Genomic DNA, 56,470 nt, shown 5'->3' with positions numbered 1-56,470 from the left:
GCCACGGAGCCCCATTCGTCATCCGACCAGCACGCGTCTCGCTCGTCGCCCTCGAGAACGTATGTCCACGGCGCGCGCCGTAGCCCGTTCTCCTCCGTGCCATCAGTTCGCACTGGCAACGTAAGAGACAACTCGTGGTTCGCTGTTCGCGATCGAAACCTCTGCCCGAGGCAGTCGGGCGTCACCAAGAAGCCACTACCACAGGCGAAGCCGCCTTCCAATGGCCAGGTGGTAGTTTTTCCTGCGCTGTCATCAGCCACGTGCCGCTCTGCCCCTTCAAGTCCGTGTCATTGCTGCGTGTCACATGCGCACCCTATTTCGAGGCGCCGACAACGGGACCAGAACGGGACTGCACGCTACGAACGATGCTGAACAACTCCCATGTCGGTGCCGATCGGCACACCACCGCGTATCGGCCCTGACCAGGCGATTTCGCTACCGCTAGCGAGAAGTACTGAGATGGAATCTTGTAGATGGCAGCAGGTTTCAGCGTCAAACCGTCACGTGGGCGGGAACCCCCCTGCAAGATCTTGGACGTCTTCGATGCCTGAGCGCCGGGCCGCTAGAGGTTAAAGATCGCCCGCAGCTCGTCCGGCGTCAGCCATTGCTTCGGCCGATGAATCATCTGATGGCAGTTGGCGCACAGCAGGATTAGGTCATCGAGTGTGTTTTCCACGGGTCCGGTGGTGTGCAACGGCACGACGTGGTGGACATGGACGTAGCCATCGCCCACTCCAGGGTAGGTGGCCTCGAAGTCGAAGCCGCACACCTCGCAGGCGATGCTATTGCGCTCTTTCCTCGACTGCTCAATCTTGCGGCGTCGCAACTTCGGGTCGCGCTCGTACACCCGAGTGAGGCGCTGCGAGGCCTTGCCTTCGATCGCGGCCACGATCTCCTCAGCAGATGCGGCTTCAGTCGCAGAAGTGTCTGTGTATTCCTCGTCGAGGTCCAACACCAAGTCGAGCTGCCCATTTTGCCGAAGCGTCTCTGCCAGGGCGCGCATCTTGTGTGGGTCCTTGGCGAAGGACGCGGCGACATGCACCGACAGCTTGCCGCCCCTCGTACGGGCGCCCTCATGGTCCGGATGTGCAGTCCTCAAGTCTTCGAACTTGCGGTGCACGCTATCTGTACCTCGGTACTCGGGAATACTCGGCGCATAAACCCACTGGGCGCGGAGAAGCTTTGACAGATCCTCAGTCCGCGAGTCCCGCTCTGGAATCGTGCGCCAGCCGTTCTGGTCGAGCAGATCGCAGGCCAGGACTTGTTCTTCGAGCTTCCAGTCCATCTTGCCGGTGACCTCGAACCCAAGACGTTCGAGTCGCTCCGTGAGCGCAAGACCACCGGAGAAGTCTTTCGCCGTGTATTGCTCGCCGGTCATCAAGCTGTATGCGACACCGACGATCGCCTTCGAGTCGTACGCGCGACCTTCGTACAGCAGAAAGTACTCCCTGGCCGACTTGAACCCATGACTCTCTAAGAACATGGGCCGAGTGTCCTTGTCGCACTTCGTGATCGCTTGCAACACAAATTGACGCGTCAACGTCGATAGCTGCACTCTGTACACCCCACCTCGGAACGGTTGGAACAACCGCGCACCATACTCGACAGGTACGACACTCCTCGCAGCAGAAGCGGCGCCGACATCACCTCTCGCCGCGGAGACTCAGGGGTCAGACGGCGAACGGTCCAACCGACTGCCCCAAACGTTCCCGCCGAGCGCGCATCCGGCACGCGGTCGAGCAGAACCGCGCAGGCCGCCCGGTCGAGGAACGGCGAGTCGACCTGCAGGCTGCCCTGTCGCGAGCTCTCCTGTTGGCAATCGGTCCTGTCAGTCACGAATTCGTGACTTCTTTGGCCACTCGGCGAACCGACTCTGGGATCCCTCCAGCGGACGGAGGAACCCGCGCTGCTCGCCATAGAAGCCATATAAGCAGTCCAGGCAAACCACCGCATTGGCGTACCCCGGGTTGAAGATGAATCCAGCGTCGCCGAGAACTTCCTGCTCGCACTCGATGCACTGATCTCGAAACAGGTTGCGCTGCAATGCTTTCTCCTTCTATCTGACGGTGCCTGAACGGCGCCGGAAACCGAGCGACTTGCTCGCGGCGGATTGATGCGTATGCATCAACGGACGGTGATCAGGTAAGCGGCGCGACACAAAATCCGTGCCAGCGCACTCCTCGAGCAGCTTCTGCAGCGCCTCGATAGTCGGCACCGGAACTAGCTTGTCCGGCGCGCGCTGGCAGGCTCAGTTTGATGAAGGGGTCGACATCGATGATCTCTTCAACCGCAAGGTATTTGAAGAACTGCTGAAGACTCCGATACTGGCTGCGCGCGTACTGCGGTGAGAGCGGCTCGCCCGTTCGCCGATTTTTTCCGGCCAACAGCGTCTCGATGTACCTGCCGATGTGGTCCCTGGTGATCTCAGGTGCGTCCGTCGGGAGGGCCTCGGAGATCAGGTAGTCGGCGAAGTAACCGATGTGTACGAGGTACACATCGATCGTCTTTTTGGCTCGGTTCTTGCGCCTGAGTTCGGTCGCGAAGTCGTCTTTCAACTCGCGGATATCGTCCAGCGAAGCGGTCCCCATCCCGCGATGGTACGCCCATAATCTATTCGTGGAAGAGCGCTGTTCTAGATCGAAACCTCTCCAGAAAAACAAAAACCCGCTGGTCAGCGGGCGTTTGTGGGGCGGGCGGGGCTCGAACCCGCGACCAATGGATTATGAGTCCACGGCTCTAACCGACTGAGCTACCGCCCCAGCGCGAGTGGGTATACCACTGGCGTGGTGATGGTACCGGCAACCGTGGGGTGCGCACCACTCGGATACCCGGACCCGATGCGATGGCGAGGTTCGTTCGATGGGGTCGCCTGCATGGTTAGGGTTGAGGTATCGCCACCACCATCCTGGAGGGTTGGATATGACCAGCTTGTTCGAGAATGTGCTGCGGGTGCATCAGTGGGTCTATGAGAACAGTGGCGGGGTGGTGGGGCATCGGGTCTTATTCGGGAATCCGACGTTGTTGTTGCGGACTGTAGGACGGAAGACGGGGCAGGGGCGGACCTCGGCGCTGACGTATGGACGGGACGGGGACGACTATCTGGTGACGGCGTCCAATGGTGGATCGCCGCGGCCGCCGGGGTGGCTGGCGAATGTGACGGCCGCGCCGGAGTGTGAGATTCAGGTCGGTCGAAAGAAGTTGAAAGCTGTTGCGCGGCCGACACTTCCGGACGATCCGGATTATGCGCGACGCTGGCAGATCGTCGACAAGGTGAATCGGGGGCGCTACAGCGAGTATCAGAAGTTGACGAGACGGCCGATCGCGGTGGTTGTGCTGACGCCTGCCGGATGAGGCGACTCAGTCGTCACTGTAACCACGGCCGACGTCGCTACGCTCCCATTCTTCCTCCAAATCATCAGTGTCCCAACGGCTTCGGTCCACCGGGGGCTTGCTGGCGACACTTACGACCATAGCTACGAGGGCCAGCACCGCGACGACAACGGTCACGACGATCAGAGTTTGCACGCAGGCACATTAGCGCTCACGAACGAAACTTGCACCGATCCAAACGGCCAGTCGCGCAACAACACTCACACCGTGAGCAATGTTCGGCCTACCGTCCGGCGGGATGCGATGGCCGCGTGCGCCCGATCAGCCTGTTCCAGCGGAAAGGTTTGACCGATAACAACTTCCACTTTCCCGCCGCGACCGCGGACTGAGCCGGCTCGGCCAGCGCCCGCCAGTCGCTGTCCGTGCCCGTACCCGTGATGTCGAACAGACCCTGCACCGTGATGCGTCGAGATGTCGCATCATTGCGATCAAGTTCCGCGAATCCTCCTGCGGCAGCGCCATATCCAACCGCATGAAACCTGAAGCACACTCGAGGTCAATTCGATGAGGACCGATTCCGCTCAGCGCGGAATTCGCGGATGGTGTCGCGAGAGCGTCAGGAACCACCGCCGCCACAACTACTTCCCCCACCGCCGCAGCTACTTCCCCCACCGCCGCAGCTACTGCTGCTGCCGCCGCCGCAGCTACTGCCACTGTGGTGGCCTCCCCCGCCGCACCCGCCGCCCGAATCACCGCTGCCGCTGTCGCCCGCCGTCCAGTCCGAACCGCTACCGCCTCCCCACCCGGCGCGCCGACGACGCAGCGATGATGCGCCCGCGTTGATGGCGAGCACGACTACCGGCACGATCACGGCCAGCATGATAATCCCAATGAACACGGGTATGAACGACATCATGCGCGAATGGTATCGAGCGATTGCGTCTCAGTGAGCCTCATCGAGCCCCCTTCTTTCACCGGTATCAACCCGTCACCGACCCACCCGACCGGTGCCGCGAGGCGGTCGTAGCAGGTTCACTGCGTAGAGGGGTACCCAGAAGGCCGTACAGTGAATCGTGGCCTTCCCGCGTCCCCGTATACGTCCACGGCGCCGTATCGACCTGCGCGATGTCGAAAAGGCCGTGGCCGCACTCGAATTGCCCGAGGCGGTCTTCAAGACCAGCCCGTGGCAGCCGCGCGAGTCGGTCGAGACCGGGCTACGGCAGTGGTTGCGTTGTTGTGGTGCGGCGATGCGCGACGGTCAGGTGATCGGAATGCCCTCGCACGCGGTTGACGAGGCGTGGCATGGATTCATTCTGTGCACCGAGCGCTACGCCGAATTCTGTGCCGCCGCCTATGGCCGGTTCCTGCATCACTTCCCGGAAGGCGCGGCGCTGCCGACGAATTCACACAGATCAATGGCCGATCAGCTCGGCCGCACCGTGGTGGCGTGGTCCATGGTCGCGGAACCCGATGAGGTCTGTGTGCTGTGGGATATCGATACCGTCGTCGGCGTCGAGCACCCATGGGGCATCGACGCCCGGCGAGTCGCGGCTATCGAAACCGAACTCGGCCGGGCGCCACAGTCTTCCACCGACAATTGACCGGCGCGATCAGGTCAGTTTCACCCGCGCCGCGACGAACCGGACGACCGCGGGCGCGAATTTGTTGAACTGGTATTGCAGCCTGGCCTCCGGAGTGACCGGAACGATGCTGCGGTCACGTACGACGGCGCGCACGATCTGTGCGGCGACCTTCTCCGGCCCGTAACGCCGCGCCCGGTAGAGCTTGTCGTAGCGCTCCTGCTTGGCCTTCTCCTCTTCGGCGCTGACACCCGAGAAAGTTGTTGTCGCAACGATATTGGTGTGCACGATGCCAGGGCAGATGGTAGTGAAAGCACCGATAACAGTTTCCGATGCGGGCCGCTACCGCCGCACCCACTTTCGTGGATGCAGGGGACGTACTTCACGGCCCCGCAACAGCTAGGGGCGCCAGATGACCGGTCACACCAGGTATAAGGGTGGCCGCATGTTAATAGGCCGCTCACGTGTGAGCAGATCGCGTAACGCGTTTCCATCGTCCGCATCCAACGCTCCGGCCAGCTCGATGACACGGCGGATTGTCAGCGCGTCGACACCGCGGAGTGACGCGGCGTGCGCATAACGGTCGATGTCGTCAATTGAGTTGACGGTCGGCGTCCGCCGTTCTCGGTGCGCTGACAGTCGATTACGTTCGGTGTCGATATCGCTGTAGCCGCGGCGGGCGCGGATGCGTTGCTCGACTTGCTCCAGTGAGATGGTGTCGGACAAGCCGGCCGCGAGGGAGTGCGCAGCTACACCGGAGGCGTCGACTTCGTGCACGACTGTGGCGTCATCAGTGATGCTGATGAGCGCATCACGCTGGGTCTCAACCTCACCGCGCCAGCCCTCTGCGGCAACGCAAAGAAGTCCGTTCGCCTCTGACGGGTGCCAGTTCCACACCTCGGCGACCATCGATACATCAGCGGCACCGAGTTCGGCGACCGCTGTCGAGCCCTGACGGCGCAGCAGCGTTCGCAGCTCGGGCAGTGTCAACTCCCCGTCGAGCCCAACCCCGGCAATGAGCACGTGCAGCGGTAATTCCGACTGTATGGCGGCTGCCAACGTCAGCGAGTCGGCCAACGGGCTGCGTAGTCCAGTCTCGTGCCCTTCAGCGAGAATGTCACCGCCGACATCAACGACGATCAGTGCGTCCACATCAAAGAGTCGGGCCACACTGCGGAACTGGGCTGCGAGACCGATCGCACCAGCGGCCGGGTCCATCAGCAGTAGTGGGTTTGCCAGATAGGGCACGAGTGGAGGCAGTGTCGACCAGCCGGGGCCGCGGAGCCGCGCCGATCCGGTCACCTCGGCGACAAGTTCACGATGTTCGGTCAGTCCGTCGAAGTCGCCGTGACCACGCGGCCCGGGGGTCGGATCAACGATTAGCCGGTCCCAGGAATAGCTCATGATGGCGACGACGTCGAACCGGCGCCGAAGCTTAGCCGCGAGTACCGACGCGGTAACGACGTCGCCGCCTCCCCCTGCGGCGATCGCAATTGCTTTGATGGTCATTGGATAGCTGAGAGTACTCTGTCCAGTGGCATAGGACACCCGGAGGAACAGTTGCCCGAAATCGAAGAGGTACTGCCGAAGTATCTACAGATCGCGGGGTATCTCCGAGATCAGATCGTGCGCGGCGACCTTCGTCCTGGTGGCGAGGTCCCATCGGTTCGCGAGCTTGCCGCGGAGTGGCATGTCGCCCGGCCGACAGCCAGCAAGGCGCTCGATGCACTGCGGCAGCAAGGACTTGTCGAATCGCGGCGCGGAAGCGGCACGTACGTGCGTGCGCCCCAAGCTGCGCCTCGAGCGCGGGAGCGGTTCGAGCGTGCAGCCGCGCTAGGCACGATGTATTCCGACTCGGAGTCGGTGCGGTTCCCGTTCGTCGGCATCGTCGACGCGCCCGAGTATGTCGCGGCAGCACTCGATCTTCCCTCGGGTTCCGCAGTTATCCAGCGCCAGCGGGTGATCGAAGGCGACAGGCCGGTCGAGCTGTCGACGTCGTGGTTTGCCGCCTCACTGGCCGACGTAGCACCGCGACTATTGGAGCCGGAGCGCTTGCGCGGTGGGACCGTTCGGTATCTGGCTGGAGTACTCGGCATCCGATCGGCGTACGCCCGCGACCAAGTATGTGCCCGCGACGCGAGCGCGGCGGAACGTCAGGCACTTGGACTGTCCGAACACGCATCCGCGTTGGTCTACTGGCTGACGGCCTATGACTCTGACGATCGGCCGCTCCAGTTCGACGAGGCGGTGTATCCGTCGGAACATTGGGCGTTCCGACAGGAATATCCGATAATTTTTTAGCTATGTCGAGACTTCGTCGAAACTTTTACCCTTCTGCCAACTGTCCTATGACACTTGCAAATGCATGTGTCATAGTTCACCTACCCGGCGCCGGGATGTGCCGAACGGCTCAACCGCTGGCCGACAGACGGGCTAGCGGGGATGTACTCCCGGCGTCGGGTGCCGCCACACAAACGCCAGGGGGTACGGTGCCCGAGCTAGTCGTCGTAATCGCAGTGCTCGCACTGCTGTGTTTCTGCTGGTGCGGCATTCCGCGCCTCTTGCGCCGAGAAGTGCTCATACCGGAACAGATTCCGGCGAAAGAAATCGTGCGGCGCGTCGTGGATGAGTGCCACCCGGCGCCGGCGATCCCGTTCACCCCCGAGCGGGCGCACCGCGAAATGCAACTGCTTATCGATTGCGATACCGACCAGTGCGCGCGCAAACGCGAGGCGTTCTGGACGGTCGTCGACGCCGGGCATGGGACGCCGCGCGGCGGCTCGGTCGCCGGTAGAGGCCGGTGATGGACATGCCCGACACCACGCTCGACCAGGCCGTGACCGATGGCGAGATCAGTGCGGACGACCGCACGGTGCTCTACACCGACACCGACACCGACATCGACCTCGAAACGATGGAACGTGTCGCCGCGGGACTACGGCGGCTAAACGTCGAGGCCGCCCGGTGAGCGCGGTAATCACACGGGACGTGTTGACGCGCTGGGTTATTCGCGGCGCCCACTGCACCACTGCACCCGAGGTCGAGAGCGCCGAGCACGCCCGCTACCTACTGTCCGCGCACGCCGGGCACGGCGGATGTACCCAGTTCCTCGGCGCCCTAGCGTACGGATCGGAGGCCGGGACGTGACCGACGGCAACATTCAGAACTTGACCGGACCGTGCCCGTGGATCGGTGTCCGTGTGATCGACGACTGTGGAGAGACCAATGTCTAAAGCTATCGGCCTGATCAACACCTCGTGCGGCGGCGATCGCGCACTGAATGAGCAGATGATCCGAGATCTCGCACACCGTCACGGCTACGAGCTGGCCGGGCTGCTGACCATCACCGAGAACACCTACATGCCGACGACGCAAATCGTGCACACCGCGGTCACGAACGACGCAGCCGCGATCCTCGCGCCGTTGCTGGAGCACTTCGGGGTGGCGCTCCGCGCCATCGCCGGGGTCCGCACGGTGGTCGCCGCTGACGGCACACTCACGCGCGCCCGCTAACTATTCGACAAGTGGGCAGGGGAACCGGAGGGCAGCCCATGAAAACCTTTCCGCAAGAACAGAAGACGAGCGCTGCGTACCTCGACTTGGCGACGAACGACCACGGCGCCGAAAAGGGGCTTCTGGCGGTGCGCGCCCTCGGGCGGGTTAAGCATGCTCGCCCCCGCATGGTCGAGATCGGGCCTGGCGGTGGGTCAGCAGTGGAGCACCTCGCCGCGCAGCTGCGCGAGTCGAACACCACCACGGTTGACCTCACCTTGATCGAGGCGCCCGGAGTGGTGTCGCAATCCCTGCTGCGCGCGATCGACGAATTCGGGGGAGCTGGTAGCTGTGTGCTCACACATGGACTAGCGCAGGACATCGGAAGCTTGCTTTCCGAGCCGGTCGACGTGATCAGCGCCTCCGCCCTGATGCACGAGGTGTATTCCTACGGCGGCGGATACGGCGGACTGCGCGCGATGATGCGCACCCTACCGACAGTATTGCGCCCCGGAGGTTTTTTCGCCTACCGCGACATCTACGCTGTCGACGCCCCATCCCTGCATGAGCGGGTTGTGCAGTCCTACGGGTCGCAGTCCTGGCTGCTGTTCCTGCGGATGTTCGCCCGCCAGTACCTCGACCACGGCACGCACCCATACCACCACCTCGACGACGAGTTGGTCGCCGACCAGAACTCCCGCATCGTCCCTGTGGGCGAGCTCGACATCCGTACGTGCGCAGTGATCACTGCGCCGGTGGGGTTATTCCGCGAGGTGCAGCGTCACTACATCACCCTGCGCGACCACGTATGGAGATCCGGGGTCCTCGGATTTCGTCCCGTCCTCGACGGGCAGTTCGCCGCTGACTGGCTCGACTTCGCCGCCGGGCACAAGCGCGTGCACTTCGCGTTCACCGAAACCGACTGGCTCTCGGACACGCAGAAGGCGATGCTGCGCGCGGTCAGCGAACCCTACGCCGACCACTTCGCCGTCGACGGGGACATCTTCGACGAGGCCACCGACCTCGCCCTGAAGGCGTTCCTCGCCGCCGCCGAGCAGGGCGAAACCGATTGCCTGGCCACGTGGGAGGCGTGGCTTGCTCGTGAGGGCCGAGAGACTTACGCCTACATGACCGCCGACGAACTACTCGCCACGGTCGCGACGCACTCGGTCGAGGCGCGATGCGACACAGTGCTGATACCCGTTGCGGGCGACGACATCCTGACGTCGCCAAGGCACTACTACAATCGCTTCCTCACCAAGCGATTGTCGAATCCGCTGCCGGATGGAAAACAGCTCATGCTGTTCCAGAACGTCCCGCTACGGGACACTGAAACGCTCATGCGCGGGCTGAGCGCGATCCAAACACTGTGCAGCAAAACGAGTTTGGCTCGGGTGCACGCAGCGATCCATTCGAGAGGATGACCATGCAACAACTTATCGAGGTCGAACGGAAGCGCCAATTGGGCGACGCCGAGCCGGTAGCCGAGCAGCTACGCGAACTCGGCTACCACGCCGATGCCGCGGCGGTCGAGGTCGACACCTACTACAGCCGCCCCGACATCGACTACATGGAGACCGTGGAATGTCTGCGAGTCCGGGAGTCCAGCGGGCGAGCGGAGATCACCTACAAGCCGCCGTCGACCACGTCGACGCACAGCGGCTCGGGCGTGATCAGCAAGCCGGAGACCAACATCGCGATCGCTGACGATCAGGCATCCGCCGCTCAGCAGCTGCTCGACGCGATCGGCATGATCGAGCTGGCGCGCGTCGAGAAGTCTCGCGTCACCTACCGGCGGCCGGACTCGAACCACGTCGTCAGCATCGACACTGTCACCGGCGCCGGGGTTTTCATCGAGGTCGAGGTGATGTCTGCGGACATTGAGGCCGCCACCGTCACGCTGGAACAGGTCGAGGCCGAACTCGGGCTGAGCGCGTGCCCGACAGTGGAGTTGCCTTATCGCGACCTCGTGATGCAAGCCGCAGGGCGGTAACGCGAACTCGGTCATGTCCCATCCAGGATGGAGTAACGACGCCGACGCACACGGCGATTGATGATCACCAACTCAGCCCAGGGGGCGCAGTGTCCACCCCGGACGGAGACGAGCACCAGCATTTCGGAGACATTCCACACAGCGCGCCTGTCCAGTTGCGCTCGCGCCTCGGCGATGGTGAACCCGAGGTTGCTCGAACTCGTCAGGAGCACAAAGGGTTAGCGAATGAGCGATCTCCTTGGAACCGAGCATCACGCATACCCCTGGTGCGGTTGGCCGAAACCCTTCGTTCTATCGAACATACATTCGATGCCGTTTCGCCGGGAGTCCACCCGCGAAAATTCAGCAACCGCAGGGTAGTTCGGCGACTACTCGCGCCAGTCGATCACGATTCCGTCCGTATGGAAACCTCGCCCCTTCGGTCCGGGGTGAATGGTGATCTTCCATCAAGGTTGACACGATCGCGCGCTATCGGTCGTCATCGATACCGAGGAATGTCGCCTCGACGTCGTCGGCACCGACTACGCCCTTGAACACCGGGTGTCGGGTCGCGTCGATGATCAGCGCGTCGGCCTCGGTGATCTTCGCCTTGAGCCGCTCGGTTGCCGCCCGCAGCTGGGACGCAGTGAGGTCACCATCTGCGAACTCGACGGCGAGCGCTTCGAGCCGCTTCTCATGTGCGGCGACCTGCGCGCGAATCGTGTCGACGTCAGGGCGGTCGCGGGCGACGATTAGGTCGGCGGCGTCAGGCCGCGACAGACGGCCGACCGTCAACGCGATGATGTGGTCGTCGAGGGCGACCTGCGCGGAACCCGATGAGGTCTGTGTGCTGTGGGATATCGATACCGTCGTCGGCGTCGAGCACCCATGGGGCATCGACGCCCGGCGAGTCGCGGCTATCGAAACCGAACTCGGCCGGGCGCCACAGTCTTCCACCGACAATTGACCGGCGCGATCAGGTCAGTTTCACCCGCGCCGCGACGAACCGGACGACCGCGGGCGCGAATTTGTTGAACTGGTATTGCAGCCTGGCCTCCGGAGTGACCGGAACGATGCTGCGGTCACGTACGACGGCGCGCACGATCTGCGCGGCGACCTTCTCCGGCCCGTAACGCCGCGCCCGGTAGAGCTTGTCGTAGCGCTCCTGCTTGGCCTTCTCCTCTTCGGCGCTGACACCCGAGAAGGTGGTTGTCGCAACGATATTGGTGTGCACGATGCCCGGGCAGATGGTGTGCACCGAGATATTGCGCGCGGACAGTTCGGCGCGCAGGCAGTCGGAGAACATGAACACCGCCGACTTACTGGTGGAGTACGCGCTGAAGCCTTGCTGCGGGCTGTAGGCGGCCATGCTGGACAGGTTGACGATATGGCCACCGAGCCCGCGCTCGGCCATCGCGGAGCCGAACGCGCGGCAGCCGTTGACGACACCGCCGAGATTGACTCGCATGACCCGGTCGAATTCGGCCGACGGGGTATCGAAAAAGCCACCGGCCTGGCCGATTCCGGCATTGTTGATCAGAATATCGGGCACGCCGTGCTTGTCGAGTACTTCCTGGGTGTGCGCGGTGACGTCCGATTCGTTCGATACGTCGAGCCGATAGGCATGCCCCACACCGTTTTCGGCGGCGATCAGTTCCGCGGTTTCCTCGGCCGCCACCAGGTTGATATCCGACAGCACGATCTCGGCGCCGAGCCTGGCGAACGACAGGGCGGTCTCGCGACCGATGCCGCTGCCACCGCCGGTAATGACCACCAGCTGGTCTTCGAACTGCCGCTTGGTCCGGCCGACCTCGGCACGGCGCAGCCCGCGCGGCACCGAACCGCCGGCAAGGGTGTCGATGAGCTCGGTGGTCGCGGTGGCCAGCAATTCCGGATGCGAGAACGGCATCCAGTGTCCGGCCGCGACATCGCGCCGCCACAGCCGTGAGGTCCATTTGCGTTCGTCGTCGTAACCCGCGGGCCGGACGGCGACGTCGCGACCCGCGACGATCAGTTGCACAGGCACATCGGTGTGCCGCTCGCGCGGAGAAAGCATGCGCCGCACAATGTTTGCGCGGTAGATGTGCAGGCCGTCGACCATGTCCTTGCGGAAGGTCGGCCCGAGCGTGACGTTCTCGGGCGCCGTTTCGTTCATGATCGAGACCACCCGCTGCCACCGCTGCTCGGTGCCGAGCCGTTCGAAGGTCGCCCTCGGCAGTCCCGGTGTCATGAAGAAGAACGTGTACGCCGAGGACAACAGCTGGCTGAAGGGCTGCCAGACATTGCGCGGCGTCGGCCGTGACAGCCGCTCGCGCATCCACTTACCCATGTGATCGAGGTTCGGCCCGGAGATCGAGGTGAAGGACGCGACCCTGGTGGCGGCCCGCGGCTCGCATACCGCCTCCCACACCTGCACCGAACCCCAATCGTGCGCGAGCACATGCACGGGCCGGTCAGGACTCACCGCGTCGGCGACGGCGAAGAAGTCGGTCGCGAGCGCGTCCAGCCGGTAGTCCTGGGTGCGCTGGGTGCGCGTGGACCGGCCGTGGCCGCGGGTGTCGTAGGCGACCACGTGGAAGCGTTCGGCCAGTAACGGCACTACGGCATCCCACAGGTGGTGGGTATCGGGCCAACCATGGACCAGCACAATCGTTTCCGCGCCGGGATCGCCGTATTCGTATACGGCGATGTCGAATTCGCCGTTGCGAACGATCCGTTCGGTGACTGCCGGTCCGGCTCCGGTCGTCGTCATTGACGTGCCTCCTTGTTCCCCTGGTTCGCGCGCACGGCGAAGGATGGAAGAGTCCGACTGTTCATAGATCGAGTACCAATCGCCCGCCCTGTGACCGTGATACTACGCATACGAGCATGTCACCAGCCTCGTGGTCGGCGGCGGTGAGCACGCTCTCGCGATGGTCGGGTGCGCCCGACAGCACCCGGACCTTGCAGGTGCGACAGAAGCCCTGGCGGCACGAGTACGGACGATCCGGACGGCTCCGCAGGATCGTATCGAGCGCGGAGCGGTCGGCGGCTACCTCGACGACCTCACCGGTAGAGGCGAATTCGAGCTCGAATGGCTCGCCGTTCACGATCGGCGGCGAGAAGCGTTCGGAATGCAATTCCACCCCAGGCATCGGGCGGACCGCGTCGGCGATGGCCGTTGTCATCGGCACCGGCCCGCAGCAGTACACGGCGGTGCCGGCATCGACATCAGCCAAATACGTTGCGGCGCTGGGCATCCCATGTTCGTCATCAGTGCGGACCGTGACCCGATCGCCGAATCCCTCGATTTCGTCGAGGAAGGGAATGGTGTCGCGGCTGCGGCCGGTATACACCATCGACCAGTCCAGACCGAGCCGCATGGCAAGCCGCGCCATCGGCAGGATAGGTGTGACACCGATGCCGCCCGCGACGAAATGCAAACGGGTGGCCGGTGATCCATATCCGGGCACCGCGAACGGAAAGGCGTTACGCGGGCCGCGCACCACGATGGGCGTACCTACCCCGACTTCGTCATGCACCTCCACCGACCCGCCGCCACCGTTCGGAATGCGGCGCACCGCGACCCGATAGGCTCGCGCGTCGGCGGGGTCGCCGCACAGTGAGTACTGCCGTAACCGTCCAGAGGGCAGCTCCAGGTCCAGATGCGCGCCGGGACGCCAGCGCGGCAGTTCGCGACCGTCCGACGCTTCCAGCCGCAGGCTGATCACGTCGGTGTCGTGCGCTTCGATCCGGCGACCGGTCACCATCAGCACCAGCCGGTGGTCATCGGCCTTCGGGGCGAGGTCGCGGCGGTTGATCAGCGTGCTCCAGCGCAGTCGCGCGGTGGCGACCACGTCGATCAATCGGACCGCCCGATCCTGATTACGCTTGCCGAACAGGTCCGCCGGTGGCCGGTCAGGGATCAGCCTCATCACGAGGCGACCGCCCTGGCAGCCGGAGACGTCGCCAGATACGCGACAGCCTGCGCGGTGGATCCGACCGATTCCGGGTTGTAGCCGGGCTTGAAGGTCGAGAGCGCACTCCACAGCAGCGACGGAACCCCTGGCAGCGCACCACGCCACATCGATCCGAAGACCCGCTTGATCAGTCGCGGGTAGCCGAGGTTCGGCAGTGCCGGATCCTCGTGGACCAGGTATTTGGTGCCACGCACCACCAGCGTGATGAAGATCGGGAACACGATTGTCATCAGCGCCGCCCGCCGCACATAGCCGGCATCGAAATAGACGGCCACATCGTGGGCGACATGCCGGTGTTCGACCTCCTCGGCACCGTGCCAGCGGAACAGGTCGGCTACGCGCGGATCGGCACCGAACTTCTCCAGATCGGCGTTGAGCACCCAGTCGCCGAGGAAGGCGAAAAAGTGCTCGAGGCACGCGATGACAGCCAGCCGTTCCACCATCATCTGTCGCTGCGCTCGCCCATCGATTTCCTTGGGGCCCAGCGTCTTACGAAACACGAATTCGGCCTGAGCCACGTATCGCCCCGGGTCTATCCCATTGACGGCGAGCACCTCGTATAGCACTTTGTCGTGCGTTTGCGCATGCATCGACTCCTGGCCGATGAAACCGAGCATGGCCTCGCGCAGCTTCTCGTCCCGCACGAACGGAAGCGCTTCGGAGTAGGCGGCGCAGAACATGCGCTCACCTTCGGGCAACAGCAGATTCAGCGCATTGATCAGATGCGAGGCGACCGGTTCGGTGGGCATCCAGCGCAGGGGTGTATCGGTCCAGTCGAATTGCACGTTGCGGGCGTTGAGCGCGACCTCGCCCGGGTCCACATCCGGGCGCCGGGCGCCCGTGCGAAGTAGCTTCATCGATACTCCCGATCCTCACTCGTCCGCGTGGTCACGACCGCGTCGTTGCGCACCTTTCCTGCGTGCCCGTAGTAAAGATCATACACATTAATAGAACTTCAGGTAACACACACATTTCCTCGCCGGTTAGGCGGAAAACTAGAACTTGTTCTAGTAGCGTTCAGCTATGGAACGACTTACCGGATTGGATGCCAGCTTCCTATACCTCGAGACGGGGACCCAGCACCTGCACGTGTGCGCACTGCTGATTCTCGACCCCACCGCGGGGGGCGTGCACTACTCATTCGAAACTTTCAAAGCGGAGCTGGGCAGGCGAGTGCCGCTGATCCCGCAGATGCGGCGGCGCGTGCATGAGGTGCCTTTCAATCTCGACCACCCGGTCTGGGTGGAGGACCCGGATTTCGACCTGGACTACCACATCCGGCGCATCGGCATACCGAAGCCGGGTGGCCGGGCGCAGCTGGCCGAACTGGTCGGCGATATCGCGAGCAGACCGATGGACCGCGACCGCCCACTTTGGCAGCTGAACGTGGTGGACGACCTCGACAACGGCAAGATCGCGGTGATCTGCAAGTATCACCACGCGGCCGTGGACGGCATCACCGGAACCGACATGATGATGCACCTGTGCGACCTGGAGCCGGGCGCGACCCGACCGGAGCCCATCGAGCAATGGCACCCCGAGGCCGAGCCCAACGACTGGAAGCTCGCGGCCGAAGCGCTGATCAAGTTCCCCGGCAAGGCGGGCCTGGTCGGTATGGTGCCCAAGACTCTTGGCATGGTGGCCGGTTTCGTGCGGCGGCGCCGAGAAAACAGGGCGGGAATGGCCATTCCGCTGACCGCACCGCGAACCCCGTTCAACAGGGCCATCACCCCGCACAGGGCGGTCGCGTTCACCGAAACGAGCCTCGATGCGATCAAGGAGATAAAGGCCGCCTTCGGCGTGAAGGTCAACGATGTCGTGCTGGCCATCGTCGCGGGAGTATTGCGCGACTATCTGGATGCCCACCACGATTTGCCGGAGCGTTCGCTGATCGCCTCGGTGCCGGTCTCGACACACGATGACAGCAGACACACCGCGGGCATCAACAAGGTCTCGACGCTGTTCTCCCGCTTGGGCACCGATATCGCCGATCCGGCGCAACGGCTGCGGCAGGTTGCCGAGTTCAACCGTAGCGCCAAGGAGGAGTACCAGCTCATTGGTGCCGACTTCTTGCAGGACTGGTCGAAGTACGCGCCGCCGAACACCTTTCGACTGGCCGCTCGCGCCTACTCGTCGCTGAAGCTGGCCGAGCGACATCCGGTGGTGCACAACCTGGTGGTCTCGAATGTGCCCGGCCCGCCGATGCCGCTGTATTTCCTCGGCGTCCGAGTCGATGGCATGTATCCGTTCGGCCCGGTCTTCCATGGCGCCGGGCTCACGATAACGGTGTTGTCCAATAACAACGACCTGGACTTCGGTTTCATCGCCTGCAAGGAGCTGGTGCCCGATATCGCGGACCTCGCCGACGCCATTCCCGGCGTGGTCGACGAATTGCTCACTGCGGCACGCACACTGGGCTGATCACACCGCCCTGTTCGCCATCGCCGCCGAACAGTGGCGCGCCCGGTCAACCGGCGCGAATTCACTCCCCCGCCGCAGCCTGGCCCGTGCTCAACCGGGCGGCCACCGCGGCGCATCCCTCCAGCAGTACCGGCACGAAGCGGTCGGCCTCGAGCACGCAGGACGCGTGACCGGCCTTGACCAGATGAATACTCGCCCCGGGAATCATGGTCGCCATCTCCAACTGCCGATACACCGGTATAGCCCGGTCGCGGGTGGTGATCACGACGGCGGTCGGCATCGGTAGCGTGGCGAGCCAACCCGTGGCATCGAATCGCCCGACCTCGGCGAGCACCGGCGCGAGCGCCCATCCGCTGGTGCTGCGGAATTCCGACAGCGCCCAGCGTGGCAGCCCGCCCGGCGCCCAAGTGTGCTCCGGCAGCTCCGGCAATCGCTCGCTGTATTGCTCGGCACGCTGGAATGCGTAGGGGCCGAGGGTATCCGCGAGAGCTCCGAAAGTCTGATGGAAGACTCGCTCGCGCAGCTTTTCCTGAAATCGGTAGGGCGTGGCACACAGCACCAGCCCGCTCACCCGATCCGGATGCCGTTGCGCGGCAAGCAGTCCGACAACGCCGCCCAGCGAATATCCCACACAGACAGCACGATCCACTCCGACAGCGTCGAGCACAGCGACGACGTCATCGGCGCAATCCGCCACGGAGAATCGCTCCGATCGGATGCCACGGCCGTGCCAGCGCTGATCGAACACAATCACCCGGAACCGCTCGGCCAATGCGTCGAGTGCCGGAAACCAGGTCAGGTAGCCGGTGCAGGCCGTCGCGTGCAGCAAAACCAGCGTCGGCGCGCCCTCGGGCCCCGCGATGTCGACCACGTAGGTGCGACCCCGGCCCGGCAGGTCCACGAGCCGGCCGCCGGGCACCTCGGCGATATCAGGAACCCGTGAATGGGGACCGAGCCGTCGCAGCACGCCACCGCGCTTCGGGTATGTCACCACAAGCCTCCCGCAACATGGCACACACGGACCAGAACTAGAACACGTTCTATATAGATGATGCCACATGTCAGGTCTGCTCACCCCATACTTCTGTAACGTGTTGCAGCAGGTTGTCGAGCCTCGGCGACAGACGAGAGACGGAGGTGCCGTGATGGGGCGGTTGACCGGCAAGGTGGCGTTGATCAGCGGCGCGGCACGCGGCATGGGCGCCGCACATGCTAAGGCATTCGTGGCACAGGATGCTCGCGTCGTGCTCGGTGACATTCTCGACGACGAGGGCGCGACGCTCGCCGAGGAGTTGGGCGATAGCGCCGCCTATACGCACCTGGATGTGCGCGAGCCGCAGCAATGGCGCGACGCGGTCGCCATGGCAGTCGACAAATTCGGCTCGCTGAACGTCTTGGTGAACAATGCGGGCATCGTCAACGGCAATCTGCTCACCGAATTCGAACTGTCCGAGTGGCAGCGGATCATCGACATCAACCTCACCGGCACGTTCCTCGGCATGCAGGCCGCGACGCCCGCCATGATCGAGGCGGGCGGCGGTTCGGTCGTCAATATCTCGTCGGTGGAGGGCCTGCGCGGCAGCCCCGGGCTGCACGGCTACACCGCTACCAAATTCGCGGTCCGCGGCCTCACCAAGTCCACCGCACTCGAGTTGGCGCAGCATGGAATTCGCGTGAATTCCGTACACCCCGGCCTGATCCGCACTCCGATGACCGAGGGAATTCCCGAGGACTTCCTACAGATCGCATTGGGGCGCGCCGCCGAACCTTCGGAGGTTTCGTCACTGGTGACCTATCTCGCGAGCGACGAATCCTCATACTCCACGGGTGCCGAATTCGTTATCGACGGCGGACTCACTATCGGAGTGCCACACAAAACCGTGTGATAGGGAATTCCGTGGCGTCGCGGTCTCGGCTGCGATGCGCAGCACAGTCCGGGCGGCACGCTACACCAACGCCGCCAACACCGGCAGTAGCGCAAGCGCAAGGCAGGCAATGATGTTGACCCATTTGCCAGCCAAGAGCACGGCGGCGAATTCACGCAGGATCGCGCTGGGCAGGTAATACAGCGCCGTTTTCGAGCCGACCACCTCCGCGTCGAGATCCAGACGGCGGGCCAGAATCGCCGTGCGCAGAATGTGAAAATTACTGGTTACCAACACCATCCGCATATCGGAACCGCGCCGGTGTAGTAGATCCCTGGTGTACATGAGGTTTTCACGAGTGGTTGTCGATCGGTCTTCCAGCACCACCGCCTCACTGGGCACACCCTTGCCGAGCAGGTATCCCGCCATGGCCGAGGCTTCCGAGACCGCTTCGCCGGAACCCTTACCGCCGCTGGTGATCAGCAGCGGCCTGCGCCCGGCAATGACCTCGGCACCATAGACCTCGACCGCACGATCCAGCCTGCTCGCCAACAACGGCGATACCCTATCCCCCCTGAGACGGGAACCGTGCACCACGATCGCGTCCATACCCGCTCTGTATGGCAACCAGCCATAGAACAGCGAATACAGCAAAAAGGCCACGAATACGAAACCGATGTAGCTGATCACCGCGACCACCGACGCGCAGGCCACAACGAGCACCGGATGCTCGGTGAGAACGGCAATGACGAGCAGGACATAAGGCCCAAGGACTGCGAGACCAAGCCCCACCGAGAGCAGATGCGCGATCCGTAATCCCTCGCGTCGCATCATCTGCACACCGTTGGCCACCAACAGACCGGCGACTACCAAAACGAGCAACGGCGCGAGTACGAGCAGCAATCCGACCAGCAGCACCGGCAATTCACCTGTCGCGCTCGAGTCGAGCGCCCACACTCCGGCGAACAGCAGGCCAAGCAATAACAGGACGCCATTGCCCAGCCGCCGCCGGTCCTTGCGGAAACGCAGCGCGAAAACCGCCAGGAAGCCCAATCCGATAATGAGCATGATCACCCGGCCACGGTAACCGGCGACAGATTGAATGCATTGTCCGGACATATGCCGCAACCCGCGGCTCGCCGGATGATTGCCCGATGATTGCGGTGACCGTGTCGTGGCGCAAGACTGGAGGGATGACAGCCGCCACTCTCCTACCTACCACGACCGCCGATGCGGGCCGGGCGGCGCGACAACGGGTCCCGCGCTCCGCGCTCGGCGTGTGGAACGCTCCCCCCGGCCGCCTCGACCCGATCTCGATACTCGAGCGACAGGCCGCGACGCGCGTGCCCGAACTCGTGCCCATCCGCTACGCGCGGATGGCGGCGGGACAGTTTCCCTTTCTGCGTGGTGCGCCCGCGATCATGGCGGCCGACCTGGCCGACTCACCTGATACCGGATTGACTGTGCAGCTGTGCGGCGATGCGCACCTGTCGAACTTCGGAGTGTTCGCATCACCGGAACGCTCGCTGGTATTCGACGTCAACGACTTCGACGAGACCCTGCCCGGCCCCTTCGAATGGGATGTCAAGCGGCTGGTCGCCAGCATCGCGGTAGCCGCTCGCGCCAATGGCTACGCCGATACCGATGCCGAGCAGTGTACGCACGATGCCGCGCGCGCCTATCGCGAGTCGATGGACCGGCTGGCCGGACTCGATGAGCTCAGCGTCTGGTATGCGCAGATCGACGCCGCCCAGGTGGCCGCGCTGGCGCGTAAACCCAAGCAGCGCAAGGGTGTCGAGAAGGCGCTCACCAAAGCGAGGTCGAGTAACAGCCTGCAGGCCCTCGGTAAACTCACCGAGACCGGGCCCGACGGCACGCCACGCATCCGCAACCGTCCTCCGCTGCTGATGCCGGTCGAAGAGGTGGACACGGTGGCTCTCGACCACGTGTTCGCCGACTATCGCCGGACACTGCCCGAGGAACGCCGGATCCTGCTGGAACGCCACAACATCGTCGATTTCGCGCGCAAGGTGGTCGGCGTCGGCAGCGTCGGTACCCGCTGTTTCGTCGTGCTGCTGGCCGGACGCGAGCATGGCAATCCACTCTTCCTTCAGCTGAAGGAGGCCGAGGCGTCGGTGCTGGCATCGCACACCCGGCGCAGCAAATTCCGGCACCACGGGCATCGAGTTGTCAACGGGCAACGACTGATCCAGGCCGCGAGCGATATCTTCCTCGGCTGGGCGACCGGACCAGAGAAGCGCACCTTCTATGTGCGGCAGCTGCGTGACATGAAGGGCTCGGCCGACATCGCGAACATGAGCCGCTCGAAATTGCGCGCCTACTCCGAGTTATGCGGGCTCACCCTCGCCCGCGCGCACGCACGCACCGGTGACCGTGTCGCCATCGCTGCCTACCTCGGCACCGGGGAAACCTTCGACCGGGCCATGGGTGAGTTCGCCATCGCCTATGCCGACCAGACCATCGTCGACCACAATGCCCTGCTCGCGGCGATCGAATCGGGGCGGATCACCGCGGCCGATTAGCAGCGATCATTTCCGCTGACGCTGTTCGACGACCCAGCGGGTGACGTCCTCGGGCGAGGCGTCGTCGCCGAGAATATTGTCGACGACGACCCGCCCCACGCACGCCGCGCGCAGTACCCGGTCGGCGACGGCCTCCAGATCGTCGCCCCACGGTAGAAAGGGTTTCGCGATCAGCAGCGACGCGATGCCGTGCGCGCTCGACCACAGTTGCAACACCACCGGCACTGGGTCGCCCTCGTCGATCAACCCGGCGGCCATGCAATCACTCACCGCCGCGGCGAAATACACGAAAGCGCCGCTGCCGAGCACCTGATCGACCGCGCCCGCGATCTCACCGGGGGCGGTGGCCAGTCGGTACTGCTCGGGATGCTCGAGTGCGAAACGCACGTAGGCGAGACCGGCTTGGCGGAGCCGCTCCATCGGCGCGACCGTGGCGTCGGTGGCGGCGCGCATCGCGGCTTCCAGGTCTTCGAAAACCTTCGCGACCACAGCCTCGATGAGCTGGTCCTTATCCGAGAAATGCCGATAGATCGAAGGCGCACTGACCCCGACCATCTTGCTGATTTCGCGGATGGAGACCGCGTCGACCCGGCCCGTGCGCGCCAGCAATTCCGCGGTGGCGGCAAGGATTTCGGCACGCAGTTGCGCGCCGGACCCACGGGCCGAGCGTTCTCGGCGAGCAAGATTCATGGGCGTCCCGTCAAGACGGGTTCATCGACACCGGGCACTGCCGACTCCTCATGCAATCCGATTTTCGCGTGCAAACGGGCCAACGGCGCCGGCGCCCACCAGTTCGCCGTGCCCATCAACCGCATCAGCGCGGGGGCCAGCAGACCACGGATCAGCGTCGCGTCCGTGAGCACCGTCAAAGTCAGTCCGAGGCCGAGCATCTGAATGAACGATACCTTCGAGGTAACCATGGCAGCCATCACGATGGCCATCAATACCGCCGCCGCGGTGAAGATTCGGCCGGTCCGTGCCACACCGATCGCGACCGCGCGGGTGTTGTCGGCCGCGGTACGCCCGGTGGCCAGCCACTCCTCGCGGATGCGTGAGAGCAGGAACACCTCGTAGTCCATCGACATACCGAAGGCCAGGCAGAACATCAGGATCGGCATCGTCGGCACCAGATAACCGGTCGCGGAACTACCGAGCACGCCCGAGAGGTGTCCCTCCTGGAAGATCCACACCATCGCACCGAAAGCGGCGGTCAGCGAAAGTGTATTGAGAGCAAGCGCTTTCAATGGCAGCAGGACGCTGCCGGTAAACAGGAACAGCACCACGAAGGTGGCCAGCGCGATCAGCGCGCCCGCCAGCGGGATCCGTGCACTGAGCGCGTCGAGGGCGTCCACATTGGTCGCTGCGGCGCCACCGAACAGTGCGGGCCCCGGGCTCGGGACGGCGCGCAACTGCGCCACCTGTGTCTTGCCCGCCTGCGTGAATGGATCGACTGTCGTTGCGACAGTGAGGAATGCGCCGGTGTTGTTCGACATCGGCGGCGGCCCCGCGGATACCTTCAGCCCGCCGGAATACGCGCCGACACCCGAGAGCACCCCGGCGACACCGTCCACCTTCGACAGTGCGGCAGCGTAATCGCCGAGCGTCACGGCGCTGCCCTGATAACCGTCCAGCACGATGGTGGTGTTGGTTGCGGCGTTCGCGGTGAAGTCGTTGCGCAGCGCGTCGCCGACGTCGCGACTGGTCGCGCCCGCGTTGGCATTGAGCACCCGATCGTCCGGGTAACCGAATTTCATGGACAGGAACGGGGATCCGATCGCCAACAGCAGCACGATGATCGCGATGGCAACCGGCGCGGCGTGGCGCATGACCCGGCTCACCAGTCGATACCAGAACGTCTGCTCGACCGCGACTTCCGCGCGCGGCGGCCGGCCGAGCAAGCGTCCCAATGGCTTTCGCAGATCGGCCGCGTTCACCTTCGGCCCGAGCACCATCAAGAGGGCGGGCAGGATAACGATCGAGGCCGCCGCTGCGGCGACGACAACCGCGACGCCCGCATAGGCAAACGATTTCAGGAAGTACAGGTTGAATACGCCCAGCGCCGCGACCGACAGGGCCACGGTCAGCGCCGAGTAGAGCACCGTGCGTCCTGCCGTCTGCACCGCTCGCACCACCGCCGCCTCGACATCGAGACCGTTGGCGAGCTCCTCGCGGTAGCGGCTGACGATGAACAGGCTGTAGTCGATGGCAAGCGCGAGGCCGAGCGCAGTCGTCATATTCAGCGCGAAGATGGACACATCGGTGAACACCGTCAACGTGCGCAGGATCGCGAGCGTGGTCAGGATGGCGAAGATGCCGACGGCCAGCGGCAAGAGTGCGGCCACCAGGCTGCCGAACACCAGGACCAGCACTATGAATGTCAGCGGTATCGCCACGCCTTCGGCGACCGCGAGATCGTGGGTGATCTGCTCGTTCACCTCGTTGTAGACCGAGCTCAACCCACCCTGGTCGACGGTGACGCCGTCGGCGGTCCCGGTGACCTGCTTCGCGATATCACCGGCCACCTGCTGCGCCGCGGTCTCTTCCCCGGTGATGTAACCGAGCACCAGCGCGCTTTTGCCGTCCTTGCTGCGCAATGCGGTGGACAGCGGCGGTGGCACGCTCCAGTACGACTGGACGCCGATCACGTCCACCCGCGCACGCAGGGTATCGACCAACCGCGCACCGGCAGCCTGCGCGGCGGGACTGTCGGCGCCCGCGTCCGCGCTCACCAACAGGATGAGGTTCGGTTCGGCACCACCGAAATTGTCGGCGATCAGCCGCGAAACCTGCGTCGACTCGGCGTCATCGGAAGTGAACCCGCCCGTTTTCATATGTGAGGTCGCCGCGGCGCCGAACACTCCACACAACACCGCGAGCAGGACTGCGGCGAGCAGGATGGTGCGCGGATGCCGGGTGGCCAAGTGTGCGATCCGGACGAGCATGAGCAACTCCCCTTGTTCGACTGCTCTCGATCTAACAGAGTTAGCGTAACGCCGTTAACTTAACTTGAACAGGGCCGCCCTCCGCAAATCAGTCAGCCACATCGCCGGGGCGGCGCGTTGAGTCGATTCACTCCTCGCGTTCCATCGATGTTCCGCCGCATTGGCAGCAATGGCGGCTCGACTCACCCGCACCGAGCGGCATCGCCAGTGCGATCACCACAGCAGCGCTTCACTGAAATAACCTGTGCACCAATACATTTCACATCAACACAAGGATCACCGCAGATCCGAAGCAGCACCGGCGGGCACCTACCCGAGGTACGCGACGATCGCGGCGGCAATCGAGTCCGCGAATCTGATCCGCCCTTCCGGGGATTCGAGCAGCGCGGCATCGCCCGGATCGCGCATGTTGCCGCATTCCACCAGTGCCGTCGGCCGCTGCGAGAAGTTGAGACCGGCCAGGTCCGCGCGCGGATTCAGCCCGCCGGATCCAACGTAGGTCGAGGTAGTGAAACCGGAACCGACCATCGTGTCGCGCAACATTGTGGCCAACCGCACCGATGGTTCCTCCTGCGCCGGGTTCAGCGGCGGTGACGAATAGGCGACGTGGAATCCATGCGCACCCGCAGCGGCGCCGTCGGCGTGAATCGAGACGACTGCCGCCGCGCCACTGCGGTTTCCTATCGCCGCGCGTTCGTCGATACATGGCCCGACACCCGCATCGTCAGGACGCGTCAGCACCACCCGAATCCCCCGTGCCGCAAGAGCATCGCGCACTAACGCCGCGACCTCCCAATTGAACTCGTGCTCCGAGTACCCGCTGGTCGCCGACGTCCCCGTGGTATTACACGGCTTGGCATTCCCCCGGCCATCCGCCACCGCCCGATTGATCACCTCGGGATGTGCACCATTGCCACCGTTGTGCCCCGGATCCAGCACCACCACCCGCTCATCAGCCACAGGCACCGCCGAGGGTGGCGAGGTTTCCGCCGTCGCCGAGGAACCGGACGCCGACGGGGAACCGGAAGTCCGCGCACCCGGCGTCGAGCGCGCCGAATCATGCGCACACCCACCGAGCACCATGCCCCAAGCACAGATCCCAGCAGCTACCTTCCAGTATCGCGAACCCACATGGCCACAGTGCCACAAAATCAATCGCGGCCGCAGCGTCTAACGCGCCGGGGCCGCGCTGGACTCCAGCGCTCGTAGGTGATTCGGCGGCCCGACCGTCACCAGCCCTTATCGGTGGCTCTGTGTTCGGTGGCGGCACGGTCGACTTCTTCGACATCGGTGAAGGTCATCGCATCCGATTCGGGCGGTACTTGTTCCGGCTTCGGCGGGGTGAGCGGTACCGGCGGGGGTTGCGGGATGCGTTCGCCCAGGTCGGGCATTCCTTCGATGAGGTCGGAAAGTTTCGGCAGGCGGCCGCTTATTCGGCGCAGCGGGTCGGTGAGCAGGCTGCCCTGGTGCGCGACATCGGCGGCGGCCGCTTGGGCTGCGGCGGTGACGGCACGAGCGAGCTGTCCGGCGGAAAGTCCCGCGATATCGGTGAATCGAGTTTCGATGACGGTGCCATCGGCGTTGACGGTGATCGTCACACGTTTACCCAGTTCGGTAGCGGTCGCGGTGAGTTGGGCGCGCTGACGCTGCAGATCGGCTATTCCGCGCATCTGACCATCGAATTCGTCGATCAACGCGGCCAATTCGTCTTTCGCGTATTCGTTGGACATACGCGTCAGCGGAAGTCGTCGGTATTCGCTTGTTCCTGGTCTGCCAGCGAGCGCCCGGATCGCGTCTGGGTCTCGGAGTGATGACCGGTGCTGCCCGCGAGATTCGCGGTGATCTTGGCCAGGTTCGCGCGAGCGGCCCGGTAGCCGTCGTTGCTTTGCCCGTCCGCGAACTGTTGTCCGTAGCGGTCATCGCCCCATGGTGTGCCGAGAGAATTCAGCGTTGCTTCCAGTGTGGTCAGCGCTGCGGCGATGCCGTCTTGTACCTGTGCGGTCTTACCAGCCGCCTGCCGGACCAGTTCCGGATTTACCTCGACCTTGTCACCCATGATGACCTCGCCTCCCCGCTCGATCGTCGCTCTTCCAAAGGTAGCGCCTCGCAGTGACGGACGGCAACGGTCTGTGCACGACACGGAGATAGTGCCGTCGCCTGCGGATTTCCGAGTTGCGGTGCGATGGTTGATGATCCGTTGATCCTGTGTCACCCTGGTTGGAAGGTGCTGCGGCGCTGGGTGCTTCAGGGGTGGCGAGTGCCGCATCAACGTCAGCGGGCTCAGACGTTTCCAGGGGGATCCCATGGGATTTCGGGGAATTCGCGTAACTGTCGGGAGCGCGCGCCGAATCAGGTTCGCGCGATGACCATCTGGCGCCCGCCCCTTGCTGATCAGCTCGGTTGGCTCGTCGGCATGGAATGGCCCGATGGCGACGAGGACAAGGTTTGGGCGCTCGCCGACGCGTGGCGGGCGGCGGGGAAATCGCTGACCGCGATCAATCCCGATATCGATACGGCGATCTCGGCAACCCGCTCCGCCTATCCGACCGGTGACGGCGGGCAGGCGATGATCACGCAGTTGCAGAACCTGCGGTCGGGCGAGGGTTCGCTCGATGAGCTGGTGAATTGGTTCGAAAGGACCGCTGGCTCGGCGGATGAGACCGGCAACGAGATCGAATACACCAAGCTGATGTTCCACTCGACGCTGATCTTGCTGGCGGCCGAGATCGCGGCGGCCTGGATCTTCCCGCCGACCGCGCCCGCGGCCGAGGCCGCTGCCGTCGCGTCCACTCGCGTAGGGGTGCGGTTGCTGGTCAGGCGGTTGATCACCGCACTCGGCGAGAAGGCGGGCAGGCTGATCGGTGCCACGGTGTTGCGGGGCATGATCCGTCACTTCGGGTTGTCGATCGTCTTGCCGGTGCTGCAAGACCTCGGTATCCAGAGCTGGCAAAGCGTGGCGGGCCGCCGCGACGGTGTCGATTGGGGCCGGGTCGGAGTGACCGCCCTGTCCTCGACGGTCGGCGCGGTCACCGCGATGCCGCTCGGCATCGGCGCGGGCGCGTTGACCAGCAAACTCACCCGAGGATTGAACGAACGGCTGGGGCGCACGATCACTGCGGGTGTCGCGGGCGGGGTCGGTGGCACGGCGGCGGGACTCAGCGGGTGGTTCGCCAGCGCCGCGGTGACCGGCAACTGGGATTTCGATCCTCGCGTCCTCACCTCGGGCGCGCTCAGCGGCGCGCTCCCGGTCAGCGCCGGTGCCGCCCGCTCACATTCGGCACCCCATGTCGGCAGCGCACCCGTCGGCGACGGCAGCAGCCCGAACCCCTACGCGGGCAATGGATCCGGGCCCCACACCGGCGCAGGCGGCGATCCGCCGGTCGGCCACGACGTGAGCGTGCACTCCGGAGACGACACCGGAGCACCACAGCACACCGGAACCGCGGGAAACGGTGACGGACCAAATAGCGCGCCGGTACATCCGGCGGCCAGCAACGAACACGCGCCAACACCCACCGGCGACGCGACACCATCGAACGGCGAGCACCGCGCCGGTGATCCAACGACGGCTGGGCATCCTACCGGCGACGGCACCCAGGTGGGTGACCACGGCGGCGGCGGCACGGAGCGGCCGATTTCCGCGCACCCCGATACAACCGCCACCGTCCACAATGACCAGCCCATCGCTAATACCGTTGTGGCCGACGGGAGTTCACCGGCGCCTACTCAGCACCCCGAAGCTACCGGCCACCCCGTCGGCGACCTATCCGGCACCGTGCATCCAACCCCGGAACCCGCCACGACACCGCTCGCCGAATCCCACAACGAAACCCCTGAACCCGCACTACCCCACACCGAAACCACACCGACCGACAACGGGCAACCAACCACTCCACATACCGAAACCCCCGAACCCGCCACGCCGACCCCCGCCGACAACGGACAACCAACAACGCCTCACACTTCGACCCCCGACCCCGCGAACACCCCTGACGCCCACCATGTCCCGCCGACCGAACCCGCCACAGTCGCGCGACCACACGAAGGCGTCACAGACCCCACCCACCCGACATCGAGCCGCGAAATCCCCACCGCGACAAACGAACACCGACCACCCGCTACGGTCGCCGACTCCGCTGCTACCACACACCCCTCGCCCGCTCGGACCCCAGAATCCGCACATCCGACAACCCCACACAACACACCCGAACCCCGCACCGCCACTACACCGCGGCAACCCGAGACCCAGGCCCCACACCGCGACCCGGCCACCACCCTCAAACCATCCACCCCCAAACCGCCCATCGACACCCGAGCCGGCGACCCCACCCGATCGGCGGGGCTGCCCACCTCCCACGACCGCAATTCACCGGTAACCGCGCGCTCCACCGGCACCGAATCCGCGACCCCACGCGACGGATCGGCCGCCGAATCCGGCCATCCGTCAGCGAAAACCGAATCGACGCACCCCGACGGCCGCAACACCGAGCCCAAGCCTCGCCCGGACACCACGCCTGACCGCCCCGGGCGCGACCACGATCCATCGCGTCCTACCCGGGCCGACAACCGCGAACCGCAGCGACAGTCCCCGCACCGTGATCCGCAACCCGCCCCACGCACGCCGCGCGACGCCGGCGCACCTCTCGATCGAAATGCCGATCCCGTTGGGCAACAAAAGGACTCCCCCACCGACCGAACCCCGACCCCGAAACGCGAGCAGGCTCCCGACACACATCCCACTGACCGCACCCAAGCCCACGAAGCTCTGGCAAAGCACGAACGTATGGGCTCGGGCGCTATGCGGGGCGATGACCCGACCCCGGAGACCATCCACCACGGCACGGTCCGAATGGAGGATCATCCCGACTTCGCAAGTCTCCAGGCCGAACTGGAAGCGGTGGGATATCCGCTCGAGGTCATAGCGGATGGCCCGAAGGCATACCCTCGTGCGGAACGAATAGAAATCGTCGACCGGGTCGGAAACACCCTTCGAGTCGAACAGCGCGTGGTCGCCGTCGAGAATATGCGCTTCCTCGATCTCGAGCATGAGGTCGGCCATGTCCGGCAGCTTCTCGAACGCTTCGGCACCAACCCGCCGTGCACTGAACGGTGGCTGGAACGACCTAACGGGGTCCTCAAAAAGATCGACAATGCAACCGGTTTACTGAGCAAGAAATATGACTCAATCGTGGAGTTTCATAATCGGTTGCAGGAGTACAATCGACTGGCCGATCGTGGCGTACCTCGAGAGATCCTCAGCGAACACGCGAACGGTGTGCATCATTGGTATAACGAGTTCCGTGATGCGGTAGATAGTCCGTATAGCGACAAGCTGAACAAATGGGCAATCTGGGCCAATGAACACTTCCCGGACATACCCGAACTCAGCAGCACGTATCGAGACCACGGCAACCTACTCATCCGAGAGAGGGCGCGATGAAGCTGTCGTACGACCACGATTTTCGCGTCAGCGTCCAACCAGAGATCTGGGAGAACGAGGACGAGGACGCTCACCTGTACGAGGGAATATATGTTGTCGATCTGAATGCCACGGTCAAGATTGCATTCGTCCCGGACGTATCAGGGCTCAGCCGCCCATGGAGTTTTCACATTCCCGATGAGGACACCCCTTTTACGTCTACGACCGAAGCACGTCTCTTCAAATTGCTGACCTCTCGATATTCGGTCACCCCCGATGACCAGCGCAACGGCAGCACGGAGCAGATTCAATTGCTACCGCGTTTCGCCCCACCCGAGTTTCAAGACTTGCTGGGCCCCGACGACCTACCCGACCAGGGAATCCTGTGGTATGTAGGTACCGATCAATGGCCAGATTTGGCCGCCGAGCTGCAAGAACTCACCGACCATACCTACGGCTCACGATTCGTGCGCCATTCGGCACTCGGAAACTCCCCCCTCGCAAACTTTCTGAACACCCGCTTCCTCCGGTCGGAGGAACTCGCGCTCGACGACCTCCGGGTGATCGGCCGAGCGTGACAACAGCGTTGCCGAGGACGTCGGTACGGTGATCTGACACGTCGACGCCGGGCCAGGAGTCGGGCCCGGCTGTCGCGGCTGGATCAGCTCAGGTGGTGTACCTCTTGAAGTCCGTAGACCGGAGTCTGGATCCCCTCGTAGCGCGCCTTCAATTGCAGTGCGAGATATAACGAATAGTGCCGGGATTGATGCAGGTTGCCGCCGTGGAACCATAGTCCCCGCTGCTGCGTCGGCTTCCACATATTGCGCAGCTCGCCCTCCCACGGGCCCGGGTCCTTGGTGGTGTCGGAACCGAATCCCCAGCATTTGCCGACTTTGTCGGCGACATCCTGGCCGATGAGGTCGGCGGCCCAGCCGTTCATCGAGCCGTAACCCGTTGCGTAGACGACGAGTTCGGCAGGCAACTCCGTGCCGTCGGCGAGGATCACGCTGTGCTCGGTGAGCTCGCGAACCTGACCGTGTGCCAGCTTGATATCGCCGTTGGCGACGAGTTCAGCGGCGCCGACGTCGATGTAGTATCCCGACCCTCGGCGCAAATACTTCATGAACAGCCCGGAATCGTCGTCACCGAAGTCGAGGTCGAAACCGGCGCCTTCGAGCCGTTTGTAGAAGTCGTCGTCGCGGCTGCGAATAGCGTCGTAAACCGGAATCTGGAACTCGTGCATGATCCGGTACGGGAGCGAGGCGAAGGTGAGATCGGCCTTCTGCGTGGTCATTCCGGCCGCCAACGCACGCTCGGAATACAGGTCGCCGAGACCGATTTCCATCAGCGAGTCCGATTTGACGATGTGGGTCGAGGACCGCTGCACCATGGTGACGTCCGCGCCCGCCTCCCACAGCGCCGCACAAATATCGTGGGCGGAGTTGTTCGCACCGATCACTACCGCGCGTTTACCCGCGTACCGGTCGGGGCCGGGATGGCGGCTCGAGTGATGCTGGTCGCCCTGAAAGCGTTCCATGCCAGGGAAATTCGGCACGTTCGGTTTGCCGGACATGCCGGTGGCCAGCACCAGGTGCTCGGGGCGCAGCACGATCGTCTCGCCGTCACGCTCGACGCCGACGGTCCACTCCTCGGCGAGTTCGTCGTAGTAGGCCGAGGTGCAGGTCGTCTTCGACCAGTACGGGACCTCCATCACCTTGGTGTACATCTCCAGCCAGTCACCGATCTTGTCCTTCGGCGCGAATACCGGCCAGTTGTCCGGGAACGGCAGATACGGCAGGTGGTCGTACCAGACCGGGTCGTGCAGGCACAGCGACTTGTAGCGCTTGCGCCACTGGTCACCCGGCCGGTCGTGCTTGTCGATCACCAACGCGGGCACTCCCAACTGCCGCATCCGCGCGCCGAGCGCGATCCCGCCCTGTCCGCCGCCGACGATCAGCACATAGGGCTGACGGGTGTGGCCGAGTTCGTGCTCCTCGAGCGCGCGTTGCTCGGACCAGGTGACGCGATCGGGGTCGGCGCCGTGCCGCGCGCCTTTGGGGCGACGAAAGCCTTTGCCCTCCTCGAAGCCCTTCAGTTCCTGCATGGTGGTCAGCAATGTCCACGCACCCTCATCGTTGAGGCGCAGGTGCCCGACGCCGCGGCCGACCGCGGTTTCGAAACCGATCCAGGCGCTGACGACGCCGTCTGCCTCGGTCGGCGTTTCGGTGGTGTGGAATCCGGCGGGATCGGTGTCGGCGAGTCGCTCCCGGAGCATGTCGGCGACACCGCCGCGGCCCTCGACGGTCTTGATATTCCAGGTGAACGCGATGAGGTCGCGCCAGAAACTGTCGGTGGCGAACATGCCTGCGGCGGCCTCGATATCGCGGGCGGCGAGTGCGGATTCGAAGTCGGCCAGCCACGAATCGACGCGCTGCTGTGGTCCGACGGCGTCCGATCCGGGTAGCTGGGGATCGAGTGTCTGGGTCATCGAATTCTCCTCCTAAGAATCTGTGACCTAGAGCACACGCCATTCGGACCGGGTGCCACAATCGTTGCAGCGCGTTGCAACGAGGTCTGAGCTAATCCCACGCAGTGCGCCTATAACCCGGCATATGCTCCCGGGATCGCACGGACGAGGGATGGAGATCGTGGGCGACTTCAACGCGATCGAACCCGGCACCGACCTGTCCCGCTACGCACGCGACCTGGTCCGGATGCACGATGCGGTGATCGGTGGCGGTCTTTCCCCGCTGCGACCGCGCGCGATAGTGGCCCGCTCCTGGTCGCGAGTGCTGGCCGCCGGGTTGAATCCCGAACACGCGAATACGCGGGCGGTGCTCGACATCGACGAGATCGAACGTCGTCGCCGCGATTCCCATCTGGCCGAGGTGGTCGGCGAGCTCACTCAGGTGGTGTCCGGCGTCGCGGACGCGTCGCAGCTGATGATGGTGGTGACCGACGCCGACGGGGTCGTGCTGTGGCGGCACGGTTCGGCGAAGGTGCGCGGCCGCGCGGATTCGCTGGGTTTTCGCGAAGGCGCGGACTGGACCGAACAGACGGTCGGCACCAATGCGATAGGCACGGCGCTGACGGAAGCCGCACCGGTGCAACTGTTTTCGGGCGAACACTTCGAGCAGCACCAGCATCCGTGGTACTGCACCGCGGCCCCCATCCACGACCCACGCAGCGGTGAACTGCTCGGCATCGTCGATATCAGCGGGCCCGCGATGACCCTGCATCCCACTATCGCCGCACTGGTCGCCACGGCGGTGCGGATGGCCGAGGCCCAACTATGGCGCCATCACGAGAACCGGCTCGAACGGCTGCGCACCACAGCGGGACCGACACTCGCCGCGTTGACGGGGCCCGCGTTACTCGTCGACGAACACGGCTGGGTCGCCCAGGCGTCGGGCATCGCCGCCACCCGCCGCATCGCGGTTCCACGGCCCGAGCGGACACTGAATATCCCCGGACTCGGCATGTGTGCCGCCGAGCAATTGCCCGGCGGCTGGCTGATCCGGCCGCATTCACCCACAACCCTCATTCGCTTGGAACTCGATCTATCCGGTTCACCGACGATCGCCGTCACCGGACCCGAATCCGGTTGGCGCAGTGCGCTGTCCACCCGGCACGCGGAGATCCTGTTGTTGCTGCATCTGTGTGGCAGCAACGGCATGTCGGTCACCGAGTTGAGCAACGCCGTCTACGGCGACCCGGACCACGCGGTCGCCGTGCGCGCCGAGGTATCGCGCCTACGGCGGGTCCTCGGCTCGGTACTCGACAGTCGCCCCTACCGCTTCACCGAATCCGCCCGGCTCACGCTCCAGCTGGGCGCCGACCGCCTCGCCGACTGCGATTTCGTCCGCAGAGCCACCAGCCCCGCCTTGCGCGCATTGACCGATATCAACACCGACACCACATAATTGGCCGAAGGATGTGGCCCACGAGTGCGAACGAAGGTGGTGCGCCCGCAGTATGCTCGCCCGATTCCGGCCGCTGTCGGCGATGGGCGAGGCATGATGGAAACAGCAGAAGATTGCGATCTGGACAAGACACAGGATCCACTAGATGGCACAACGCCGTACCCTCTCCCAGCAGCGCGCGGCACTGGAAGAAGAATGGGCCCGACTGGTACCTGCCCCGGCGACTTCCGAAACGGCACCGGGCGGAACGTCCGCACTGCGTAACGAGGTCGCACAGTCGTGGCTGCGTTCACTTCGTACCGTCGATCCGACTCGCGATTGCGCACCGGGCGCCGATTCCGACGACGTCGGCCCGCGCTGGGCCGATTCCCCGCTGCGCGCTCCGGTTGTCGAGCTGACCGATCAACTGCACAGCATCGCCGACGCGGGCTATGTCGCCGCGGTCACCGACGAGTCCGGCACAATCCTGTGGTCCTATGGCGGGCCCGTCATGCGGCGGCGCGCCGAGCGGGTCAATTTCGCGCCCGGTGGTCGCTGGGACGAGGCCCATATGGGCACGAACGCGCTGTCGCTGGCATTGCGAACCGACCAGCCCCATACCGTGTTCTCCGCGGAACACTTGGTCGCCGCCCTGCACGGTTGGGTCTGCTATTGCGCGCCGATCCGTGCGGCCGACGGCCGCCAGCTCGGCGTCCTTGATCTGTCCACCACCTGGAATCGCTCGCATCCGCTGGCCATGTCGACGGCTCGGACCCTGGTGACCGCAATCGAGAGCAAACTGCGCAACAATCTGCCCGCCGCAACCGGCGTCCGATTGACGTGTCTGGGCAGCGCGCGCTTGAGCCGCGACGGCAGTCCGGTGCGGCTGCGCCCACGACAGCTGGAGATTTTGGCGCTGCTCGCGCTCGAACCTGACGGCTACACCCACGAACGGCTGCATTTCGCCGTATACGGCGACCGGCCGGTCGGCTCGAGCACGCTGAAATCCGAGATGTCGTATCTGCGACGCGCAACCGGTAGCGATATCGCACCGCGGGTATACCAGCTGGTCAGCCCGCTGTCGTGTGATGCCGTGGACGTACTCGCGGCGCTCGAGGCCGGTGATACGAGCACGGCTGTCGAGCTCTATCGCGGACCGTTGCTGCCCGGCTCGGACACCCCGGGGATCGTCGAGTGGCGTGAGTATCTCGAGGTCGGCATGCGTACCGCCGTGCTGGCCAGCCTTGACCCCGAGCATGCGCTGCGCTACGGCGAACGTGCACCCGACGACATCGAAGTACACGAACACGCGCTGCGACTGCTGCCAACCCGTGACGCGCGCCGCGCGGTCGCCGCGGCACGCCTGCACAGCGCGCTGCGCGGTTGACCCACCCGCGCGCCGTCAACGTTTCATCAACCCTCGGCGAGCATAGTGACTCCCGTCACGAAATAACGCCGTGTGGCATCAACGTCCGGAACTCAGCGAGGAGCTACCCGCAATGATCTACGCAAAGCCGGGAACCGAGGGCAGCATCGTCAGCTACGCCGCCCGGTACGACAACTTCATCGGCGGCCAATGGGTCGCGCCGGTCGAGGGCCGCTACTTCGAGAATCCCTCCCCCGTGGATGGTCAGACGTTTTGCGAGGTAGCACGCTCATCGGCGGCAGATATCGAACTCGCGCTCGACGCCGCGCATCAGGCCGCCGATGCCTGGGGACACACCGCTGCCACCGAACGCGCGAACATCCTCAATAAGATCGCCGACCGCATCGAGGCGAATCTCGAGCCGCTGGCCGTCGCCGAAACCTGGGACAACGGCAAGCCTGTGCGTGAAACCCTCGCCGCCGACCTGCCTTTGGCCGTCGACCACTTCCGCTACTTCGCCGGTGTGCTGCGCGCGCAGGAGGGGGGCATCTCCGAAATCGACGGCGACACAATCGCATACCACTTCCATGAACCGCTCGGCGTGGTCGCGCAGATCATCCCGTGGAACTTCCCCATTCTGATGGCCACCTGGAAACTCGCACCGGCGCTGGCGGCGGGTAACTGCGTGGTACTCAAGCCCGCCGAGCAGACGCCGGCGTCGATCCTGAAGGTCGTCGAGCTCGTCGCGGATCTGCTGCCGCCCGGAGTTCTCAACGTGGTCAATGGATTCGGCGTGGAAGCGGGTAAACCGCTGGCCTCCAGCCCGCGCGTGGCGAAGGTCGCCTTCACCGGTGAGACCACCACCGGCAGGCTGATCATGCAGTACGCCAGCGAGAACATCATTCCGGTGACGCTGGAACTGGGCGGCAAGAGCCCCAATATCTTCATGCCCGACGTGATGGCCGCCGATGACGCATTCCTCGACAAAGCCGTCGAGGGCTTCGTTATGTTCGCGCTCAACCAGGGCGAGGTGTGCACCTGTCCGTCGCGCGCGCTGATCCACTCCGCCATCTACGACGAGTTCATGGCCCGCTGCATCGAACGCACCAAGGCCATTCGCAGCGGAAATCCGCTCGACGACACCACCATGATCGGCGCACAGGCCAGCAACGATCAATTCGAAAAGATCTTGTCTTACATCGACATCGGCCGTCAGGAAGGCGCCGAGGTCCTGACTGGCGGTGGTACCCGCAAGGTCGAGGAACTGCCCGACGGCTACTACATCGAGCCGACGATCTTCGCGGGCCGCAACAACATGCGGATCTTCCAGGAGGAAATCTTCGGCCCCGTCGTCTCGGTGACCACCTTCGACTCCACCGACGAGGCACTGAAGATCGCCAATGACACCCTCTACGGCCTCGGCGCGGGCGTGTGGACCCGGGATATGAACACCGCCTACCGTCTCGGCCGCGATATCAAGGCGGGCCGGGTGTGGACCAACTGCTATCACGCCTACCCCGCGCACGCCGCCTTCGGCGGATACAAGAAGTCCGGCATCGGCCGCGAGAACCACGCCATGATGCTCGAGCACTACCAGCAGACGAAGAACCTGCTGGTCAGCTACTCGCCGAACAAGCTCGGCTTCTTCTGATGCCCGCCCCCGCCGGCCGAGTCGAACTCACCGAACAAGCAGAAGCATTGCTGCGGACCTTGATTCGCCAGCACGGGGCGGTCATGTTCCACCAGTCCGGCGGGTGCTGCGACGGCAGCGCACCAATGTGCTACCCACGCGGAGAATTCCGCGTGGGTGCCTCGGACATACTGCTCGGCCATGTCGGCACCGACACACCGTTCTGGATGAGCGGCGACCAGTACGAGTACTGGAAACACACCCATCTGACGGTCGATGTGGTGCCCGGACGCGGCAGCGGATTCTCCCTGGAAGCCCCCGAAGGCATGCGCTTCCTCATCCGCTCGAGGCTGCTCACCGACGACGAGATAGACCTCCTCGCCACCCAACCACCACCACCGAACGGGGCCACGCTCGACGAACAGTGAGCGAAGGGAATCGACCTGAGGCCCGACCACCCCATCTCCTTCATCAATTCCGTTGCCAGAACACCAGATTCGTGAGCGTGGACATGAACACCGACGAGGTAGCCGTCATCACACCCCACCACCACACCAACGAACACCACCTTCACTGGTCACGCTTCCGCAGACGCAGCCAGGCCAGAGCCCGCCGCTCCCACTACAAACGCAGAGGCCACAACCCCCGGATGCGGTTGCAGTACTAAGCCGATTCGAGCAGAGGCCAGATTTCGACCGTCTCGGGGGTACGGAGGCCCTTGGCCAGTTCTACGGCTTCCTCACGATCGGCAACGTCGATCACGAACCAACCACCGAGGGTCTCCTCACCGGGGTGCGCTGGCCCTTCGGTCACGGTGGACGCCCCGTTGGTGGTCTTGCGCACGGTCACTGCGGCGACGTGCTCGGTGTCGAGGGCATCGCCACTGATCAGTTTTCCCGCCGCCGCGATCTGCCCGATCCAGCTTTCGTAGGCTGCTCGGTGGGTGTCCCGGTCGGTCTGGATCCTGTTGCGCGACTCGTCCGTCTCGAAAATCACGAGCGCGAATTTCATGGGGTTCTCTTTTCGTTCTGTGTGTCGTCTGGAAGTGCTGTTGGGCAGGCTTCCCGGGCAGCTTGCGCCCGGCCGCCCGGATTTGGATCAGGTGCCCGGCCTCGTGGTGATGCGGGCGAGCGTGCCGATCTCCAGTGCCGCCCATACGGAGCCGTCCGGACCGGCGGAGATGCCGTGAGGTTCCGAGCCGGCGGTCGGCAGCTCGTGCACGGTGATCGCCCTGTCGGGGGCGATGGAGCCGACACGGTTGGTGGCCCACTCGGTGAACCACAGCGTCCCGGTGCTGTCGGGGGTGATGGCATGCGGCCGGCACGTGCGGTCGGGCAGCGGGAACTCGGTGATCCGGCCGTCGGGGGCGATACGCCCGATCTGCCCGGCGCCGATCTCCACGAACCAGAGCGCCCCGTCGTGGCCCGCTGCGATGCCTACCGGGGCGGCGGAGTCGGTCGGCAGGGTGTGCAGAGTGACGGCTCCGTCCATGCCGATCCGCCCGATCGCGTTGGCCTGGTTCAAGGTGAACCACATCCCGTCGTCCGGGCCTGCGGTGATCGCGGAGGGGAAGGCACCGGTGACCGGCACCGGAAACTCGGTCACATGGCCGTCGGTGGTGATCCGGCCGATCCGGTCGGCGGCGGTCTCGGTGAACCACAGCGCCCCATCCGGCCCGGCGGCGATCCCGAACGGCCCGCACTGCGCTGTGGGCAGCGCGAACTCCGTGACCTCGCCGTCGAGAGCGATCCGGCCGATGCGGTGCGCCCGGTACTCGGTGAACCACAAGGCGTCGTCCGGCCCGACAGCGATGACCGTCGGCCCGCACTCCGGATCGAGCCGGTGGGTCGAGAGCTCGCCTCCGGGCACAAACCGCCCGATGCTTCCGCCGTGGACCATGGTGAACCACAGCGCCCCGTCCGGGCCGCTGGTGAGCGAGTACGGTCCGCTGCCGGCCTCGGCGACGGCGAACTCCTCGATGAACACAGCCATTCAGGCTCTCCCTCTCTTCCTACAGCGCATGGTGGTCAACTCGACGCTTGCACGCGCGGCTCACGTCCGGCAGCTCCTCGTCCGAACGACTGTTGATCAACTGCCGGTTCCATCACGCCGGTTGTCGATACTTTCGATCTCCGCCGGGGTCCCGGCCATGATGGTGCGGGAGTGTTCGGTGACCAGCTCGACGGGCCAGTCCCACCACGCGGCGTGCAGGAGACGCTTGATGTCGTCGTCGGCGAAGCGCTGACGGATGAGCCGGGCCGGGTTGCCGCCCACGATCGTGTAGGGCGCCACGTCACTGGTGACCAAGGCGCCGGCCGCGATGATGGCACCGTCTCCGATCCGCACGCCGGGCATCACCGTCACCTGATGGCCGAACCAGACGTCGTTGCCGACGACCGTGTCACCACGACTCGGCATCGCGGTGATGATGTCCAGAGTCTGCTCGGTCCACCGGCCACCGAACATGGTGAACGGGAACGCGGACACCCCCATCGTCGGATGCTCGGCGCCGGCCATCAGGAACTTGGTGCCCGCGGCGATGGCACAGTACTTGCCGATGATCAGACGCTCCGGCCCGTAGGCATAGAGCACGTTGCGGTGTTCGAAGTCGGTGGAGCTGTCGGGATCGTCGTAATAGGTGTAGTCGCCCACGACGATCTTCGGTGAGGTGATCAACGGTCTGAGGAACACCACGCGGTCGTGCGCAGGCAGCGGGTGCACAGTGTTCGGATCGGGAGACAACGTAACGTCCTTCATCGATTGAGCCGGTGGTCCGAAAGAGGCGCTCACCCAAGGGGCTTCGGACGGCGGCAAGGGCCGTCCGGTCTGCCGGATGCGGGCCGGTACATGCCCTGCCGCAACTCGTCCTGGTAGCGGTCGGCTTCTATCCAGCCCACCGGTTCTTCCACGATCACCTCTACGACGCGTTCCAGATCGGCCTCAGTCGTGGGTCGAAACAACACGTGTTCTCCTACTGCTTGGCGTACCTGGTGACCGTCGTCCCGGTGGTGAAGACCCAGGATCCGGTCAGAGTGAAGTGGGAAGGGGCGAACGAGGTGTGGCACAGGGGATGCCGTCGCCGAATACTACTGGGTAGCGGTGGACGATCGACTCGTCGATCTCCCCAGCAACTGACCTGCCAGCACAGCGCCACCGCAGAGCCAGATACCCATGCCCGGTTCTCGCTGCAGCGCGCGGACGAACTCCTAATGTAGCGGGCGTGACGGAATCGTCCTTCTGGAACGCCCCCGCAAACGCGGACGTTGTCCGCTACGGCGAATACAACCTGACCATCATCCACCTCGGATCCCCCACAGACGCGACCGACCTTCCCGGGCATGACCCAGCCGCGGCCCGCCGGTTCGCCGAATCCTTTGGCACCATCGACACGATTCTCGAAGATCTGGGAACTGTCCCCGCGATTGATCCCGTATCCGCCGGCACCCGCGCGGACCTGGAACTGGTCCGGGTCGGCAGCTGGGGAAACATCACTGCGATCACCGACCCCGGACCGGTCCACTGCAACGGCAGCTACCCGGTCGACGAAGAAGCGGAATCCCTCGCTGAGCGCTTCCCCGCAGCCGTGATCATCGCCACGTGCACCATCGACTACAACATGACCTACGGCGCCTGGAAGATCATCCACCCCAATGGGACACGACTGTTCGCCGGCGGCTGGCACGGAGAAGACGACTGGGATTTCGAAGGATCCCCAACCGCCGTGGCCACCGCCTTCGGCATCACCGAACAGGAGCTGTCCGAAGAAAACATCGAGATGGACGACGAGGTCAACGTCTTCGACTGGGCAGGCTTGTGCGACCTTGCCTTCAAGAAGGTCGCGCCCCTCGACCACACCGATCGCACCACGTCCGTCTTCCGCGTACAGCACACCGAAGACGCCATCGGCAACATGGAAGAGATCTGGCTCGAAAACTAACAATCACCATCAATTCGCGGCGCCGGCTGGTATCCAGGGATCGGCGCGGTCGGGATCGGACACATGCGGTCGTATCGGCGATCTCGACGTCACTGCGCAGCGTCGAACCACGCCGCGACGCGGGTGATGGCGTCGCCGTCAAGTGTCAGTTCGATGAGGTCGGCTGCGTTCACCTCGAAGGCGTTGCCCGCGATGGTACGACTTTGAAACGCAGTCGCCAACGATTAGTGGGAGCCGTGCCGAGCGTTTGCCGATGCGGTGTCCAGCAGGGTTTGGGCTGCGGCTCGGGCCTGGTGGGCGGATTCCGGGGTGCCCACGATCGCCGCAGTGGTTTGGGCACCTTCGGCGAGGAGAGCGATTTGGGGTGCCAGCTCCGGTGGAGCGCCGGCCTCGGCGACCAGCCGAGCGACGTACTCGCCGAACGCGTGCTTCTGCGCCCGCACCGCGTCGTTCACCGCTGGCGAGCCCGAACTCAGCTCGCCGTAGGCGTTGATGAACGCGCACCCCCGGAAGTCCGGCGTGCGGAACCATGCGTCGAGGAAATCGAAGATCGCCAGCAACCGCTCCCGGGCGGTCATCGTCGGCCGCACGGCCGATGCCAGGCCGTCGTCCCACATGGCGGACCGGTGCCGCAGCACCGCCATGATCAGGTCGTCCTTCGAACCGAACAGCGAATAGATGCGCTTGAGCGAGACGCCGGCCGCCTCCCGCACCGCGTCCATGCCCACCGACTGAATCCCCCGCTCGTAGAACAGGGCGTCGGCGGCCTCGATGACCTGGTCACGCACGTCCGCAGCAGGGCGTTGCACCTGGTGATTCACCTCATACCTCCTCGAGGCTTGCGCGGAGAACGATCGTTCTATACGGTAGCAGATGTCGCGGAGAACGATCGTTCTCCAGGATGATCAAGGGTATTAACGCCATCTAGTCGCGAGGAGTCAGTCATGGGATTCATCACCGTCGGCACCGAGAACAGCACCGACATCGAGCTGTACTACGAGGACCACGGCGCCGGGCAGCCGGTCGTATTGATCCACGGCTACCCGCTGAACGGGGCCAGCTGGGAGCTGCAGGCGCGCGAACTGCTGGACGCCGGGTATCGGGTCATCACCTACGATCGCCGGGGGTTCGGGCAGTCGTCGAAGGCCGGCACGGGATACGACTATGACACCTTCGCCGCCGATCTGAACGCGGTTCTGACGGCGCTGGATCTGCGCGAGGTCATCCTGGTCGGCTTCTCCATGGGCACGGGCGAACTGGCCCGCTACATCAAGAACTACGGACCCGAGCGGGTCGCCAAGCTGGCGTTCCTGGCTTCACTGGAACCGTTCCTGGTACAACGCGACGACAACCCCGAGGGCGTGCCGCAGGAGGTGTTCGACGGCATCGTCGCTGCGGCGCGGGCCGACCGCTACGCCTGGTACACCCAGTTCTACAAGGACTTCTACAACCTGGACGAGACTCTCGGCACGCGGATCAGCGAGGAGGTCGTCCGGGCGAACTGGAATACCGCCACCACCAGCGCGCCGGTCGCCGCCTACGCCGTCGTCCCGGCCTGGATCGAGGACTTCCGCGCGGATGTCGCCGCCGTGCGCGCCACCCAACTGCCTACCTTTATCCTGCACGGCACGAAGGACAACATCCTGCCGATCGATGCCACGGGCCGCCGGTTCGCGGCGCTGGTCCCGGACGCGGAATACGTCGAAATCGACGGCGCGCCCCACGGCCTGCTGTGGACTCACGCCGACGAGGTCAACACAGCGCTCCTGCGCTTCGTGAAAGCCTAACCACGGAACTCGCGCGGCCGGATGGTTCACCCATCCGGCCCTCCGCCAGGACGACCGAAAGTTGACCGCCGACGGGTCCGGGCCGCGACGCCCTGACGATGGCGCCGCGGTCGTGGACGATCGCAGTCAGGCGTTCACCGTCGACTTGGTGTGCCCCACATCAAACGAACGAACCGCTGGCCGAACCGCCGCCATCGCTACCGAAGCAGACGACACCACAACGGTTCTACCTACCGCGACATAGCCCGGAGGTATCGAAGGAATTGCGAACCACGCTGCGACACCGGTTGTCATCGTTCGCCGACCACCGCTTTTCCGAATCCGCGGCTACAGAATTCGCCCACTGGTGCCGTCAGACCCGCCGCCAACTCGCTGAAGAACACAATGGCGATTCCGCGCTCACGGTCCTTGCGGAGTCCTACACCGCGAGCGCACTGCTGCGGCGAGAAAGCAGCGGCTATTTCTATCGCGCGGACTTCCCTACCGCCGATCCCGCGCCGACTGGGCTGCGAACCGTGGCCAGGTACAACCAAGCCGACGACGCCGTCTCGGTGGAGTTGGTGGCCAACGCATCCAAGGCGCCAACGTCCGTCATGTCGTAATCGGCGGCGAACCGAATCGCGGCTGACAGCCTGGACACTTCCCCTCGTCAGCGCCGGCCGATGAGCAGTGTCTGGGTGCCACGTCCGATGGGGCCCTTCTCATCGAACAGACGCGATTCGGCCAGGCCGATACCGCTGCGTTCGGGGTATGTCACCGCGTCCAGGCACACCCATTCGCCGACCGGTTCGCGATGGAGTGTCACCGTGAAGTCGGTATTGATGAAATAGTGACTGGCCCAATTCACTATCGAGCTGACGCCGTTGCCGCAATCGGCCACCGCGAGGGTACGTTCCAGCGGACTGGAGACGGTGCCGCCAACGATGGGGTGGCGCAGGCGCATCCAGCACACGGCAGGACCCGGTTCGACGAAACCTCCTGATACGAAGCGATATTCGATAGCGGTGTGGAATCCGACCGGCTGATTCGACGGAAAGTCCGTCCCCTCGGGTGCCGTATCCGGGCCCGGGTGGGCGCCGGTGGGTAATGCCTCGGGCGGCAGTTCCAGTTCCGGCTCGACCTGCTCTAGCCGCCAAGCACTCGCCTTCATCACCGGCCTCTGCTCGGAACTCAGTGTGGCCTCGATTAATTCGACGCCGCGGCCGGAGCGGGCGACCCGCGCTCGGGCTGGGGTGACGCGCGCTTCGACTGTCAGCGGTACGATCGGCACCGTACCGAGGATCTCCACCGACACCCGCCCGATCCGAAACCCTTCGCGCGGCTCACATCTCTCGATGACATGACCGAGCAGTGCCGAAGGCGGTCCCGCATGCTGAGCGTCGGGCGACCATGGGCCGCGCGTGAGCTCGGTGGAATGAAATCGGTTCGGATCCGCTGGATCGGGCAGGTAGAAGGCATCCATGGGGCACGAGCCTACTGGGGCACACCCGGCGAACCCCGATCGCGGATCACGGGATGGACGACCATGCAGAGCCGAAAAACGCATGCACGCAACAACTCTCGGCAACATCTACTCGCAGTTGAATGGTCGCAGCCGTCGATCCGCACGCTTGCCATACGCACCTTGGCACATCACTCCGGGCGCGGGCCGCGCAGCACAATCTCGACGCCACCACGGAATTCGTCATGGTAGCCGAGCCTCTGATCGAGGCATAGTGCTCATTTTCCACAACCGATCCGGACTAATCCTCCCGCAGGGTTCGCTCGAACAGTCCAGCAGCACAGCGGAATCCAGCTGCGGACATCAATGCCTTACTGTGACTGGGAAGTGCCGCGACATGTCTTGCACGTATAGTCTTGGCGTTCACCGTCCATCGTTGGGCCTGCCCGCTCAGACCGAAGCGACATGCGTGACTGCGTGAGCCTCACACCTGGTAGCGCCGTCACCGCCCGAATGGGCGGTCGACGAAACCCTATCCCTGCTAGCTGACGAGGACCGGACCTGGTGGCCATCACCGATATCAAAGCTTTCGCGCACCTAACCGACTCGGACGTCGAGGCTTTCGGTAACGAACTCGACGCAATCCGCCGAGATATTGAGAAAGTCACTCGGCGCACGGGACTCCAGATACATCCTGCGCACAATCAGGATGCAGCGGACGCTGGAGATTGCCGGGCGTATGACGCTGTTCGCGAGCAGGCGCCGTGCGGCCTGGTTGGCGGGCACCGCGATGCTGACGGTCGCAAAGATCATCGAGAACATGGAGCTCGGGCACAATATCAGCCACGGGCAGTGGGATTGGATGAACGACCCAGAGATCCATTCCACGACGTGGGAGTGGGATATGACCGGTCCATCCTCGCAATGGCGGCGTGCGCACAACTACAACCACCACACGTATACCAACGTCCTTGGGATGGACAAGGATCTGGGATTCGACTTCCTTCGGATGACCCGGGACGAGCCGTGGCGTCCGATCCACCTGATCCAGCCGGTGTCCTATGTGCTCCTCGCCGCGATATTCGATTGGGGAATCGCGCTGCACGACTGGGAGATCGCGAGGTCCGCGGTCAAGGCCTCTCGCCGGCAGCTGTCGTCGCCACCGAACGCGGAGTTCTGGCGAAAGGCCGCCCGCCAGACCGGCAAAGACTTTCTGATCTATCCAATGCTGACCGGTTCGGCCTTCACGATGACACTAAAGGCCAACGTGATGGCAAACCTGCTGCGCAACCTATGGGCCAATGCGGTGATCTTCTGCGGCCACTTCCCCGACGGCGCAGAGAAATTCACCCTCGAACAGCTCGAAGACGAAACTCGCGGTGGGTGGTACCTACGTCAGCTACTTGGCAGCGCCAACTTCAAGGTCGGGCCGGCAATGGCGTTCATGAGTGGCAACCTCAGCTACCAGATCGAACACCATCTGTTCCCCGACCTGCCGAGCAACCGTTACCCCGAGATCGCCGTGCGAGTCCGCGAGCTCTGCGACAAGTACGACCTGCCCTACACCACCGGCTCGCTCGGCAAGCAGTACCTGCTCGCCTTCCGGACCATCCACAAGCTCGCGTTGCCGGATCGGTTCCTGCGACGCACCGCCGACGATGCCCCGGAGACATCCTCGGAACGCAAATTCGGGGATATCTCGCCGCAGCCGAGGCCAGAAACGACCAACCGGACGTCAATCGATCCAATTACCGGCAACCGCCGAGGTCTTCGCTCGGCACTCAGCCGAGCCAAAGCCACACGGCTGCGCCGCAAGCGCACCTGAGCTACGGCCGCCACGAACGTGGCAGGGTCACCTTCCGCACCTGACGTCACCAGCTGTCGAGGAAGGTACGCCCACCCTGCTCCGCATCTCTTCATCGATCGAAGGCATCACCACCGAATCGCCGATGCGCGTCTCGGCATGGCTGATACTGCCGCGGTAGGCGATTTCCCAGGCCGTCCTCATCGCCGGATCGTTGCTCCACCCGCCGAAGGCCGAAGAAGATCGGCCCTGCCCGGCGGCGATGTGTCGCGTTGCGGATATCCGCGCGCTGCTGGCCGCCACCCCTGGAGTGCCCCGTCGCCTAAGCGGAGAAGCGGTCGGCGATGTGGGTCATAGGCGCCCGGTCGGTTGCCCGGTTCGGACCGACGACCCCGCCATCGGTTGTGAAACGTTCGTGGTCGTTGACTTGATCGACCACACGAATACGTTGAAGCGACCTCCTTGATGAGGTCTGCCCGCGGTGCAGAGTTGCCGTGATAGCAGGGCGACGATATCGACCGACTTTCAATTCCTGGTGATGCGGTTCGCCGCTGCGGCGGGCGTGTCTGTGAAAACCATCTTCGAGAGCTGGATACGCAGAGAGCGAGGAAGATAGCGTGAAACAGCATTTCCGCAAGGAGCGGCATGGAGTCGCGGAACGGGTGATAGGCAGGGCGCTGACCGCGGCGGTAACGGCTCCGTTGGCGCTCGCGACGGTGCTCACGGCCGTGGCGGTCATTCCTGGCGCCGGTCCCGCCACTGCGAATCCCGTGGCGGAGACTCTTTATATCGCCGAAAGCGCCAACGGTCGGGTGGTTTCGGTGCCAGCGGGCGGCGGCACGCCTTCCGCGCTGGCTTCCGGCCTGAATCATGATCGTCCGTACCGGGTTGCGCTCTCGGGCACCAGCCTCTACATCGCCGAAGCCGGCAACAGCACAATCGTTGCGGTGCCTACGTCGGGCGGAACGGCGACCCCGCTGAACATTCCCGGTTTGGTCGACCCTGTGGGTATAGCCGCGTCGGGCACCACTCTGTTCATCACCGAAAGCACTGGCAGGGTGGTTTCAGTGCCGACGTCCGGCGGCATACCCACCACCCTCGCCTCAGGGCTATCCGCCCCGCAGGGTATCGCTGTTTCCGACAACACCCTCTATATCACCGGAAACACCGCCAACGGCAGCGTGATTTCGCTGCCGACCATCGGCGGCACACCCACCACCATCGCCACCGGACTGCCGAACCCGGGCGGTATCGCCGTTTCCGGGACCACCCTGTACGTCACCGGGAGCACTGAGGTTCCCCCCGGATGGTGGACAGTTGGTTACGCGGCGTTTGCCGCGACTGTCGTGAGGGACTGCTCGTAGCGGACGGGGCTGATGCCGCCGATCGCGGAGTGTCTGCGGGTAGTGTTGTACCAGTCGATCCAATTATCAACTGCGACAACGAGTTCGGACTTACCCGCGAAGGTACGGCGGTAATAGAATTCGTGTTTCAGTGTAGACCACAGCGATTCGGACGGGCTGTTGTCCCAACATATGCCGGTCGCGCCCATCGACCGGAGCAGACCGTGCCGGGCGCAGGCCCGCGCGGTCAGGCCCGCGGTGAACTCCCCACCGCGATCCGAATGCAGGATCGTGCCGCGTACCCGGCCGCCGCGCACGGCCACAGCCTGCTCGATCGCGGCCTCGACCACGTCCGAGCCGATGTGGTCGGTGACAGCGTGGCCGAGTACCCGGCGGGTGTGCCCGTCGCGGATGGCGCATAAATACATGTCGCCCTCACCGCAGCTCAGGTACGTGAAGTCGGTGGTCCACACGGCATCGGGGCGGCCCTGATCGAACACGCGCGACACCAGGTCCGGCGGGAACGACGCGGCCGGATCCACCACGGTGGTGCGGACTTTGAACGTGCGCGGGCTGATGCCCTCGATCCCGATCCCGGCCATGATCTTGGCAACGGTCTTGTAGTTCACCGTCTCGCCGCGCTCGCGCAGTTCGTCGGTGATCCGCGGAGACCCGTAGGTGCCGTCCGATTCGGTGTGCACGTCCAGGATCTTCACCGTCAAATCCGCGCGGCGCTGCTGAGAGGGCGTCAAAACCATTGCCGCCCTGCGCTTCACGTACTGGTAGTAGCCCGAGGCCGATACCTCCAGCAGCCGTGCCATGCGCCGCACGCCGAACCGTTGCGCCGTGGCGGTCGTGCCGGCGGTGGCGGCGATGGTGTGTGCGTCGGGGGCGGCGTACTTCACCATCAGTTCGAACCGGGCCGGTTCTTCTGCATCGCGGCAAAGTACGCCGAAGCTTTTGAGAGGAAAGCGTTGTCCTTCTCCAGCTCGCTGACTTGCCTTCGCAGCCGCAGCAATTCGGCTCGCTCCGCGGCATCCAGAGGTTTCTCGCCGTGGACCTCGGCGGCGGTGTTCCTGCGCCGCTCGTCTTTGACCCAAGTGCTCAGCATCCCGGCGTCGATAGCCAGTTCCCGAGCGACTTCGGCGATCGTGCGACCGGAATCGATCACACGATGCGCAGCCTCGACCTTGTACTCGGTCGTATACGACCGGCGCTTGCGAGGAGGCATAGGACATCCTTACCAGCAGGACCGCAATCCTGCTAAATCGGTGTCCACTACCCAGGGGGAACCTCACACCGCCAATGTCACCGGGAGCACCGGCAGCGTGATTTCGCTGCCGACCATCGGCGGCCCTCCCATCACCTTGGCCACTGTGAACGTTCCTGTGGGTATTGCCGTTTCCGGGACCACCCTCTACGTCACCGAGAGCACCGGCAACGTGGTTTCCCTGCCGACCTCCGGCGGCACACCCACCACCATCGCCACCGGACTGAGCGAGCCTGCGGGTATAGCGGTGTAGCTCGGCGGCTCGGTGTGCCAGTCCATCGGTTCCAGCGGCTAGGAGTAGATCCGGCGCGCACGGCGATCCACCCGAGACGACCATCCGGCACGCCTGGGAGAATCAGAAGTCGCCAACGCGTGGAGCAAGGTGCGGCCCAGGGTCTCCGGTCGCAGGAGTCACCGAATAGCGGAACCGGCGGTATCGGCTCTACCTCGCCCGGGCGTTCGCCACGGATGGACAGCGTCCGTCGCGGGTGTGGCGTTGCAACTCGTCCGAATTTCCGGGGCCCACAGACGTGATGTCTGCCACCGTCACCGACTGTGGGAGGCCAGTAGATTGACCGCATGAGCACTGATGAAGGCGCAGATTCGGCCGAGTTCCATCCCGCGAAGCGGTACCGGCCGGGCCGCGGGCGCCGCGTCGAGAATGTGGTGATGACGGCGCTGGTCCGCCTCGGTCTGGTGCCACATTCGTACGTGCTCACCACGCGGGGGCGCCGTAGCGGCCTGACCCGGCGGAACCCGGTCACGGTCGTGGACGACGGCAATCGGTTGTGGCTGGTGGCGCCGTACGGGGTGGTGCCTTGGGTGCATAACGCGCGAACCGCCGGTCGGGTGACGCTCACGCGCCGCTGGCGCGACCGCGAGTACCTGATCCGGGAGGCAACAGCACACGAGGCCGGGCCCGTGCTTCATCAGTACGTGGGTATCGCCTCCGCTACTCGCAGTTACTTTCAGGCCGACCGGAATGATCCGGTCGAGCGGTTCATAGCGGAGGCGGAGCACCATCCGGTGTTCGAGTTGATCCCGGCCGGGTCTGAATAATCGGCATCACCTCAGGCTTCCGGCGCCGCCGCTGAAGCCGGCGCCGGACGCGTGGGACCGTCATGGCCGTGAACGCGCGCGGCGGCGAAAGCGGGGTCCACCCGACCGCAGCAGTCGAATGGGCCAGGGGCGGAATCACCGTGAACGCTTATCCGCCGGTTCTGGTGCACACGACCGTGTGGGGAGGTGATGAAGTGACACTCCCCCGGCGCTGACGAAGTACACGAAGGCGTCGACCCAAGCCCTCGGCTGACGGCAGGCCGCGACGCCACTCCGCCGAATTGACGCCGAAGAGAGGCACCGAGCGGGACGCACTCGAGCACATCTGGTGTCGCTCAGTGATTGCTGAACCATGTCGGCGTTCAATACATGTCGTGGGTACAACGACCCGGACACACCCGGCTGAGCCCCGCATCGCCGATCGCCGGATCCGACGAATCCAGCGTGGTGACAAGTTCCGGCTGACCGCCGTCGGCGGTCTTGCGGCGTTATCGCTGGACGCGCTGTCCAGTGTGGCGTACGGCCCCGAGGCGATCGTGCTGGTGCTCGTCGCGGCGGGCGCGGCGGCCGTTTCCTGGACGCTACCGGTCTCCTGTGCGATCGCCACTCTATTGCTGGTGCTCGTGATCTCCTACCGCCAGGTGATCGCAGTGCACCCGGACGGCGGCGGTGCGTACGCGGTGGCCAAGAAGCACCTCGGCCGGTGGGCCGCGCTGCTCGCCGCCGCGAGCCTGGTGGTGGACTACGTGCTGACCGTCGCCGTGAGCCTCGCCGCGGGTGCGGCCAGCCTGGCCAGCGCGTTCCCCTCGCTGGCCGGACAGCTGCTGCCGATGACGCTGATCGGGCTCGCAGTGCTGACCGTGATCAACCTGATCGGCGTGTCCGAATCAGCGAAAGCCCTGATGAGCCCGACGATCGTGTTCCTCGTCCTGATCGCCGGGGTTATCGTCGTCGGGCTGTTGCGCCCCGCCCCGGTCGCCGTGATCGGCGTCGACCGTGGGCCGATCGTTCCGGTCGAGGCGATCGGAATCGTCTTGCTCCTCAAGGCATTCGCCTCGGGGTGCTCGTCGCTGACCGGCGTCGAGGCCATCGCCAACGCGGTGCCATCGTTCCGCACGCCCGCCGTGCGCCGCGCCCAGCACACCGAGGTGGCGCTCGGCGTCCTGCTCGGCACGCTACTACTCGGGCTCGCCGTGCTGATCCAGAGGCATCATGTGGTGCCGCGTGGTGATGTGACCATCCTGGCGCAGATGTCGGCGGCGGCGTTCGGCACCGGCTGGCTGTTCTATCTCACCAACCTCACGGTGACGGCCGTGCTGTTGCTCGCGGCGAACACCAGCTTCGGCGGTCTTCCCATCCTGCTCGCGCTGCTGGCCAAAGACCGCAGGGTCCCGTCGCTGTTCGCGCTGCGCTCCGAGCGCCCGGTGTTCCGATACGGCGTCACCGCGCTGGCCGCGCTCGCGGCGCTGGTGCTCATGCTGGTCGGCGCCGAAACGCACCGTCTGCTGCCGGTTTTCGCGATCGGCGTTTTCATCGGCTTCACGATCAGCCAAACGGGTCTGGTCTTGCACTGGCTGCGGGCACGCGGGCAGGGTTGGGTTCCGCGCATGCTGCTCAACGGATTCGGCGCCGTGCTCACCGCGATCGCTGGCGTAGTTCTACTAGCGGAGAAATTCACCGAGGGCGCCTGGCTGCTGCTGATTATCGTCCCGGCGCTGGTGCTCACCTTCGCGCGGATCGAGAACTACTACCGCGATGTGGCACGGCACCAGCGGCTCGGCCAGATCCCGCCGCGCCCGGAACCGATGCCGGAAACAACGGAATTGGTCGTCGTTCCAGTGGTCGCATTGAGCGAGGTGACCTATCGCGCCCTCCAGGCTGCGTTGCGCATGCGGGGTGAGATCGTCGCCGTCGCCGCCGAGATCGACCCCACGTCGGTCAAACACCTGAGCGCCCTGTGGAAGGAGTGGGACCCCGGGGTTCCGCTCATTGTCCTTCCCTGCCCGCACCGCAGCCTGGTCGCTACGCTCGTCGGCTACATCCGCAAACAGACCGCGAGTGGACGAGGGGTCACCGTCCTGCTCGCGCACGTAGAAACTTGCCACTGGTGGCATCGCCTGCTGCACAATCCCCGTGGCCCGGTGCTGACCGCAGCCCTGCGCGCCCGCACCGACGCCGTGGTCGCCACCCTCGCGGTCCGGCTCGACTGAGTGCCGCGGCTCAACCGCGTACTCGACATCGTCGCGTGTGGGTGGCGGCCCGGGAGTCTACGAGGCCAGATCGAGATCGATCGGCTGCGGCGGGCGCTGGCAGCGGTACCGCTGCCACGGGCGGCCGATGGAAATGACAGCGACCACTGGTTCGCGGGTCAGCAGTCGGGCTCGCAGTCCTGGCCCGCGGATAGCCTCTCCCACAGCAAGTGTGAGGATCCACTGACGAGTCGCTCGCGAACCTGACTGTGCGGCAAAGTTGTCTGATGGACGGCGGAATTTTTCAAGCTGAATGACACCGTTGGGTGTATTTAGGTGGCTGTTGTGTCGGTCTCCGGGGGCCATGGTAGGAAACCCGCACCAGGCGCATGCGGGTTTTCCGCGGACTGGAGCTAGTGGATACATGATGAGTGCGATGGAGCAGCAGGCGTCCCCGAGCAGAACCCGGACCGCCACGGGCCGGCTCGTCACGGAACGCACGGATGCTCCGATCGTGGGCGGCACCGTCTATGTCTGGTATCTCGACGACGGGGAAGACACGGACGACATCGACATCGAAGAGGACCCGGTAAGCCCCAAAGATCCAGACGCGGGAGAACGCTATGACCCGGGCACACCCAGCTAGGAGCAGCATGCGCGGATGGATCCTCGTCGGAACGTTCTGCCTCCTCACCGTTGCGTCGGCGGGTGCGGCGGTGTGGGTGCTGCTCGTGCAGTTGGCGGTACCGCTACTCGGGGCGCTCACCGGCGGTGAGATCTGGCTACCACTGCCGATGGCATTGGCCTACTGGCTTCTCTTCGGCGGTGCTGTTGTGGCGTTCGTGTTTGCCTTGACTCTCTCCTATGCGACGCTCGCGGTTCCCTCGATCCCCGTGCTCGGGGAGCCGGACGCTCTGTCGATCTGGACGGGCGTCGCCCTCGGCGCCGCCGCCGCTGCACCGTTTCACTCATCGATCGCGGGTTGGGCGCTGACGGTCGGTATCGCCGTCCTGGCGGGCGTGCTCGCGGTGCGCGCGCTTCGCGAGTTCATCTCCGATTTACGCGAAGGCGCAGACGAAGTGGATCGGCGCGAGTGGCTGCGTGAGCATGGTGAGCGTTTCGTGGCCGAGGTCACCGCGGTCGACTTCCAGAACAGCTGGTGGCTCGGCGGCCCGGAGTTCGAGGTGGAGGCCGAGTATGACGGGCCGGACGGGAAACGGTCCGTGCGCGGCGAGATCGTCACCTCCGTGGCTGACGCGCCGATCGTCGGCGGCACCGTAGTGGTGCGGGTCGACCCGAACGCCCCGGAGAGCTTCCTGCTGGACCGGCACCGGAAGAGCATCCGCGATCCCGACGCCGCGAAGAAGTACGCATCTCCCGACGTGTGAGCCGTCCGGAATGGGATGCAGGACCGCGTGGCACCGTTCCCGCCGATAACCTGTGACAAGAAGGGGTGGACGATGACGAGTTCGACGTGGCCGGCCGATCCGGCGTCCGCATGGGCGGAGGCAACGTCCGAGCCCCGCACGATCGCCCGCACTCGTCCTGTACCGCGTCTGGACACGGCCGAGGACGTCGCCGCGCACCTGCAGTCGACCGGTCTCGATACGTGGGGGCCGCCGGCGATCGTGCTCGGTCTCGATCTCGGCTTCATCTGGCTGCTGTCCGTCCACCCGGGCGATTTCCCGGAATTCTTCCCCGCCCCGGCCAACCTGGCGGTCCTGTGGTCGATCGCCGTGCTCGGGCTCGTCGCGGTACCAGTGCTGTGGCTACTGTTGCGCCTCGGAGGCCGTGCCGAACTCGCGCGGGAGAACGGCACCCGGGATCAACCGTTGCCATGATCGCGCGGCAGTTTTCGTGTCGGCTGTCCACCGGCGACTTCGCACCGGCGCTCGAACAGTTCCTGAGTACCGGGTCCGGACTGTCGCCGACATCGATCACCCGGTTGACCGGCCAGTGGCAGGACGAGCTGGAACCTTCGGGCAGCGAGATCTCTCCGGTTGTGGCTTCAAGTACCCTGGTATGAAGCTATCGACGCCGCAGGGAGTCGCGACTTCCGTACGCCGGATCGAGCGGCGGTTCAATGGTCTGCGCCAGCGGATCGAAGGGGGAAAGCATTGGTGGACAACGGAAACCGGAGCCGTCGGCGCCTTTCGCGCGTCACGGGTCTACGACCACCCCTGCCGCAACCACCGCCGCAGGAGCCCGATGACGACAACGGCACCGAAACGCCGTCGCGCCCCAGCCGCTTGCGCCGCGCGATCACGCGCATGTCCGAACTCAGCCAGGGCAGCAAGGTGGTCATCGGTCTCGTCGTGACCACGCTCGTGACAGGCGTGACGACCGCGGTCTTCTCGTCGTTCAGTTCGACGATCACCGACAGCATCCGTCCCGGTCCAGAAATTCGTGTCGCGGTGCAGGTGGAGCGTTTTGGCCCTGGAGGCTCGTTTGCGCTGCCCTCGACGCTGCCAGGTAATCCGACCTCGTTCCCGATCGGCCGTGTCGACGATCTGCTCCGTGATGCGCGCGGCGCGCCGGTCTCGGTGCTCGACGTGCGACTGATCTTCGAAGGCAACCGCAACCAAGCGGTCACCATCACCGATATCACCGCACACATACTCCGACGGAACAACCCGCTATCAGGGACGCTGCTCACCTGGCCATCCCAGGGTTCGGACACCAACTTGAGCGCCTGTATGGATATCTCCGCGCCCGCACCGATTGTCATGTCCCGTCCAGAGAACGGCAGTTGCACCGGCGCGGAGCAACCGTATTTCCTTGATCACCACATTGATTTGAAACTCGGCGAACAGTACGTGACGAACATCCGCGTGGATGCCAACCCCGGCCGCCCTGTTGGATATTACGAGTGGGAGTTCATCGTCCATGCTGTCGTGGCCGGAACCAATGTGACTATACCGGTGAGATACAATGGCCTACCGTTCGCCGTCACCTCGTCTGCCGATAACTATCTGGCCAGGTATGGGGGAGACTACAGTTTCTTCACCCGTCACTGATCCCGGTTGCGACGGCTTCTGTAGCGATCGGCAACCGAGATGAAGCCTGCCACTATGCCAAAATATCGAGTAAGCATACTGATCTGCTGCCTCATTGTCCTCGCATCGACAGCGCTGTTCGCGAATAATTACTGGAACGCGCATGAAGACGAGGTCGACTATGGCGCCGCAAACCTTTCCTGGACGTTACACGGGCACGACATCGCTTTCAGCCCGGACAGCCGAACTCTTTTCGCCGTGGACGCACCGTCGCCGGACAAACGCAAATACCTGGTCGACATGTGGGACACCACATCCCACGAAAGAGTGGGCACAATCGATTGTCATAGCCGACGGGAAAACTCGGAAAATCTAGAATCGGGGACTATATCACGAATCGCAGTCGGCCCCGACAACCGCGCGTTGGCGATAACTGGTTCGTGCACTGGGGATGATTCACCGATACAACTCTGGGATTTCAAGACCAACCAGTTGCAGCGCACGCTTCCTAAACCATCGAATTGGCCTCAGGAAATGCGTTGGTTGGCACTTTCATTCCGGCCGGATGGTAAATTATTGGGGTTCTACAAAAATCTTCAGACTGCGGAAGAAAACGGCATTGCAATCTGGGATCCAGCCACACCAGATACTCTGAAAACCTTTCCAGTTGCATTGAACGTGGATCCCATCTACGCCATATTCAGCCCTGATGGGAATATGTTGACGATTACCAAACTCCCTGGATACGGCCCACCCGACCGAGTCATCCTCCGTAACATTGTCAATGACTCCGAGGTAGCCGACCTTCGAGTACCAGAAGTATCGCCCGTTGCATTCTCGCACGACAGCCACACACTGATCCTGGGCGACGCCCACTCATCAGTCCGCTTATGGGACATCGGTGCACACCGCTTCAGCGAGGTTGTCTTCACACGGTTGGAATGTCCACACCATCAGATCGCTGCAGTGGGGATAAGCCCGGACGGCGGGGCGGTGGCCGCATCCCCCGTGGGGCCGGGCCCTCTGCTGCTTTGGAACATCTCTAACCGTCGAGTCGTGACCACACTGCCGCACGCATGTGACAACAAAGATAAATGGCCGCGTGGGGACGAGCACATCGAATTCAGTCCTGACGGCCACCAACTCGCGGTGTCGAATGGTAGCGCCCAGGCCCGGGTGTTTGAGTTTCCCCCGAATAGTCGGCACTGACCGGACTAATGCCCGGTGACATCGTACAATGCGAGTTGAACAACGGAGCCAATGCAGGACCGATCAACCCACACCGCAATATATAGCGAGCGGTACCGGCTATTTCGGGACCACCGCACTTCCCGACCCAGCTGTGCCGTCGATCTGAACGCGATTTCGACGGTATTGGTCGGGTCGAGGCTGGTCGTGCCGTCGCGCTGACTGCACGGAAGGAATCTGCGAGCGGGCGGCGCAGAAGACAACCGAACCCCCGTCGCGCTCATCTAGCCGATCAACACAGCAACGGCCGAGCCCTCCGCTGAACGACGCCGAACCTCAACGTGGTTCGGCCTGCGGGACGCAGGAAACTCATACGGCGACACACAACGGCGAGCCAACATCGAGATTTAATCCGTCAGGGCGGAGGCGCGCGTTCCACTCGAGCAGTTGAGCCACTGTAATACCGTTGTCTGCGCTTAACTGGAGCAGGCTGGTGTCGGTCGGCATCACCATTACTACTTTCGTGCAGCCCGGAATGGGAATTGGGGTGGGGGTGGCATTGGCCGACCCGATCGTCATGACGGAAAGCACGGCGGACACCGCCGCGACACCAGCCACCACCCTAACGCGACGACCGACCCAGGGCAGGAATTGCCATGCCACTACCGAGGCGGAAGCCGAGTGCGCGATTCCGCCGAGTATCGCGGTCGTGGGGCGGCCCTGCAGGGCTGCGATCCGTTTGTCATTCATGACCAAACTTCCATTCATTACGGACTTCCTTTCACCGAGATGACTGCCGATCTCCCCGCCTCTGTTCCCTTCCGAGGTCAGCTCTGCGGACACGCGAGCTGGATCACCAGCGAATCGAACGATCCACAACCCGAAACTCTATGTATAGCTGATACACATATGTTGCAGGTGCTGCTTAGGTGGCCGTGTCTGCGTGTCCGTGGTGCGGCTGAAAGTCGATGCGGGCAAGGCCGTGGATCCACGCTGCGCGGGAGCGAGGGAAGTGAAGCAGCCCGACGAGTTCCC

Annotated in this window: 60 protein-coding genes, 1 tRNA gene and 3 pseudogenes (1 of these 64 only partly in view); 33 read left to right on the top strand and 31 right to left on the bottom strand. The window is 64.4% G+C overall.

The window, feature by feature from the left end; translation table 11 throughout:
* The 5 genes from LKE06_RS28705 to LKE06_RS28685 all read right to left on the bottom strand — a co-directional run.
* Positions 1-260 carry the 5' portion of a HEPN domain-containing protein gene (locus tag LKE06_RS28705; protein ID WP_228002459.1) on the bottom strand. 949 nt of this gene lie to the left of the window's left edge, so only the first 260 of its 1,209 coding nucleotides appear in the window; the start codon lies at positions 258-260; its stop codon lies beyond the left edge, outside the window.
* Positions 261-562: 302 nt separating this feature from the next.
* Positions 563-1,555, bottom strand: a complete 993-nt coding sequence (locus LKE06_RS28700) for an HNH endonuclease (RefSeq protein ID WP_504788324.1) — start codon at positions 1,553-1,555, stop codon at positions 563-565.
* Between the two features lie 273 nt (positions 1,556-1,828).
* Positions 1,829-2,044, bottom strand: coding sequence for a hypothetical protein (locus LKE06_RS28695; RefSeq protein WP_228002457.1), 216 nt, complete (start codon positions 2,042-2,044; stop codon positions 1,829-1,831).
* A gap of 94 nt (positions 2,045-2,138) precedes the next feature.
* On the bottom strand, positions 2,139-2,588 hold the full coding sequence (locus LKE06_RS28690) for a site-specific integrase (RefSeq protein ID WP_228002456.1): 450 nt from the start codon (positions 2,586-2,588) through the stop codon (positions 2,139-2,141).
* A 97-nt stretch (positions 2,589-2,685) separates the two neighbouring features.
* A tRNA-Ile gene (locus tag LKE06_RS28685) sits at positions 2,686-2,759 on the bottom strand.
* A gap of 160 nt (positions 2,760-2,919) precedes the next feature.
* On the opposite strand from LKE06_RS28685, the gene LKE06_RS28680 reads away from it, so the two are divergent.
* A complete protein-coding gene (locus LKE06_RS28680; RefSeq protein WP_228002455.1) occupies positions 2,920-3,351 on the top strand; it encodes a nitroreductase family deazaflavin-dependent oxidoreductase in 432 nt (143 codons plus the stop codon).
* Positions 3,352-3,357: 6 nt separating this feature from the next.
* Here the strand turns inward: LKE06_RS28680 and LKE06_RS28675 are convergent, their stop codons facing one another.
* Complete coding sequence (locus LKE06_RS28675) at positions 3,358-3,525, bottom strand: hypothetical protein (protein ID WP_228002454.1); 168 nt, start codon at positions 3,523-3,525, stop codon at positions 3,358-3,360.
* 65 nt (positions 3,526-3,590) lie between these two features.
* On the bottom strand, positions 3,591-3,695 hold the full coding sequence (locus tag LKE06_RS33400; RefSeq protein WP_228002453.1) for a zinc-binding dehydrogenase: 105 nt from the start codon (positions 3,693-3,695) through the stop codon (positions 3,591-3,593).
* Between the two features lie 708 nt (positions 3,696-4,403).
* Between LKE06_RS33400 and LKE06_RS28665 the strand changes: the two genes are divergently transcribed.
* Positions 4,404-4,931, top strand: a complete 528-nt coding sequence (locus LKE06_RS28665) for a UCP032817 domain-containing protein (protein ID WP_372477442.1) — start codon at positions 4,404-4,406, stop codon at positions 4,929-4,931.
* Between the two features lie 9 nt (positions 4,932-4,940).
* Here LKE06_RS28665 and LKE06_RS28660 read toward each other — a convergent pair.
* Both LKE06_RS28660 and LKE06_RS28655 read right to left on the bottom strand, forming a co-directional pair.
* Positions 4,941-5,219 (bottom strand): annotated as a pseudogene (locus tag LKE06_RS28660) (SDR family oxidoreductase); the annotation flags it as partial.
* Positions 5,220-5,330: 111 nt separating this feature from the next.
* Entirely contained in the window at positions 5,331-6,419 is a 1,089-nt protein-coding gene (locus tag LKE06_RS28655; protein ID WP_228002452.1) for a DUF1152 domain-containing protein, read from the bottom strand.
* A 51-nt stretch (positions 6,420-6,470) separates the two neighbouring features.
* Here LKE06_RS28655 and LKE06_RS28650 point away from each other — a divergent pair, with 51 nt between their 5' ends.
* The 7 genes from LKE06_RS28650 to cyaB all read left to right on the top strand — a co-directional run bounded on the left by LKE06_RS28650 (position 6,471) and on the right by cyaB (position 10,395).
* On the top strand, positions 6,471-7,211 hold the full coding sequence (locus tag LKE06_RS28650) for a GntR family transcriptional regulator (protein WP_228002451.1): 741 nt from the start codon (positions 6,471-6,473) through the stop codon (positions 7,209-7,211).
* Positions 7,212-7,426: 215 nt separating this feature from the next.
* Positions 7,427-7,714 (top strand): hypothetical protein, encoded by a 288-nt coding sequence (locus LKE06_RS28645; protein WP_228002450.1) that lies wholly within the window; start codon positions 7,427-7,429, stop codon positions 7,712-7,714.
* 5 nt (positions 7,715-7,719) lie between these two features.
* Positions 7,720-7,878: a hypothetical protein gene (locus tag LKE06_RS28640; protein WP_228002449.1), complete on the top strand. Its 159-nt coding sequence runs from the start codon at positions 7,720-7,722 to the stop codon at positions 7,876-7,878.
* Positions 7,875-8,057, top strand: coding sequence for a hypothetical protein (locus tag LKE06_RS28635; protein WP_228002448.1), 183 nt, complete (start codon positions 7,875-7,877; stop codon positions 8,055-8,057). Before LKE06_RS28640 ends, LKE06_RS28635 begins: the two co-directional genes overlap by 4 nt.
* Before the next feature lie 78 nt (positions 8,058-8,135).
* The gene (locus LKE06_RS28630) at positions 8,136-8,423 is read left to right on the top strand and encodes a hypothetical protein (protein ID WP_228002447.1); all 288 of its coding nucleotides are present in this window, start codon (positions 8,136-8,138) and stop codon (positions 8,421-8,423) included.
* 38 nt (positions 8,424-8,461) lie between these two features.
* Entirely contained in the window at positions 8,462-9,826 is a 1,365-nt protein-coding gene (locus LKE06_RS28625) for a class I SAM-dependent methyltransferase (protein WP_228002446.1), read from the top strand.
* Entirely contained in the window at positions 9,823-10,395 is a 573-nt protein-coding gene (gene cyaB / locus LKE06_RS28620; RefSeq protein WP_228002445.1) for a class IV adenylate cyclase, read from the top strand. The genes LKE06_RS28625 and cyaB overlap by 4 nt, the downstream gene beginning before the upstream one ends.
* Before the next feature lie 468 nt (positions 10,396-10,863).
* Here cyaB and LKE06_RS28615 read toward each other — a convergent pair whose 3' ends face one another.
* A complete protein-coding gene (locus tag LKE06_RS28615; RefSeq protein WP_228002444.1) occupies positions 10,864-11,169 on the bottom strand; it encodes a hypothetical protein in 306 nt (101 codons plus the stop codon).
* Between the two features lie 4 nt (positions 11,170-11,173).
* Between LKE06_RS28615 and LKE06_RS28610 the strand changes: the two genes are divergently transcribed.
* Positions 11,174-11,341: a hypothetical protein gene (locus LKE06_RS28610; protein WP_228002610.1), complete on the top strand. Its 168-nt coding sequence runs from the start codon at positions 11,174-11,176 to the stop codon at positions 11,339-11,341.
* 9 nt (positions 11,342-11,350) lie between these two features.
* Here LKE06_RS28610 and LKE06_RS28605 read toward each other — a convergent pair whose 3' ends face one another.
* The 3 genes from LKE06_RS28605 to LKE06_RS28595 form a co-directional block, all read right to left on the bottom strand.
* On the bottom strand, positions 11,351-13,126 hold the full coding sequence (locus LKE06_RS28605) for an SDR family oxidoreductase (RefSeq protein WP_228002443.1): 1,776 nt from the start codon (positions 13,124-13,126) through the stop codon (positions 11,351-11,353).
* Between the two features lie 61 nt (positions 13,127-13,187).
* The gene (locus LKE06_RS28600; protein ID WP_228002442.1) at positions 13,188-14,288 is read right to left on the bottom strand and encodes a PDR/VanB family oxidoreductase; all 1,101 of its coding nucleotides are present in this window, start codon (positions 14,286-14,288) and stop codon (positions 13,188-13,190) included.
* A complete protein-coding gene (locus LKE06_RS28595; protein ID WP_228002441.1) occupies positions 14,288-15,190 on the bottom strand; it encodes a metal-dependent hydrolase in 903 nt (300 codons plus the stop codon). The genes LKE06_RS28600 and LKE06_RS28595 overlap by 1 nt, the downstream gene beginning before the upstream one ends.
* Before the next feature lie 166 nt (positions 15,191-15,356).
* On the opposite strand from LKE06_RS28595, the gene LKE06_RS28590 reads away from it, so the two are divergent.
* Positions 15,357-16,754 (top strand): WS/DGAT/MGAT family O-acyltransferase, encoded by a 1,398-nt coding sequence (locus LKE06_RS28590; protein ID WP_228002440.1) that lies wholly within the window; start codon positions 15,357-15,359, stop codon positions 16,752-16,754.
* 61 nt (positions 16,755-16,815) lie between these two features.
* On the opposite strand, the gene LKE06_RS28585 is transcribed toward LKE06_RS28590, so the two are convergent.
* Positions 16,816-17,745, bottom strand: coding sequence for an alpha/beta fold hydrolase (locus tag LKE06_RS28585; RefSeq protein WP_228002439.1), 930 nt, complete (start codon positions 17,743-17,745; stop codon positions 16,816-16,818).
* Positions 17,746-17,899: 154 nt separating this feature from the next.
* Here LKE06_RS28585 and LKE06_RS28580 point away from each other — a divergent pair, with 154 nt between their 5' ends.
* Positions 17,900-18,640: a glucose 1-dehydrogenase gene (locus LKE06_RS28580; RefSeq protein ID WP_228002438.1), complete on the top strand. Its 741-nt coding sequence runs from the start codon at positions 17,900-17,902 to the stop codon at positions 18,638-18,640.
* A gap of 60 nt (positions 18,641-18,700) precedes the next feature.
* On the opposite strand, the gene LKE06_RS28575 is transcribed toward LKE06_RS28580, so the two are convergent.
* Positions 18,701-19,687 (bottom strand): YdcF family protein, encoded by a 987-nt coding sequence (locus tag LKE06_RS28575; protein ID WP_228002602.1) that lies wholly within the window; start codon positions 19,685-19,687, stop codon positions 18,701-18,703.
* Positions 19,688-19,812: 125 nt separating this feature from the next.
* Between LKE06_RS28575 and LKE06_RS28570 the strand changes: the two genes are divergently transcribed.
* Complete coding sequence (locus tag LKE06_RS28570; RefSeq protein WP_228002437.1) at positions 19,813-21,162, top strand: DUF2252 domain-containing protein; 1,350 nt, start codon at positions 19,813-19,815, stop codon at positions 21,160-21,162.
* Between the two features lie 6 nt (positions 21,163-21,168).
* On the opposite strand, the gene LKE06_RS28565 is transcribed toward LKE06_RS28570, so the two are convergent.
* The 5 genes from LKE06_RS28565 to LKE06_RS28545 all read right to left on the bottom strand — a co-directional run bounded on the left by LKE06_RS28565 (position 21,169) and on the right by LKE06_RS28545 (position 26,160).
* The gene (locus LKE06_RS28565) at positions 21,169-21,852 is read right to left on the bottom strand and encodes a TetR/AcrR family transcriptional regulator (protein ID WP_228002436.1); all 684 of its coding nucleotides are present in this window, start codon (positions 21,850-21,852) and stop codon (positions 21,169-21,171) included.
* Positions 21,849-24,104 carry an MMPL family transporter gene (locus tag LKE06_RS28560; RefSeq protein WP_228002435.1) on the bottom strand — a complete coding sequence of 752 codons (2,256 nt, stop codon included), beginning with the start codon at positions 24,102-24,104 and terminating at the stop codon, positions 21,849-21,851. The genes LKE06_RS28565 and LKE06_RS28560 overlap by 4 nt, the downstream gene beginning before the upstream one ends.
* A 309-nt stretch (positions 24,105-24,413) precedes the next feature.
* Positions 24,414-25,064: an N-acetylmuramoyl-L-alanine amidase gene (locus tag LKE06_RS28555; RefSeq protein ID WP_228002434.1), complete on the bottom strand. Its 651-nt coding sequence runs from the start codon at positions 25,062-25,064 to the stop codon at positions 24,414-24,416.
* Between the two features lie 269 nt (positions 25,065-25,333).
* Positions 25,334-25,834: a YbaB/EbfC family nucleoid-associated protein gene (locus tag LKE06_RS28550; protein WP_228002433.1), complete on the bottom strand. Its 501-nt coding sequence runs from the start codon at positions 25,832-25,834 to the stop codon at positions 25,334-25,336.
* A 5-nt stretch (positions 25,835-25,839) separates the two neighbouring features.
* A complete protein-coding gene (locus tag LKE06_RS28545) occupies positions 25,840-26,160 on the bottom strand; it encodes a hypothetical protein (RefSeq protein ID WP_228002432.1) in 321 nt (106 codons plus the stop codon).
* A gap of 306 nt (positions 26,161-26,466) precedes the next feature.
* On the opposite strand from LKE06_RS28545, the gene LKE06_RS28540 reads away from it, so the two are divergent.
* Complete coding sequence (locus tag LKE06_RS28540; RefSeq protein ID WP_228002431.1) at positions 26,467-29,544, top strand: WXG100-like domain-containing protein; 3,078 nt, start codon at positions 26,467-26,469, stop codon at positions 29,542-29,544.
* On the top strand, positions 29,541-30,101 hold the full coding sequence (locus LKE06_RS28535) for a hypothetical protein (protein WP_228002430.1): 561 nt from the start codon (positions 29,541-29,543) through the stop codon (positions 30,099-30,101). The genes LKE06_RS28540 and LKE06_RS28535 overlap by 4 nt, the downstream gene beginning before the upstream one ends.
* An 83-nt stretch (positions 30,102-30,184) precedes the next feature.
* Here the strand turns inward: LKE06_RS28535 and LKE06_RS28530 are convergent, their stop codons facing one another.
* On the bottom strand, positions 30,185-32,011 hold the full coding sequence (locus LKE06_RS28530) for a flavin-containing monooxygenase (protein ID WP_228002429.1): 1,827 nt from the start codon (positions 32,009-32,011) through the stop codon (positions 30,185-30,187).
* 160 nt (positions 32,012-32,171) lie between these two features.
* Between LKE06_RS28530 and LKE06_RS28525 the strand changes: the two genes are divergently transcribed.
* From LKE06_RS28525 to LKE06_RS28510, 4 genes are all read left to right on the top strand, one after another.
* Positions 32,172-33,446 carry a GAF domain-containing protein gene (locus LKE06_RS28525; RefSeq protein ID WP_228002600.1) on the top strand — a complete coding sequence of 425 codons (1,275 nt, stop codon included), beginning with the start codon at positions 32,172-32,174 and terminating at the stop codon, positions 33,444-33,446.
* Between the two features lie 145 nt (positions 33,447-33,591).
* Positions 33,592-34,812, top strand: coding sequence for a sigma-54-dependent transcriptional regulator family protein (locus LKE06_RS28520; RefSeq protein WP_228002428.1), 1,221 nt, complete (start codon positions 33,592-33,594; stop codon positions 34,810-34,812).
* A 112-nt stretch (positions 34,813-34,924) separates the two neighbouring features.
* On the top strand, positions 34,925-36,442 hold the full coding sequence (gene adh, locus LKE06_RS28515; RefSeq protein WP_228002427.1) for an aldehyde dehydrogenase: 1,518 nt from the start codon (positions 34,925-34,927) through the stop codon (positions 36,440-36,442).
* Positions 36,442-36,849: a DUF779 domain-containing protein gene (locus LKE06_RS28510; RefSeq protein WP_228002426.1), complete on the top strand. Its 408-nt coding sequence runs from the start codon at positions 36,442-36,444 to the stop codon at positions 36,847-36,849. Before adh ends, LKE06_RS28510 begins: the two co-directional genes overlap by 1 nt.
* 235 nt (positions 36,850-37,084) lie before the next feature.
* Here the strand turns inward: LKE06_RS28510 and LKE06_RS28505 are convergent, their stop codons facing one another.
* From LKE06_RS28505 to LKE06_RS28490, 4 genes are all read right to left on the bottom strand, one after another.
* Entirely contained in the window at positions 37,085-37,432 is a 348-nt protein-coding gene (locus tag LKE06_RS28505) for a YciI family protein (protein ID WP_228002425.1), read from the bottom strand.
* A gap of 87 nt (positions 37,433-37,519) precedes the next feature.
* Positions 37,520-38,413 (bottom strand): Vgb family protein, encoded by an 894-nt coding sequence (locus LKE06_RS28500; RefSeq protein ID WP_228002424.1) that lies wholly within the window; start codon positions 38,411-38,413, stop codon positions 37,520-37,522.
* Between the two features lie 96 nt (positions 38,414-38,509).
* The gene (locus LKE06_RS28495; protein ID WP_228002423.1) at positions 38,510-39,178 is read right to left on the bottom strand and encodes a CatB-related O-acetyltransferase; all 669 of its coding nucleotides are present in this window, start codon (positions 39,176-39,178) and stop codon (positions 38,510-38,512) included.
* 29 nt (positions 39,179-39,207) lie between these two features.
* A complete protein-coding gene (locus tag LKE06_RS28490) occupies positions 39,208-39,384 on the bottom strand; it encodes a hypothetical protein (protein ID WP_228002422.1) in 177 nt (58 codons plus the stop codon).
* Positions 39,385-39,641: 257 nt separating this feature from the next.
* Here LKE06_RS28490 and LKE06_RS28485 point away from each other — a divergent pair, with 257 nt between their 5' ends.
* Complete coding sequence (locus tag LKE06_RS28485; RefSeq protein ID WP_228002421.1) at positions 39,642-40,358, top strand: DUF6333 family protein; 717 nt, start codon at positions 39,642-39,644, stop codon at positions 40,356-40,358.
* 89 nt (positions 40,359-40,447) lie between these two features.
* Here the strand turns inward: LKE06_RS28485 and LKE06_RS32740 are convergent, their stop codons facing one another.
* Both LKE06_RS32740 and LKE06_RS28480 read right to left on the bottom strand, forming a co-directional pair.
* The gene (locus LKE06_RS32740; RefSeq protein WP_255649945.1) at positions 40,448-40,579 is read right to left on the bottom strand and encodes a hypothetical protein; all 132 of its coding nucleotides are present in this window, start codon (positions 40,577-40,579) and stop codon (positions 40,448-40,450) included.
* Positions 40,580-40,582: 3 nt separating this feature from the next.
* Positions 40,583-41,179, bottom strand: coding sequence for a TetR/AcrR family transcriptional regulator (locus tag LKE06_RS28480; protein ID WP_228002420.1), 597 nt, complete (start codon positions 41,177-41,179; stop codon positions 40,583-40,585).
* A gap of 123 nt (positions 41,180-41,302) precedes the next feature.
* Between LKE06_RS28480 and LKE06_RS28475 the strand changes: the two genes are divergently transcribed.
* Positions 41,303-42,145: an alpha/beta fold hydrolase gene (locus LKE06_RS28475; RefSeq protein ID WP_228002419.1), complete on the top strand. Its 843-nt coding sequence runs from the start codon at positions 41,303-41,305 to the stop codon at positions 42,143-42,145.
* A 263-nt stretch (positions 42,146-42,408) separates the two neighbouring features.
* Complete coding sequence (locus LKE06_RS28470) at positions 42,409-42,747, top strand: hypothetical protein (RefSeq protein WP_228002418.1); 339 nt, start codon at positions 42,409-42,411, stop codon at positions 42,745-42,747.
* 47 nt (positions 42,748-42,794) lie between these two features.
* On the opposite strand, the gene LKE06_RS28465 is transcribed toward LKE06_RS28470, so the two are convergent.
* Complete coding sequence (locus tag LKE06_RS28465; protein WP_228002417.1) at positions 42,795-43,607, bottom strand: thioesterase family protein; 813 nt, start codon at positions 43,605-43,607, stop codon at positions 42,795-42,797.
* Positions 43,608-44,150: 543 nt separating this feature from the next.
* Here LKE06_RS28465 and LKE06_RS28460 point away from each other — a divergent pair.
* Both LKE06_RS28460 and LKE06_RS28455 read left to right on the top strand, forming a co-directional pair.
* Positions 44,151-45,411, top strand: a pseudogene (locus tag LKE06_RS28460) (fatty acid desaturase family protein).
* A 596-nt stretch (positions 45,412-46,007) separates the two neighbouring features.
* The gene (locus LKE06_RS28455) at positions 46,008-46,754 is read left to right on the top strand and encodes an NHL repeat-containing protein (RefSeq protein ID WP_228002416.1); all 747 of its coding nucleotides are present in this window, start codon (positions 46,008-46,010) and stop codon (positions 46,752-46,754) included.
* Here LKE06_RS28455 and LKE06_RS28450 read toward each other — a convergent pair.
* Together LKE06_RS28450 and LKE06_RS28445 are read right to left on the bottom strand one after the other, a co-directional pair.
* The gene (locus tag LKE06_RS28450; RefSeq protein WP_227997118.1) at positions 46,712-47,641 is read right to left on the bottom strand and encodes an IS3 family transposase; all 930 of its coding nucleotides are present in this window, start codon (positions 47,639-47,641) and stop codon (positions 46,712-46,714) included. The genes LKE06_RS28455 and LKE06_RS28450 overlap by 43 nt on opposite strands.
* Positions 47,641-47,964, bottom strand: coding sequence for a transposase (locus LKE06_RS28445; RefSeq protein ID WP_227997120.1), 324 nt, complete (start codon positions 47,962-47,964; stop codon positions 47,641-47,643). The genes LKE06_RS28450 and LKE06_RS28445 overlap by 1 nt, the downstream gene beginning before the upstream one ends.
* A gap of 40 nt (positions 47,965-48,004) precedes the next feature.
* Here LKE06_RS28445 and LKE06_RS28440 point away from each other — a divergent pair, with 40 nt between their 5' ends.
* From LKE06_RS28440 to LKE06_RS28400, 9 genes and pseudogenes are all read left to right on the top strand, one after another.
* A complete protein-coding gene (locus LKE06_RS28440) occupies positions 48,005-48,256 on the top strand; it encodes an NHL repeat-containing protein (RefSeq protein WP_228002415.1) in 252 nt (83 codons plus the stop codon).
* A 326-nt stretch (positions 48,257-48,582) separates the two neighbouring features.
* Positions 48,583-49,062, top strand: a complete 480-nt coding sequence (locus LKE06_RS28435) for a nitroreductase family deazaflavin-dependent oxidoreductase (protein WP_228002414.1) — start codon at positions 48,583-48,585, stop codon at positions 49,060-49,062.
* A gap of 374 nt (positions 49,063-49,436) precedes the next feature.
* A complete protein-coding gene (locus LKE06_RS28430) occupies positions 49,437-51,272 on the top strand; it encodes an APC family permease (protein WP_228002413.1) in 1,836 nt (611 codons plus the stop codon).
* A gap of 415 nt (positions 51,273-51,687) precedes the next feature.
* Positions 51,688-51,897 (top strand): hypothetical protein, encoded by a 210-nt coding sequence (locus LKE06_RS28425; RefSeq protein WP_228002412.1) that lies wholly within the window; start codon positions 51,688-51,690, stop codon positions 51,895-51,897.
* Positions 51,898-51,904: 7 nt separating this feature from the next.
* The gene (locus tag LKE06_RS28420) at positions 51,905-52,639 is read left to right on the top strand and encodes a DUF3592 domain-containing protein (RefSeq protein WP_228002411.1); all 735 of its coding nucleotides are present in this window, start codon (positions 51,905-51,907) and stop codon (positions 52,637-52,639) included.
* A gap of 72 nt (positions 52,640-52,711) precedes the next feature.
* A complete protein-coding gene (locus LKE06_RS28415) occupies positions 52,712-53,092 on the top strand; it encodes a hypothetical protein (RefSeq protein ID WP_228002410.1) in 381 nt (126 codons plus the stop codon).
* Positions 53,093-53,115: 23 nt separating this feature from the next.
* Positions 53,116-53,267: pseudogene (locus tag LKE06_RS28410) on the top strand (IS256 family transposase); the annotation flags it as partial.
* A gap of 101 nt (positions 53,268-53,368) precedes the next feature.
* Positions 53,369-54,268 (top strand): hypothetical protein, encoded by a 900-nt coding sequence (locus LKE06_RS28405; RefSeq protein ID WP_228002609.1) that lies wholly within the window; start codon positions 53,369-53,371, stop codon positions 54,266-54,268.
* A 54-nt stretch (positions 54,269-54,322) separates the two neighbouring features.
* Positions 54,323-55,456 (top strand): WD40 repeat domain-containing protein, encoded by a 1,134-nt coding sequence (locus LKE06_RS28400; RefSeq protein ID WP_228002409.1) that lies wholly within the window; start codon positions 54,323-54,325, stop codon positions 55,454-55,456.
* Between the two features lie 348 nt (positions 55,457-55,804).
* Here the strand turns inward: LKE06_RS28400 and LKE06_RS28395 are convergent, their stop codons facing one another.
* A complete protein-coding gene (locus tag LKE06_RS28395; RefSeq protein ID WP_228002408.1) occupies positions 55,805-56,185 on the bottom strand; it encodes a LysM peptidoglycan-binding domain-containing protein in 381 nt (126 codons plus the stop codon).
* Positions 56,186-56,470 lie beyond the last annotated feature (285 nt).

It is taken from the genome of Nocardia australiensis (genome assembly GCF_020733705.1).
Classification (GTDB): domain Bacteria; phylum Actinomycetota; class Actinomycetes; order Mycobacteriales; family Mycobacteriaceae; genus Nocardia; species Nocardia australiensis.
The sequence above is the reverse complement of the archived record's forward strand: the minus strand, read 5'-3'. Positions and strand labels throughout refer to the sequence as shown.

Excerpts from the sequence above, each read along its gene's own strand:
- LKE06_RS28550 (WP_228002433.1), bottom strand. The coding sequence starts at position 25,834 with ATGTCCAACGAATACGCGAAAGACGAATTGGCCGCGTTGATCGACGAA.
- LKE06_RS28580 (WP_228002438.1), top strand. The coding sequence starts at position 17,900 with ATGGGGCGGTTGACCGGCAAGGTGGCGTTGATCAGCGGCGCGGCACGC.
- LKE06_RS28395 (WP_228002408.1), bottom strand. The coding sequence starts at position 56,185 with ATGAATGACAAACGGATCGCAGCCCTGCAGGGCCGCCCCACGACCGCG.
- LKE06_RS28500 (WP_228002424.1), bottom strand. The coding sequence starts at position 38,413 with ATGGCTGTGTTCATCGAGGAGTTCGCCGTCGCCGAGGCCGGCAGCGGA.
- LKE06_RS28435 (WP_228002414.1), top strand. The coding sequence starts at position 48,583 with ATGAGCACTGATGAAGGCGCAGATTCGGCCGAGTTCCATCCCGCGAAG.
- LKE06_RS28475 (WP_228002419.1), top strand. The coding sequence starts at position 41,303 with ATGGGATTCATCACCGTCGGCACCGAGAACAGCACCGACATCGAGCTG.
- LKE06_RS28425 (WP_228002412.1), top strand. The coding sequence starts at position 51,688 with ATGGAGCAGCAGGCGTCCCCGAGCAGAACCCGGACCGCCACGGGCCGG.
- LKE06_RS28655 (WP_228002452.1), bottom strand. The coding sequence starts at position 6,419 with ATGACCATCAAAGCAATTGCGATCGCCGCAGGGGGAGGCGGCGACGTC.
- LKE06_RS28625 (WP_228002446.1), top strand. The coding sequence starts at position 8,462 with ATGAAAACCTTTCCGCAAGAACAGAAGACGAGCGCTGCGTACCTCGAC.
- LKE06_RS28400 (WP_228002409.1), top strand. The coding sequence starts at position 54,323 with ATGCCAAAATATCGAGTAAGCATACTGATCTGCTGCCTCATTGTCCTC.
- LKE06_RS28565 (WP_228002436.1), bottom strand. The coding sequence starts at position 21,852 with ATGAATCTTGCTCGCCGAGAACGCTCGGCCCGTGGGTCCGGCGCGCAA.
- LKE06_RS28595 (WP_228002441.1), bottom strand. The coding sequence starts at position 15,190 with ATGAAGCTACTTCGCACGGGCGCCCGGCGCCCGGATGTGGACCCGGGC.
- LKE06_RS28415 (WP_228002410.1), top strand. The coding sequence starts at position 52,712 with ATGACGAGTTCGACGTGGCCGGCCGATCCGGCGTCCGCATGGGCGGAG.
- LKE06_RS28630 (WP_228002447.1), top strand. The coding sequence starts at position 8,136 with ATGTCTAAAGCTATCGGCCTGATCAACACCTCGTGCGGCGGCGATCGC.
- LKE06_RS28420 (WP_228002411.1), top strand. The coding sequence starts at position 51,905 with ATGCGCGGATGGATCCTCGTCGGAACGTTCTGCCTCCTCACCGTTGCG.
- LKE06_RS28540 (WP_228002431.1), top strand. The coding sequence starts at position 26,467 with ATGACCATCTGGCGCCCGCCCCTTGCTGATCAGCTCGGTTGGCTCGTC.
- adh (WP_228002427.1), top strand. The coding sequence starts at position 34,925 with ATGATCTACGCAAAGCCGGGAACCGAGGGCAGCATCGTCAGCTACGCC.
- LKE06_RS28545 (WP_228002432.1), bottom strand. The coding sequence starts at position 26,160 with ATGGGTGACAAGGTCGAGGTAAATCCGGAACTGGTCCGGCAGGCGGCT.
- LKE06_RS28610 (WP_228002610.1), top strand. The coding sequence starts at position 11,174 with ATGATGTGGTCGTCGAGGGCGACCTGCGCGGAACCCGATGAGGTCTGT.
- LKE06_RS28450 (WP_227997118.1), bottom strand. The coding sequence starts at position 47,641 with ATGGTGAAGTACGCCGCCCCCGACGCACACACCATCGCCGCCACCGCC.
- LKE06_RS28535 (WP_228002430.1), top strand. The coding sequence starts at position 29,541 with ATGAAGCTGTCGTACGACCACGATTTTCGCGTCAGCGTCCAACCAGAG.
- LKE06_RS28575 (WP_228002602.1), bottom strand. The coding sequence starts at position 19,687 with ATGCTCATTATCGGATTGGGCTTCCTGGCGGTTTTCGCGCTGCGTTTC.
- LKE06_RS28510 (WP_228002426.1), top strand. The coding sequence starts at position 36,442 with ATGCCCGCCCCCGCCGGCCGAGTCGAACTCACCGAACAAGCAGAAGCA.
- LKE06_RS28465 (WP_228002417.1), bottom strand. The coding sequence starts at position 43,607 with ATGGATGCCTTCTACCTGCCCGATCCAGCGGATCCGAACCGATTTCAT.
- LKE06_RS28605 (WP_228002443.1), bottom strand. The coding sequence starts at position 13,126 with ATGACGACGACCGGAGCCGGACCGGCAGTCACCGAACGGATCGTTCGC.
- LKE06_RS28520 (WP_228002428.1), top strand. The coding sequence starts at position 33,592 with ATGGCACAACGCCGTACCCTCTCCCAGCAGCGCGCGGCACTGGAAGAA.
- LKE06_RS28570 (WP_228002437.1), top strand. The coding sequence starts at position 19,813 with ATGACAGCCGCCACTCTCCTACCTACCACGACCGCCGATGCGGGCCGG.
- LKE06_RS28590 (WP_228002440.1), top strand. The coding sequence starts at position 15,357 with ATGGAACGACTTACCGGATTGGATGCCAGCTTCCTATACCTCGAGACG.
- LKE06_RS28680 (WP_228002455.1), top strand. The coding sequence starts at position 2,920 with ATGACCAGCTTGTTCGAGAATGTGCTGCGGGTGCATCAGTGGGTCTAT.
- LKE06_RS28445 (WP_227997120.1), bottom strand. The coding sequence starts at position 47,964 with ATGCCTCCTCGCAAGCGCCGGTCGTATACGACCGAGTACAAGGTCGAG.
- LKE06_RS28600 (WP_228002442.1), bottom strand. The coding sequence starts at position 14,288 with ATGAGGCTGATCCCTGACCGGCCACCGGCGGACCTGTTCGGCAAGCGT.
- LKE06_RS28495 (WP_228002423.1), bottom strand. The coding sequence starts at position 39,178 with ATGAAGGACGTTACGTTGTCTCCCGATCCGAACACTGTGCACCCGCTG.
- LKE06_RS28530 (WP_228002429.1), bottom strand. The coding sequence starts at position 32,011 with ATGACCCAGACACTCGATCCCCAGCTACCCGGATCGGACGCCGTCGGA.
- LKE06_RS28505 (WP_228002425.1), bottom strand. The coding sequence starts at position 37,432 with ATGAAATTCGCGCTCGTGATTTTCGAGACGGACGAGTCGCGCAACAGG.
- cyaB (WP_228002445.1), top strand. The coding sequence starts at position 9,823 with ATGACCATGCAACAACTTATCGAGGTCGAACGGAAGCGCCAATTGGGC.
- LKE06_RS28640 (WP_228002449.1), top strand. The coding sequence starts at position 7,720 with ATGCCCGACACCACGCTCGACCAGGCCGTGACCGATGGCGAGATCAGT.
- LKE06_RS28690 (WP_228002456.1), bottom strand. The coding sequence starts at position 2,588 with ATGGGGACCGCTTCGCTGGACGATATCCGCGAGTTGAAAGACGACTTC.
- LKE06_RS28560 (WP_228002435.1), bottom strand. The coding sequence starts at position 24,104 with ATGCTCGTCCGGATCGCACACTTGGCCACCCGGCATCCGCGCACCATC.